This is a genomic window from Frateuria sp. YIM B11624 (assembly GCF_049727805.1).
Lineage (GTDB): Bacteria > Pseudomonadota > Gammaproteobacteria > Xanthomonadales > Rhodanobacteraceae > Frateuria_A.
This window is the reverse complement of sequence record NZ_JBCNYA010000033.1, coordinates 1-46,495: the sequence shown is the minus strand read 5'-3', so window position 1 is coordinate 46,495 and position 46,495 is coordinate 1. Positions and strand designations below refer to the sequence as shown.

Genomic DNA, 46,495 nt, shown 5'->3' with positions numbered 1-46,495 from the left:
GGCTTCAGCCCACCATGCGAGATGGAGCCGGTGGGCTGAAGCCCACCCTACACAGTGGGCGCCCGCTGGCGCCGGAGCAGCACGGCCGCCACGGCCATCCCGAGCAGCGCCGTCGCCGCCACGTAATGTGCAGGCGCCAGTGCACCGAAGCGACCCACCAGCAGCCCGATCAAGGGCGGCGTCAACCCGCCGAACAGCGCGTAGGCCAGGTTGTACGAAGCCGACAAGCCGGAGAACCGCACGGCTGGCGGAAACGCCAGCACCATCAGCACCGGCACCACGCCGACCACGCCCACCGCGAAGCCTGCCAAGGCGTACAGCGGGACGAAGTGCGCGCCGCCCGCCACCAGGTCCAGGTACAAGGCATACGCGGTCACGAGCAGGCCGCCCGCCCCCAGCAGCAGCGTCCGCGCCGGCCCGATCCGGTCGGACAGCCCGCCGTAGAACAGGCAGCCCACCGCCAGCGCGAACGAGGCCAGGTTGTTGCCGAGGAAGGCCCGCGCGGGGTCGACATGGAACACCGACTGCACCAGCGCCGGCGTCATCAGGATCAGCACCACGATCGCCGCGGTCAGCATCCAGGTGACCAGCACCGACAACAGCACCGCCGGCCGGTGCCGTGCCGCCACCTGCGCCAGCGGCAGGCCGGCGACCAGCTCGCGCCGCGCGTGCATCGCCTCGAACACCGGTGTCTCGCTGAGCCAGCGGCGCAGCCAGACGGCCAGGAAGCCGAACACGCCGCCGACCAGGAACGGCAGCCGCCAGCCGTAGTCCAGCATCGCCTCCGGCGACAGCGACCGGTTGATGCCGGCCGCGACCAGCGAGCCGAGCAGGATGCCGACGGTGAGCCCCGAGGTCAGGCTCGCGCAGGCGAAGCCGACCCGCCGCGGCGGCACGTGTTCGGCTACGAACACCCATGCGCCGGGCACCTCGCCACCGACCGCGATGCCCTGCACCACCCGCAGCAACAACAGCAGCAGCGGCGCCAGCATGCCGACCTGCGCATACACCGGCAGCAGACCGATGCCGAGCGTCGGCACCGCCATCAGGAACACGCTCAGCGTGAACATGCGTTTGCGCCCGAGCTTGTCGCCGTAGTGCGCCATCACGATGCCGCCCAGCGGCCGTGCGAGATAGCCCGCGGCGAAGATGCCGTAGACCTTCACCTGCGCCAGCCAGGGCACGCTGTCGTGCGGAAAGAACAACTGGCTGAGCGGGATCGCGAAGAACACGAACACCACGAAGTCGTAGAACTCCAGCGCCCCGCCGAGCGCGGCCAGCGCCAGCGTGCGCGCGTCCGAACGGCCGAGCCTGCGATCAGCGCCCAGGGACATCGTCGATGCGTTCATCGCCGGCCGCTCAGGGACGCTTCGGCTTGAGCAGCATGCCCACGCCAAGCGCGATCAGCACCAGCGGCCACCAGGTTGCGAACAGCTCGCTCAGGTGCAGCTCGAAGCCGAAATTGCGAAGCAGAAAAAGGACGCCAATGACGATGAGCAGGATGCCTGGCACGCTGGGGCGCATCGGTCGTTCTCGCAGGGGACGGAAGCGGCCACTGTGCGGATGCGCGCGGCAGCCGTCAACGGCCTGGCCTCACGCCTCCGCGAAAGGAAACGCCAGCACGTCGGCGATGGCGTCCGTGCCGGCCAGGCACATCAGCAGCCGCTCGACGCCCAGCGCGACGCCGGCGCAATCCGGCAGGCTGTCGAGCGCGGCCAGCAGCCGCTCGTCGATCGGCACTTCCCGCAGTCCGCGGGCGCGGCGCACGGCGTTGTCGCGTTCGAAGCGCGCGCGCTGTTCGTCGGCGTGGTTGAGCTCGTGATAGCCGTTGGCCAGTTCGTAGGGGCCGAGGTAGAGCTCGAAACGCTCGGCGACAGGCGGATCCTCGTGGCGGACCCTGGCCAGCGCGCACTGGCTGGCCGGGTAATCATGGATCACGGTGACGCGTTCGCGCGGAAACGCCGGCTGCAGGCGGTGGGTAATGAGCAGATCCAGCCAGTCGTCGCGGGTCAATCCCTCCGGATCGATGTTCGATCCGGCCAGCGGTCGCTGCAGCGTTTCCAGTGGCGCGACGAGCGGGTCCAGGCCCAGCCCGTCGAGGAACAGCTCCCGGTAGCTGCATACCCGCACGTTGGCGCGGCGGCCGACCAGGCCGAGCGCAGCCTGCACCAGGTCCACGACCTCTCCCGCCAGCCGCCGGTGGTCCCAGCCAACCCGGTACCACTCCAGCATGGTGAACTCGGGATTGTGCCGCCCGCCCGCTTCGCCGTTGCGGAACACCCGGCCCAGTTCGTAGCAGTCGCCTACGCCGGCGGCGAGCAGGCGCTTCAAGGGGAACTCCGGCGACGTGCGCATCCAGCGCTCGCGTGCGCCGGCGTCGACGTGACCGCTGAAGGCCGCGGTGAAGCTTTCGATGTTGGGATCGGTGTTTCCCGCGGCCGAAAGGATGGGTGTCTCGACCTCCAGCACGCCGCGCTCGGCAAAGAACGCGCGGAACAGGCCGTAGAGCGCCGCACGCAGGCGCAGCGCGGCAAGCGCCGATGTCGGGTTCATCGGGGCCAGGCGCCGCGGTTCAGGACCGTGCGGCCGCCCTCGGCGTCGACGAACGTGCGCCCGTTCCGCTCCCAGTACGGGTTGCCGTTCTGCACGACCGTGAAGCCTGCAGCGAGCATTGTGGCGCAGCGGGTCTCCCACTCATCCGGCTCCGCCAGGTAGAACACCAGCAGTTGTTCCTCGTGCGGTGGCGGCGGCGGCGCGGCGGCGCGGTCGTGGATGAACTCCAGGTGCCAGGGCGCATGTGCGTGCCCGAGCACGACGCCGTCGAAGCCCTCGTGATCGCGCCAGGACGAAAGCACCTCCATCCCCAGGCCGCGGGTGTACTGGCGGGTCAGCCCGTCGATATCGCGGCAGGCGCGCGCCACGCGCATGACCACGCCCTTCATGGCGCCGCTCCGTGTTCGTCCAGCAGGGCCAGCAGGCGCTTCTCGTCCCAGACCGGCACGCCCAGTTCCTGCGCCTTGTCCAGCTTGGAGCCCGCCGCTTCGCCGGCCACCACGAACGAGGTCTTCTTCGACACCGAGCCGGCCACCTTGGCGCCCAACGCTTCCAGGCGCTCCTTGGCCTCGTCGCGGCTCAGCGTCGGCAGCGTGCCGGTGAGCACCACCGTCTGGCCTTCCAGCGGTGCGGCGCTCGCCTCGTTCTGCGGCACCGCGGCGAGCAGCCGCTGGATGGCGGCCTCGGCCTCGCGCAAGGGCGCGAGGTTGGCCTCGTCGGCCAGGAAGGCCTCCAGGTTGGTCGCAGCCGCCTGCGGCAGGCCGGCGGTGATCCAGTGGGCCGGGCCCGCGTCGAGCAGGCGCTGCAGCGTGGGGAAGTGCTCGACCAGTGACTGCGTGCTTTTCGGACCGAGCTTGGACACCTTGGCATGGTCGAGCAGCACCGCCAGGCCGAGCTTCTCGCGCAGCCTGGGCGACGGCGGCGCCTCGTCGGCGAAGGTGATGCCCGCGGCCAGCAGTGCATCGACCACGCGCTGGTTACCCTTCTGCGCGAAGAAGCCGGCGATGGAGGAAGCGACCTCGTCGCCGATGTCCGGCAACACCCGCAGCACGGCGGCCGGCGTGCTCCGCACGATCTCCAGGCGACCGAGCCAGGTCGCCAGCGTGCGCGCCGTGCTCTCGCCGATGTGCATGATGCCCAGCGCGAACAGGAAGCGCGGCAGCGTGGTGCGCCGGCTGGCGTCGATGCCGGCGACCAGGTTCTCGGCCCATTTGGTGGCGATCTTGCCGGCCTTGACCGTTTCTGGCGTGGTGCCCTCGCGCTCGTCGATGGCCTGCTTCATGGCGACGAAGCGCTCGACCGTCAGCTCGTAGAGATCGGCGGGCGTACGCACGTAGTCGAGCTCGACCAGGGCATCGACGAAGCGGCTGCCCAGGCCCTCGATGTCCATCGCGCGGCGCGAGGCGAAATGGATCAGCGCCTCCTTGCGCTGGGCCGGGCAGACCAGCCCGCCGCTGCAGCGCCAGGCCGCCTCGCCCTCTTCCCGCATCAGCGCCGAACCGCACACCGGGCATTGCGCGGGCATCGTCCATGGTTTCGTGCCGGCGGGGCGATGCTCGGCCTGCACGCGCACGACTTCGGGGATCACGTCGCCAGCGCGGCGCACGATCACTGTGTCGCCCACGCGCACGTCCAGCCGCGCGATCTGGTCGGCGTTGTGCAGGGTGGCGTTGGTCACGGTGACGCCGGCAACCTGCACCGGTTGCAGCCGTGCGACAGGCGTGGCGGCGCCGGTACGGCCGATCTGGATCTCGATCGCCTCGACCACGGTGCTCTGTTCCTGCGCCGGGAACTTGTGCGCGATGGCCCAGCGCGGCGCACGCGAAACGAAACCCATCTCGCGCTGGCCTTCGTAGTCGTCGAGCTTGTAGACCACGCCGTCGATGTCGTACGGCAACTGGTCGCGTTTGGCGCCGATACGCTCGTAGTAGGCGATCAGCCCGTCGAAGCCCTGCGCGACGTCCGCTTCCGGCGAGATCGGAAAGCCCCATCCGCGCAGCTTCGCCAGCGTCTGCGAATGCGTCGGCGGCAACCGGCCGCCTTCGACCACGCCCACCGCGTAGGCGAAGAAACTCAGCCGGCGCCGCGCCGTGATCGCCGGATCGAGCTGGCGCAGCGAACCGGCCGCGCCGTTGCGCGGGTTGGCCAGCGGCCGGTCGCCGTGCGTGCGGGCGTATTCGTTGAACGCTTCGAAATCCTTGCGCAGCATGATCACCTCGCCGCGCACCTCGAGCACCTGCGGCCAGCCGCTGCCGCGCAGCCGCAGCGGGATCGCACGCACCGTGCGCAGGTTGGCGGTGACGTCCTCGCCGGTCTCGCCGTCGCCGCGGGTGGCGCCCTGCACGAACACGCCCTGCTCGTAGCGCAGGCTGATCGCCAGGCCGTCCAGCTTGGGCTCGACGGAGAACACCGGCTCGCGCCGGTCGAGCGTCTGCTCCACGCGCCGCTCGAACTCGGCGATCTCTCGGAAGCGCTCGCGCGCGGTGTCGCCCGGCTGCTCGAAGGCGTTGCCCAGCGACAGCATCGGCAGCGCGTGGCGCACCTCGGCAAAGCCGCCGTGCGCGCGGGCGCCGACCCGCCGCGTGGGCGATTCGCTGCCGGCCAGCTCCGGATGCGCGTCCTCCAGCGCCTCCAGTTCGCGCATCAGGCGGTCGTACTCGGCGTCGGTGATGTCCGGATCGTCGAGGACGTGATAGCGGTAGTTCGCCTGTTCGATGCGCTCGCACAATTCGGCGGCGCGGGCCTGCCATTCGGGAGTAGTCGGATGCATGGCGGGAGTGTAGCGACAGGCCTGTCCACCCGGAACGTGGCCGCTAAGGGAACCGAAAGGGCGCAGCGCTACCGTGCCGCTGCCGACGGTACCCCCACCGCCGCGGGAGGTGGGCCATGCGCCCGTTCCAGTGGTTCGGCTGCCTGCTTTTCCTGGCCGCGGGCAGCGCTTGCGCCAGCGGTGGCCCGCTCGGCATCGACCATCGCCTGCATTACGACAACAGCGGCATCTGGAAACGCAGCAACCAGAAGGCGCTGCTGTACGGCTCGATGGTCACGATCGGCGCCGGCGCCTTCGTCCTGGGCGACCACGACAGGCTGGGCGACACGTTCTGGCGCTCGATCGATGCCATGGTCGTCACCGGCGTGGGCACGCAGGCGCTCAAGTACACCTTCCGTCGCGAGCGCCCTTCGCAGACGGATGATCCCGGCCGCTTCTTCACCGGCCACGGACAGAGCTTCCCCAGCGGCGAGGTGGCCGCGCTGTCGGCAGCGGTGACGCCCTTCATGGCCAACTACGGCGACGAGCATCCGGCCGTCTACGCGCTGGCGCTGCTGCCCGCCTACGACGCCGTCGCGCGCATGAAGGTGCATGCCCATTGGCAGAGCGACGTGCTGGTCGGCGCGGCGATCGGCACCGGCGTCGGCCTATGGGCCGCGCACCGGGACTCGTCGCTCGTCGTCGGCTGGTTGCCCGGCGGCCTGAGCGTGGGCTACGTCCACCACTTCAGGCCCTGACGTGCTCAGCGATGCAGGTCGCCCGCCGACTCGGGCTGGTAGTTGATCTCCACCACGCGCAGGCGGCGCGGTTGGCCGCCCGGCATCGGCCAGTCGATCTCCTGGCCGCAGGCCAGCCCCAGCAGCGCGCTGCCGACCGGCGCCAGGATGGACACCGTGCCCGGCTTGCCGGCTGCGGCCGGATAGACCAGCGAGATGGTGATCCGCTCGCCCGTGCCGTCCTCACTGAAGGTGACGGTGGAGTTCATGGTGACCACGTCGGCCGGCATGTCGTTGGGCTCGCGCACTTCCGCCCGCTCCAGTTCCGAGCGCAGCGACTCGTGTTGCCGGGCCTCCGCCGCGGGAAGGCGATCGAGCAGGTTCTCGATGCGTTCCACATCCAGGCGGGACAAGACGATGGCGGGCCGGTTCATGGGTTTCTCCATGGAAAAGGCGCCGGACAGGCCGGCGCACGCTTGCTCGGGAATGGTTGCCTGCGCCGGGAAACGGAGGCTTTCAAAGGAATCTGGTGGCGTTTCGACGAAAAGGCAAGCCTTGCGGCGAAAAGGAATCCATCGCGGCGTGCCTCCATCCACGCCCCAAAGGCAACGCGGCCCTTATCATGCGCACCCATGCCGAACGATACCTTCACGCCCGCCCCCGACCTCGATGCGGGCGCGCCGGTGGAGGAGTCCTCGCGCGAACGCTACCGCGGCCTGATCTGGCTGGTCTCCGCGGCGTTCTTCATGCAGGCGCTGGATTCGACCATCGTCAACACGGCCGTGCCGGCCATGGCGGAGGCGCTCGGCGTCACGCCGCTGGGCATGCGCAGCGCGCTGACCAGCTACGTGCTGACCCTCGCCATCCTGATCCCGGCTAGCCCGTGGCTGTGCGACCGCTTCGGCACGCGGCGGGTGTTCGGCGCGGCCATCGCGGTGTTCGGCCTGGGCTCCCTGTTCTGCGGCATCTCGCAGACCCTGCCGCAACTGGTCGCGGCGCGCGTCATGCAGGGCGTCGGTGGTGCCGCCCTGATGCCGGTCGGCCGCTACGTGCTGGTGCGCAGCATCACCAAGCGCGAGTTCGTGGCGGTGATGAGCACGGTGGCGACCTTCGGCCTGCTCGGCTCGGTGCTGGGACCGCTGCTCGGCGGCGCGCTGGTGGAGTTCACCTCGTGGCGGCTGATCTTCCTGCTCAACGTGCCGGTGGGCATCGCCGGGTTGTGGATGAACAAGCAGGACATGCCCGATTACCGCATGCGGCACGCCAACCGCTTCGACCTGCTCGGCTTCCTGCTGTTCGGCGCCGCCTCGGCGCTGCTGCTCACCGCTTCGGAGCTGGTCGGCGCCGAGCACGTGGTGTGGGCGCGCATCGGCGAGTGCACGGCGCTGGCGTTGCTGATCGGCGTGATCTACGTCTGGCACAGCCGGCGCACGCAGTTCCCGGTGGCCGACCTCTCGCTGCTGAAGGTACGCAGCGTGTGGGTGGCGCTGGCGGGCAACCTGTTCACGCGGCTGGGCATCTCCGGCATGTTCCTGCTGCTGGTGCTGTTCCTGCAGGTCGGCTGCGGCTGGTCGCCGCTGCTGGCGGGCCTGATGATGGTGCCGCAGGCGCTCGGCTCGATCAGCGCCAAGTGGCTGGTCAACCGCGCGCTGGCGCGGCTGGGCTATCGCCGGCTGCTGCTGGGCAACACGCTGCTCGTCGCCCTGCTGCTGGCGTCGTTCGCGCTGTTCGGGCGCACCACGCCGATGTGGCTGATCGCGGTGATGGTGTTCCTCTACGGCAGTTTCGCCGGCATGCAATACACCGCGATGAACACGCTGATCTACCACGACCTGGACATCAAGCACGCCTCGATGGCCTCGTCGATGGCCTCCACCGCGCAGTACCTATCGATGAGCTTCGGCATCGCGCTGGCGACGCTGCTGATGGAGTCGCTGCTGCAGGGCCATGCGCATTCGGACTACGTGGCCGCGTTCCGATGGACGGTGCTGATCCTGGCGGTGGTCACCGCCTCGGCCAGCCGCGTGTTCGGCCGGCTCGAGGCCGATCGGCCGGCACGCCAGGAAGCAGCCGCCTGATCCCGCGGGCAACGGCGGAGGTCAACCCGCCGACGCTTGCCTGATAGGCTTGGCGGCGTTCCCCTGGAAGCCGTCGATGCGTTCGTTCCTCCTTCTCACCACCGCACTGGCCTGCGGCCTCCCCATCCCGGCCGCAGCGGCAGAAGCCGGCGCGAACTTCCATCTGACCGGCCATCCGGTCGGCGCCCTGGCGCTGGCGCTGTTCGTGCTCGCCTATGTGGCAGTGGTGCTGGAGGAGCACATCCGGATCGCCAAGTCCAAGCCGGTGATGCTGGCGGCCGCATTGATCTGGGGCCTGATCGCATGGCAGACCCGTGGCGGCGCCGGCGGCCCCGCGGCCGCGAGCGACGCCTTCCAGGCGATGTTCCTGGAGTACGCGGAGATCTTCTTCTTCCTGGTGGTGGCGATGACCTACGTCACCGCGATGGGCGAGCGCAACGTGTTCGAGGCGCTGCGCGCCGAACTCACCCGGCGCCGGCTGGGTTATCGCGCGCTGTTCTGGATCACCGGCGCGATCGCGTTCTTCATCTCGCCGGTGCTGGACAACCTCACCACCGCGCTGGTGATGTCGGCGGTGGTGCTTGCAGTGGGCGGGGGGCAGGCACGCTTCGCCACGCTGGCGCTGATCAACCTGGTGGTCGCGGCCAACGCCGGCGGAGCGTGGAGCGCGTTCGGCGACATCACCACGCTGATGGTGTGGCAGGCGCGCAAGGCGGAATTCTTCGATTTCTTCCGGCTGTTCCTGCCGTCCCTGGTCAACTGGCTGGTGCCGGCCGTCGCGATGCATTTCGCGCTGCCGAAAGGGCTGCCCGAATCGTTGCCCGGACGCGTGCACGTCAAACCCGGCGGCATCGGCATCTGCCTGACCTTCGCACTGACCATCGCGATCACCGTGGCCGGCAAGCAATGGCTGGGCATGCCGGCCGCCTACGGCATGCTCACCGGCCTGGCGCTGCTCAACCTGCTGGCCTCGCGCATCGACCGCAGCCAGCGACGCTACGCGCTGGCGCAAGGCACCGAGGAAGAGCCCTATTCGATCTTCCGCATCATCGCCAACGCCGAATGGGACACGCTGCTGTTCTTCTACGGCGTGTTCGGCTGCGTCGGCGGGCTGGCGGCGCTGGGCTACCTGGAGCTGGCCTCGCACACCGTCTACGGGGCGCTCGGCCCCACCGTTGCCAACGCCGCCATGGGCGTGCTCTCGGCGGTGATCGACAACATCCCGATCATGTATGCGGTGCTGCAGATGAATCCGCCAATGGACGAGGCGCAGTGGCTGCTGATCACCCTGACGGCCGGCGTCGGCGGCAGCCTGCTCTCGGTCGGTTCGGCCGCCGGCGTGGCGCTGATGGGCGCCTCCGGCGGGCGCTATACCTTCATGCGGCATCTGCGCTGGAGCTGGGCGATCGCGCTCGGCTACGTGGCGAGCATCGCCCTGCACCTGGCCCTCAACGGCAGCTGAGCCTGCCGGACCAAGCGAACAAACCATGCATCACGCCAGCGACATCCTGCTCACCCTGTTCGTGGTCTTCGTCGCCGCGCAGATCGGCGCCGAGATCGCCCAGCGCCTGAGGCTGCCCGGCGTGGTCGGCGAGATCGCCGCGGGCTGCGTGGTCGGCCCATCGCTGCTCGGCTGGATCACGCCCGAGCAGATCCTGCCCGGCACGCCGCTGGACGTGCTGGCCGAGATCGGCGTGGTGCTGCTGCTGTTCTCGGTCGGCCTGGAAACGCGGTTGGAAGACCTGAAGAAGGTCGGCAAGGTCGCGTTCCTGGTGGGTGTCCTGGGCGTGCTGATCCCCTTCGCGATGGGCGGCGTGTGGGCGCACGGCAGCGGTTTCGCCTGGGGCAAGTCGCTGTTCATCGCAGCCGCCTTCGTCGCGACGTCCGCCGGCATCACCGCACGCGTGCTGCAGGAACTGGGCGCGCTGCAACGGGTAGAGAGCAAGGTGATCCTCGGCGCCGCGGTGATCGACGACATCCTCGCCATGCTGCTGCTTGGCGTGGTGGTGTCGCTGCAGGACGGCGGCGGATTCGACCTGGCGAATCTGCTGGTGGTGCTCGGCAGCGCGGTCGGCTTCATCGTGCTGGTCGGGCTGGGCGGCGCGCGCGTGATGCGCTGGAACTCGACCTGGCTGGAGAAACCGCACAGCGCGCATTCTCCGCTGGCGATCGTGCTGGCGATCTGCCTCGGCCTGGCGTGGCTGTCCACCTTGCTCGGTCTGGCCGCGATCATCGGCGCCTTCCTCGCCGGCATGATCGCCTCGGAGACCCGCCAGCAGCATACGCTGGAAAAGCAGACCCAGCCGCTGCTGGCGCTGTTGACTCCGTTCTTCTTCGTCATCACCGGCAGCAAGATCGACCTGGCGCAACTGGGCAGTGGCGAAGCGGTGCTGATGCTGGCGATGGTCACTGTGATCGCCATCGTCTCCAAGCTCGCCGGCGGCTGGCTCGGCTCGCTGGCGTTGGGCCGGCGCAGCGCCGTCATCGTCGGTTTCGGCATGGTCCCGCGCGGCGAGGTGGGCGTGGTGGTCGCCAGCCTGGGGCTGGCCGCCGGCGTGTTCAGCGACCGCATCTACGCGATCATCGTGGCGATGTCGCTGCTTACCGCGATGGTCACCCCGCCGGTGCTGGCGTGGCTGCTGAAGCGTTATCCGGTCCCGCAGGAAATGCCGGACCACTGACCGCGTTCGTGAAGTCTCGGGCGGACTCCGCCTTGACGCCCGGTTGAAACCCGATCGATCAAAGTCGGCGCTCCATCCGGCCGGAACCGCCTCCATGAAAGCCACCCTCGTTCCCCTGGCAGCCGCCCTGGCGCTCGCCACCGCGCCCATGGCCCAGGCGCAATCCAGCAATCCGCAGGGCGGCGTGCTGGTCCGCTCCGACGGCATCTACCTGCGTTGCGACCAGTGCGGCACCGTGCAGAGCATCGAGCATACGGTCACCCAGGGCAGCGGCCACGGTACGGCGGGCGCAGTCATCGGCGCCATCGCCGGCGGCGTGCTGGGCAACCAGGTCGGCAAGGGCAAGGGCCGCAAGCTCGCTACCGTCGGCGGCGCGGTGGGCGGCGGTTTCGCCGGCCACGCCATCGGCAACCGCACCGGCAACGGCAACGACGCCTGGATGGTGCACCTGAAGATGGGCAACGGCACCGTCACCTCGGTGCAGGTCGCCGACGCCACCGGGATCCGCGAGGGCGATATCGTGCAGGTGGATGCGAACGGCAACATCACGCGGGTGAGGTAGCCAGCACCCACCCGTGTTGCGGCCGATCAACCCGCCCGCAGCTCGATGACCGGATGATGCCGCGCCAGCATCCGCTGCATGCGATCGATGTACGCCTGTCGCAACCGCACGGCCTTCTCGGCGTCCGAATCGTCCAGTTGCTCGGACCGGACGCGATCGCGATGCTCGATCTCCAGCGCCAGCAAGCGATAGGCCAGCGCCATTCTCTTCCGGATCTGCTCGTCTGTGGCCATGGTCATGCACCCAGCGGCCCGCGGGACGCCCATGCTACGCCGTATTCGTGACAGAAGGCGGTCGCGTTTGCGACCGGGTGGCTTGTCGGCAATCCCTGGCGCCTGGCCGGCGTCCAGCAGGTCCGAAACATACGAAGTATGACGGGACACCCTCCCCGGCACCGTAGGGGAAATCCGATCTTGCCGTGGGTGCGGGGCCGCCCATGGCGCCCGGCACGTGCCTTCACGCCAGAAAGGCTGTTGCCGAACAGACAAGCCAGCCGAGCAGTAGCGCTACAAGCAGAAGCGTTGCTGCCAAACCCGCGAGGTCGACCCAGTTCTCGATGCGCATTCGCCGAGCGCCACTCAGGAAAGCCGGCAGCTTGGCCATTCTTCCTTGCCGCCCGGTGACAGGGAGTTTTCAGTGGCGGATGATCGCGGCGGCGAACCAGCGGGCGTGATCCCATGCGCTGGCCAACCTGATGGTCGCGCGGTTATCCATCAGATTTTCCCTACACGGGAACACGTCGCCAGTCACACATCAGAAAGGGCCCGCGGCAGGACTATCCCTTGGCTCCAATGACGGAGCATCAGGGAGACGTCACATGAACGTACGACTGACCTGTTTGGCCATGGCCGTGGTCGCGGCAGGCTCGCTGTTCTCGATCAAACCGGCCCTCGCGCAGCCCAATTGCAACACCTGCATGCCTGCCTACTACGCCTGCGTGGACTCGGGAAGAACCGACTGCGACACCGCGTACGCGGTTTGCCTGCGATGGTGCCCGCTGGCCTCGGTTTCCGCACCCAAGCCGATCAAGCGCAGCAAGCCGCATGAAAGTGCGATCAGCAAGAAGGATACGCCCGCGCTGGTAGCTGCAGCAGGCTGACCCACTGGGGCCGCGCGTTGGCGCGCGGCCCTTTTGGCAGGCATGGACATGGCGCGGACCAGCCACGTCTACGCTCATCCTGCGGCGACGATTCCGGCGCCAGCGGATGCTTCCAGTCATACGGGCGTCGAGGGCGCCGGTCCTGTCGAAGGACGGATCGCAAAGTCTGGCGGAGAGAGTGGGATTCGAACCCACGGAAGGTTTGACCCTTCGCCGGTTTTCAAGACCGGTGCCTTAAACCGCTCGGCCATCTCTCCGTTGAGGTTGTGCGCCCGATCTCAGGCGAGGCGATCGAGGCCTCGCAAGTAGGGCTTGAGTGCGTCGGGAACGGTAATCGAACCGTCAGCGTTCTGGTAGTTCTCCATCACCGCGATCAGGGTGCGGCCGATGGCCAGGCCCGAGCCGTTCAAGGTGTGGACCAGCTCGGGCTTGCCGGTTTCCGGGTTGCGCCAGCGGGCCTGCAGGCGACGGGCCTGGAAGTCCTCGAAGTTGGAGCAGCTGGAGATCTCGCGGTAGGTGTTCTGGCTGGGCAGCCACACTTCCAGGTCGTAGGTCTTGGCCGAGCCGAAGCCCATGTCGCCGGTGCACAGGAGCATTTTGCGGTACGGCAGGTCGAGCAGTTGCAGCACCTTCTCGGCGTGGCCGACCATTTCTTCGAGCTGGGCGTAGGACTCGCCGGGCCGGGCGACGTGCACCATCTCGACCTTTTCAAACTGGTGCTGGCGGATCATGCCGCGCACGTCGCGGCCGTAGCTGCCGGCCTCGGCCCGGAAGCACAGGGTGTGCGCGGTCATGCGCAGCGGCAACGCGTCGGCGTCCTGGATGGTGTCGCGCACCAGGTTGGTCAGCGGAACCTCGGCGGTGGGGACCAGGTAGCGCTTGGCCTCGCCCACATGGGTGGCGAACAGGTCATCCTCGAACTTGGGCAATTGCCCGGTGCCCTGCATGCTCTCGGCGTTGACGATCACCGGCACGTTGCACTCGAGGTAGCCGTGCTCGGCGGTGTGCAGATCGAGCATGAACTGGCCCAGCGCACGGTGCAGGTGCGCCAGCTGCCCGCGCAGCACGGTAAAACGCGCGCCGGAGAGCTTGGCGCCGGCGTCGCCATCGAGCCAGCCGTGGCGCTCGCCCAGTTCCACGTGGTCCTTCACCGGGAAGTCGAACGTACGCACCACACCCCAGCGGGTGATTTCCTCGTTGTCGTGCTCGTCCCGGCCCAGCGGCACCGATTCGTGCGGAATGTTGGGGATGCCCAGCGCGATGCCGGCGAGCTTGCATTGCACCTCGCCCAGCGCCTGCTCGTTGGCCTTGAGCCTGTCACCGATGCCGGCGACCTCGGCCATCAGCGGGGCGACGTCCTCGCCCTTGGCCTTGGCCTGGCCGATCGCCTTGGAGCGGGTATTGCGCAGGTTCTGCAGCTCCTGCGTCTCGGTGGACAGCCGCTTGCGCTCGCCTTCCAGCGCTTCGACGGCGGCGACGTCCAGGTCGAAACCGCGGGTTTGCTTGAGGCGCGTGGCGGTGTCGGCCAGGCGCGAGCGCAGGAGGGCGGGGTCCAGCATGAATGGCAGTCCGTCGAAGTGCTTGAACCGTCGATTATCGCCGCGGGGGGCACGCGCTAGCAACGCGAACGCCCCGCCGACCGGCGGCGAGGCGCTTGCGGGGTCATGGCACGCGCGACGCTAAAGCGCGGATTTGCGCTCGCCGCGGCCGATCCACCAGGCCATCGCCGCGCCGGCAAGCAGCCAGCCGATCACCTGCTCGACCAGCGCGGCCACGGTGAAGCTGGCCGGGAAGCGGTACCAGTTCCAGTACGGAACCATGGTGCTGAACCAGGCGAACACGGCCGCTGCGAGGGCCAGGCCTAGCCGCCTGCCCAGGCCGAGCCCGGGCAGGCTCATGAGCGCCGCCAGCACCAACGCCGCCAAGGTGTCGGACACCCACTGCATCACCAGCGGACGGCCCATCTGGGTCATGTCCTCGCCCTGCGGCAGGTACACCACCCAGGCGTAGGGCGTTGTGCTGGCCTTGGCGGCATAGGCCTTGACCGCCGCTTCGTCGCCCATGGCGTCGGGGCCGAGCCAGGGCAGGATATAGACGCCCGGCTCGTTGCCGAGGCCCTCGTGCAGGCTGGACAGCACCACATCCTCATGGATGGGCGGATGGATGCCCGGATTGCCCAGCCCCAGCGCCATGTGCGCCACGGCGCCCCAGATGAACATCACGATGCCGCCGATCAGTGCCGCGATCAGGATACGCATGGTGCTCCCTCCCCGGTGGGTGGGCTGAGCCTAGGGATCCTGCGGGCGAAAGATCAAGGGCTTTCGCCTGGTTCCTACCCCAGGGAAAAGGAGCTAGGAACCTCGCGCCCGGCGGCGGGCTTCGCGCAGGGCGAGCAGCTTTTCGCGCAGCTTCTGCTCCAGGCCGCGGTCGACCGGCTCGTAGAACACCGTGCCTTCGAGGGCATCGGGCAGGCATTGCTGGTCGAGGGCAATGCCGCCCTTGGCATCGTGGTCGTACTGGTAGCCCTTGCCGTAGCCCAGCCCCTTCATCAACTTGGTGGGCGCGTTGCGCAGGTGCATCGGCACCTCGAGCGTACCGGTCTCGCGCACGGCGGCGCGGGCCTTGTTGTAGGCCATGTAGGCGGCATTGCTCTTCGGCGCGATGGCCAGCCAGATGGCCAGTTGCGCCAGGCCCAGCTCGCCCTCGGGGCTGCCCAGCCGCTCGTAGGTATCCCAGGCGTCCAGCGCCATGCGCCAGGCACGCGGCTCGGCCAAGCCGACGTCCTCCACCGCCATGCGCGTCATGCGGCGGGCGAGGTAAAGCGGGTCGCAGCCGCCGTCGAGCATGCGGCAGAGCCAGTACACGGCGGCATCCGGGTCGGACGAACGCACGGATTTGTGCAGCGCCGAGATCTGGTCGTAGAACTGCTCGCCGCCCTTGTCGAAGCGGCGCGTGCGATCGGCCAGCACCTGCGTCAGCGTCGCCTCGTCGATGCGGCCGTGGTCGGCCAGTTCCGCGGCGATTTCCAGCAGGGTGAGTCCGCGACGCACGTCGCCGTCGGCGGCCTGGGCGATCAGCTTGAGCGACTCGGGTTCGACCTCGAGGTGCAGCCGGCCCAGGCCACGCTCATCGTCGGCCAGCGCGCGCTCCAGCGCGGCGACGATGGCGTCCGCCGACACCGCCTCCAGCACGTGCACGCGGCAGCGCGAAAGCAGCGCGGAGTTGAGCTCGAACGACGGGTTCTCGGTAGTGGCGCCGACGAACACGATCACGCCGCGTTCGATGTGCGGCAGGAAGGCATCCTGCTGGGCCTTGTTGAAACGGTGCACCTCGTCCACGAACAGCACGGTGCGGCGGCCCTGGGCGAAATTCGCTTCCGCCTCGGCCAGCGCCTTGCGCACGTCCGGCAGGCCGGAAAGCACGGCGGAAATCGCGCGGAAGTCGGCGTCGGCATAGCGCGCCACCAGCAGCGCCAGCGTGGTCTTGCCGCAGCCGGGCGGTCCCCACAGCACCATCGAGTGCACCCTGCCCGCTTCCAGCGCGCGACGCAGCGGCGAGTCGGTGGCGGTCAGGCGCGGCTGGCCGACGATCTCGTCGAAGCTGCGCGGGCGCATGCGCTCGGCCAGCGGCTTGAGCGCATCGGACTCGGGGAATAGGGAGGCGTTCTGGGGCATCCGCGCGATCATAACGCCCGTCGCGTGGTGGGCGGCGTGGTGGGATGCGCCGTGTCGCGGCCCTTCGGTTGCGCAGGGTACGGCGTTACGGAACGGCCGTGCGCTGGCGGTAGAGGCTGTAGAGGACGCCACACAGGCCGGTCAGCGTGGCCGGGATCAGCAGCGAATGTTCCTTGAGGTGCCCGAACAGGATCGCACCGGCCATGCCGCCGAGCATGAAGGTGGCGATCACCAGCACGCACACGCGCACTCGCAACGTATCCACTTCGAGGCCGCGCAGGTGGTGGCCAAGGTAGATCCCCAGGTCGGTGAACATGCCCGAGACGTGGGTGGTGCGGAACACCATGCCGCTGTAGGTGCTGACCATGCCGTTCTGCAGCCCGCACGCCATCGAGGCCAGCCACAGCCCGGCCGACCACTGCCGGTCCAGCAACGGTACCGCGGCGAACAGCAGCAGCGACTCGAGCATCAACGCCACGCCGTAAGGACGGCCGAGCTTGAGCGTGCTCTTCTGCACCAGCGCGCCGCTCAGCATGGCACCGACCACGAACGCCAGCAGCGACAGCGCCCAGTGCACCGTTTCGACCGTGTCGGCGGTGCCCAGCGCGATGCCGAGCAGCGTGGTCGAGCCGGTCAGGTTGGTGATCGATTGGTGGCGAAAACCCATGTACCCCGCGGCATTGACCATGCCCGCGATGAAGGCGAGCGCGCCGCCGCCGATCCACGCCCAGCGCGGAAGCTGGCGCAACACGGGCATGGCCGGATCAGTCCTTCAGCGGATGGGTGGTCATCACCGGCAGGTCGCCGATGACGTCGGCGCCCGGCGGCGGCGTGAAGTTGAAGGTGGATGCCGGAAGATCGACATTGCGCTGCCAGTCGGAGAAGCGGATGTCGGTGATGGCGCCGAGCTGGTCCTGGAACACCATGCGCTTGAGGCCGGCGGCGTCGAAGCCCAGGTCGGCGTAACCGAACTGCGGATCCTTCGCCTTCGAGGTCAGGCGCAGCCAAGCAAGACCGTCACGCTCGCCCTGCTCGGTCACCTTGAAGTCGCGATCGAGCTGCTTGAGGTCGGTGATCACGGTGAGCGGGCTGTGCGCCTCTTCGGTGCTCTGCACGCGCACGGTGACCTGTTCCAGCTCCGGGTCGTACAGCCACACGCGACTGCCGTCGGCGACGATGGTCTGCTTGTAGGGCGCGAGCGTGTCCCAGCGGAATTCGCGCGGCGCTTCGAGCGCGAGCGTGCCGGAGCTGCTCTTGGCGCCCTGCCCGCTGGCGTCGGTGAGGGTCTGGGTGAAGTTGCCCTTGAGCGAGTGCAGGCCTTCGGCGAAGGCGTCCAGCCGCTGGCGTGCAGGGCCGGTGGCGGCATGGGCCAGGCTCACCAAAGACAAGGCGAGCGAGGCAAGGAAGATGGCGACGAGGCGGTTCATGAAGGCCCTGTTCCTTGAGAACGTGCAGGGAAAGTCTGGATGACGGTGGCTTAATCGCGGCTCAAGGTGATTGTAGGGCGCGGATGCGTCGCGGTCGCAGGGAATGGTTTATCGCTAAGCGGCCCCTCACCCCAACCCACTCCCCGAAGGGGGGAGGGAGCGGGTCTGCGAAGGTTTGGGAGCGGATCTGCGAAGGTCGGGACCGCGGTGGCTTTTGAGCCCTCCCCTCCGGGGGGAGGGTTGGATGAGGGGCGGGGCTTGCGACGAGGCTTCGAGCTTGCGCTCCGAATCTTCCCATCCGCCCTTCGCACCGATCCCCGCAAGCGGAGAAGTAGATCATCACTTCGGAGGTGGCGGGGCGAGCACTTCGCGGTTGCCGTTGTGCTGCGGCGCGCTGACCACGCCGTCCTGCTCCATCTGCTCGATCAGCCGCGCGGCGCGGTTGTAGCCGATGCGCAGATGGCGCTGCACGCCCGAGATCGACGCGCGGCGGGTCTGCGTGACGACGGCCACGGCCTTGTCGTAGAGCTGTGCGTCGGCGTCGCCGCCTTCCTCGCCGTCCTGCGGCAGGCCCGAGTCGTTGATGAACTTGCCATCGCTGGTGGCCTGCACTTCCTCCAGCACGCCTTCGATGTACTGCGGCGCGCCCTGCGCCTTGAGCCAGGCGACCACGCCGTGCACCTCGTGGTCGTCGACGAAGGCGCCGTGCACGCGTTCGGGCGTGGCGGTGCCGGGCGGCAGGTAGAGCATGTCGCCATGGCCGAGCAGCGCTTCGGCGCCGGACTGATCGAGAATCGTGCGCGAGTCGATCTTGCTGGACACCTGGAACGCGATGCGGGTCGGGATATTGGCCTTGATCAGGCCGGTGATCACATCCACAGACGGGCGCTGCGTGGCCAGCACCAGGTGCACGCCGGCGGCGCGCGCCTTCTGCGCCAGGCGGGCGATCAGCTCTTCCACCTTCTTGCCGACGATCATCATCATGTCGGCGAATTCGTCGATGATGATGACGATGTAGGGCAGCGGCTCGAGCGGCTCGGCCGCCAGGTTGGGCATTTCGGGATTCGGGCGGAACAGCGGGTCGAGCAGCGGTTGCCCGGCCGCCTCGGCGTCCTTGACCTTCTTGTTGAAGCCGCCCAGGTTGCGCACGCCCACCGCAGCCATCAGCCGGTAGCGGCGTTCCATCTCGGCGACGCACCAGCGCAGTGCGTTGGCCGCTTCCTTCATGTCGGTCACGACCGGTGCGAGCAGGTGCGGGATACCCTCGTAGACCGAGAGCTCCAGCATCTTCGGGTCGATCATGATCATGCGCACGTCTTTCGGGCTCGCCTTGTAGAGCAGCGAGAGCACCATCGCGTTGACCGCGACGGACTTGCCCGAACCGGTGGTGCCGGCCACCAGCAGGTGCGGCATCTTGGCGAGGTCCGTCACTACCGGTTTGCCGCCGATGTCCTTGCCCAGTGCCAGCGCCAGCGGTGACTTCATCTGGTCGTACTTGTCCGAGCGCAGGATCTCGGAGAGATAGACGATCTGCTTGCGCGTGTTAGGGATCTCCAGGCCGATCACGTTCTTGCCCGGGATCACGTCGACCACGCGCACACTCACCACCGACAGGCCGCGGGCGATGTCCTTGTCCAGGCTGGACACCTGCGAGCCGCGCACGCCGGCGGCCGGTTCCAGTTCGAAGCGGGTGATCACCGGGCCGGGATAGACGCCGACCACCTTGGCCTCGATGCGGAAATCCTTGAGCTTGAGCTCGACCTGGCGCGAGAGCACTTCGAGCGTCTCTTCCGAATAGCCCGGGCCCTGCTCCGGCGCTTCGTCGAGCAGCGACAACGGCGGCAGTTCGCCGGGCTGAGAGGCGCCCACGAACAGCGGGATCTGCGTTTCCAGTTTCGCGCGCTCGCTCTTGGCCACCGGCGCCGGCGGCGTCTCGATGCGCACCGGCTCGCGCTTGGCCTGCTTCACCGCCTCGGCCTTCTTGACGACGTCGCGCTCGGCGCGCGCCTGCTGCGCCTTGGCCACTTCCGGCGCCTGCTTGAGCTTGCCACGCAGCCAGCCGAATACGGCCAGCGTGCCCTGCCCGGTCCAGTCCATCACCTTGAACCAGGACAGGCCGGTGGCCAGCGTCACCGCGATCAGGAACAGCGCCAGCAGGAGCAGCGGCGCGCCCTTCTCGCCGAACGCCTGCAGCACGCCATGGCCGACCCACTGCCCGATGATGCCGCCCACGCCCTGCGGCAGCACCGGCTCGGTGAAGTTCAGGTACAGCAGCGCCGGCGCGGTGATGAAGAAGAACACGAAGCCGATCAGCCGTAGCGAGGACTCCCAGGGATGCTCGGCCTCCTCGCCGCGCTGGCGCAGCACCTGCACGCCCAGCAGCAGGAACAGCAGCGGGAAGCAGTAGGACACCCATCCGAAGATGTAGCGCAGCAGGTTGGCGATGTTGGCGCCCACGGCACCGCCGAAGTTGCGCGCGTGATCGACCGTACCGACATGGCCCCAACTGGGATCCTGGTCGTTGTAGCTGGCCAGGCAGACCAGCAGGTAGACCGCCAGCGGCAGCAGCAGCAGCGCGCCGGCTTCGCGCAGGCGGCGCTTGGCCTCTTCGCTGAGGCCGGCCGGTTCGGGTGCTTTCTTTACGTTTGCTGCGCTTCGCGCCACCAGAGTGGATTCCCCTCGAGACTTCGCCCCAAGTCTACACAGGGCGTTGAGGGGGTAGAAGCTTGATTTTTCTGGAAAGGCGCAGGTTTCCGGAAGCTCCTCTCCCGCCGGGAGAGAAGAGATCCGGGCGGGGCGCGATGTCACGCTCCGCCCGACCCTCGTCCGCCTGTGGGCACCCTCCCACGAAGCGGGAGGGTGCCTAGGTCAGGCGCCGAGGCTCAGGCCATGCCCTGCAGCGCGGGATGCACCAGCTTGCCGCCGTCGACGTTGATGCCGCCGGCCAGCGGGGCATGTTCGCGCCACTGGTTGCCGGCCGCCAGGCGCTGCACGTACGGCAGGATCGCCGCGGAGATCGCCAGCGAGGAGGTCTGCGGCACTGCGCCCGGCATGTTGGTCACGCAGAAATGCGTCACGCCGTGCACGTCGTAGGTCGGCTCCTTCCAGGTGGTCGGCTTGGAAGTTTCGAAGCAGCCGCCCTGGTCGATCGAGATGTCGACCAGCACGGAGCCCTTCTCCATGGTCTTGACCATCGCCTCGGTAACCACGCGCGGGGCCTTGGCGCTGGGGATCAGCACGGCGCCGACGACCAGGTCGGCATCACGCACTTCCTTCGCCACCGACGACTCGTAGGCGTACAGCGCAGTGACGTTCGGGCCCATCGCCATCATCTCGGCGAGGCGGTCCTGGCGCTTGTCGAACACCACCACGTTGGCGCCGGCAGCGGCGGCCAGCGCGGCAGCGTTGCCACCCGCGGCGCCGGCGCCCAGCACCACGACCTTGCCACGTGGCGTGGAAGCCATGCCGCCGAGCAGCTTGCCCTTGCCGCCCTGCGGACGATGCAGCAGCGTGGTGCCGATCTGCGTGGCGATGCGGCCGGCGATCACCGACATCGGCAGCAGCAGCGGCAGGCCGCCGTTCTCCTCCACCGACTCGAACGCCACGCCGGTCAGGCCGATCTCGAGCAGGCGCTTGGTCAGTTCCGGCTCGGCGGCCAGGTGCAGGTAGCAGAACAGCAGGTGGTGCTTCTTGAGCAGGGCCAGGTCGCCGGCGATCGGCTCCTTCACCTTGACGATCAGCTCGCCCTTCTCGTACAGCGCCGCCGCATCGGGAACGACCTTGATGCCTTCGCTGGTGTAGTCGGCGTCGGAGAAGCCGCTCTTCTCGCCCGCGCCGGCCTGGATGAACACCTCGTGGCCGCGGCGGACCAGATCGGCGGCGGCGGCGGGGACGAGGGCAACGCGACCCTCGAGAGTCTTGGTTTCGGAGGGAATACCGATACGCATGGCAGTAGACGATCCTGTGGGGTTGGGCCGGCGCAAGCGCGTCAGCGGAGTGGGAAAGCCATCGAAGCGGAACCTTGAATCGCCGTTCACCCTTCCCCATCCTTGGCGGGTTCCAGCACGCCGTCCCGGTGGCCGGCGACGTAACACAGCCGGAAGCCGGGCGAATAGCGATCAAAGCCACCAGCAAACCCAAGGATTATAACGATGAGCACCCCCAAGCACAGCCGCCTGCTGATCCTCGGCTCCGGCCCGGCTGGCTACACCGCCGCGGTGTACGCCGCGCGTGCCAACCTCAAGCCGACGCTGGTCACCGGCCTGCAGCAGGGTGGCCAGCTGATGACCACCACCGAGGTGGACAACTGGCCGGGTGACGTCGAGGGCCTGCAGGGCCCCGCGCTGATGCAGCGCATGGCCGAACACGCCGAGCGCTTCCACACCGAGATGATCTTCGACCACATCCACTCGGTGGACCTCAACCAGCGCCCGTTCCGCCTGAAGGGCGACTCGGGCGAATACACCGCCGACGCGCTGATCGTCGCCACCGGCGCCACGGCCAAGTACCTGGGGATCGCCAGCGAGGAGAAGTTCAAGGGCCGCGGCGTGTCCGCCTGTGCCACCTGCGACGGCTTCTTCTTCCGTGAGCAGGACGTGGTGGTGGTCGGCGGCGGCAACACCGCCGTGGAAGAGGCGCTGTATCTGGCCAACATCGCGCGCAAGGTCACCCTGGTGCACCGCCGCGACAAGCTGCGCGCCGAAAAGATCATGCAGGACAAACTCTTCGAGAAGGCCGCCGCGGGCAAGATCGAGCTGGTCTGGAACAGCACCATCGACGAGGTGCTGGGCGACGATTCGGGCGTCACCGGCGTGCGCGTGAAGGACGTCAATTCCGGCGCCACGCGCGACATCGAGGCGACCGGCTTCTTCGTCGCCATCGGCCATACGCCCAACACCGGCATCTTCGAGGGCCAGCTCGAGATGCACGACGGCTACATCAAGATCAGGAGCGGCACCAGCGGCATGGCCACGCTTACCTCGGTGCCGGGCGTATTCGCCGCCGGCGACGTGGCCGACCACGTCTACCGCCAGGCGATCACCTCCGCCGGCTTCGGCTGCATGGCTGCACTGGATGCCGAGCGCTGGCTGGATCAGCAGCACATGATCGGCTGAGTCGTATTCCGTAGGGTGAGGTTCCCCTCACCGCCGGCATGCCGCTGAAGCCCACCCTGTGAAAGCCGGCCGAAACGGACAATAAAAAAGCCCCATGCCGAGGCATGGGGCTTTTTATTTACCTCAAGACGCGAGGAGTGCGGATCAGGCCGCCACTTCCACGCCCGAAGCCTGGGCACCCTTCGGGCCCTGGGTGACTTCGAACTTCACGCGCTGGCCTTCCTGCAGGCTGCGGAAGCCCTTGGAGTTGATGGCCGAGAAATGGACGAACACGTCCTCCCCGCCGTCTTCAGGCGCGATGAAGCCAAAGCCCTTGGCGTCGTTGAACCACTTGACCGTACCGAAACGCATTGCGTGAACCTCTGACTAGGACTGGATGCACCAAGGCTGGAGCCGGACCACCGTTTCCCCTTGGTCAGCCGCCCCTGGCACGGGCGAAAGTATCAGCATGTTTATGGGCAAAGCGCAATATGCGGAATTAACTTTCTGCCTAAAGCCATTAGCTGATTAGGACAGCATTGCCCGGAGCAGAAGCGGCACTTGCGCCGTGGCAGCCGCCAGGTGGGCGAAAATCTCCTCGATGCTGATTTCTGCCTCGTCGCCGCAACCGGCGGCGAAGTTGGCTACCAGGGCCAGGCAGGCGTAGTCGAGCTCCAGTTCGCGCGCCAGGGCGGCTTCGGGCATGCCGGTCATGCCGACCAGGTCGCAGCCGTCGCGCTTCATGCGGGCGATCTCGGCGCGGGTCTCCAGCCGCGGCCCCTGGGTGGCGCCGTAGCAGCCGCCGTCGACCACCGCGATGCCCGCCCTGCCCGCCGCATCCAGCAGCGCCTGGCGCAACGAAGCGGTATAGGGCTCGCTGAAGTCGATGTGCCTGACCTCGACCCCTTCGGCATCGCAGAAGCTGGTGATGCGTCCGTGGGTGTAGTCGATCAACTGGTCCGGTACCACCAGCACGCGCGGCCCCATGTCGGCGCGGATGCCGCCGACCGCGTTGACGCCGATCACCCGCCGCGCACCCAGCGCATGCAGCGCCCACAGGTTGGCGCGGTAGTTGACCCGATGCGGCGCCAGCGTATGGCTTTCGCCGTGGCGCGCCAGGAAGGCCAGCCGCTTGCCGGCGAAATCGCCCAGGACGACCTCGCCCGAGGCCGGGCCATAAGGGGTGTCCATCGCGCGCCGGCTGGCGTTCTCCAGGCCCGGAAACTGGTACAGCCCGCTGCCGCCGATGACGGCGAGATCGATGGTCGGTTCGGTCATGGTCGTTCCCCGGCTCATTCGGACTTCAGGGCATAGATGGCCGGCAGGTTACGGCCCTGCTCGTAGTAGTCCATGCCGTAGCCGAACACGTAGCGGTCGGGCAGCTCCACGCCGTTGAAGTCCGAGGCGATGCCCTCCACGCAACGGTCGTGCAGCTTGCGGCACAGGCTGGCGATCAGCACGCGCTTCGCGCCGCGCTTCATGCAGTCGTCGCGCACGGCCTTGAGCGTGTGCCCCTCGTCCAGGATGTCGTCCACCAGCAGCACCGTGCGCCCGGCCAGCGCCGCCTGTGGCTCGCGCAACCAGCACAGGTCGCTGCCGGCGGTGGCGCCGCGGTAGCGGGTGGCGTGGACGTAGTCGAATTCCAGGTCGGTGCGGATCGACAAGGCCAGTTGGCCGGCGAACATCAGCGCGCCGTTCATCACGGTCAGGAACACCGCCCGCTCGCCGTCCAGGGCGGCGTCGATGCGCCGGCCCAGATCGGCGATCACGGTTTCCAGTTCGGCGCGCTCGAACAGCACCTCGGCGTTGGCCAGCGCCTGCGCCAGCGGGGGAAGCGGAGTGGTCATGCGTTTCCTTCGGGTTCGTCGAGCGCGGTGATCCGCGCGATGAAGCGGTCGCGTTGCGGGTTGTCCAACAGGCCTTCCCAGGTGGCGCCGATGGCGCCGCGCAGCGGCGCGAGGCGCTCCATGGCGTCCTCGGACGGCGGCGGCAGCGCGGCGATCGCCTCGTCCACCACCTCGGGGAAGCAGGCCAGCACCAGGTCGCAGCCGGCGGCGAGGTGCGCCTCGACGCGCGCGCCCACGCCACCGGCGGCGCCCGCCGCGGCCATGCTGATGTCGTCGCTGATGACGACGCCGGCAAAGCCCAGCTCGCCACGCAGGATGTCCTCGATCCACACCCGCGAGAAACCGGCCGGGCGGTCGTCGACCGCCGGATAGACCACGTGCGCCATCATCACCGCCTCGGCATGCGCCTCGATCGCCTCGGCGAACGGGCGCAGGTCGGCATCCATGATCGCTTCCAGCGGACGCGGATCGACGGCCTGCGCCTTGTGCGTGTCGGCGGCCACCGAGCCGTGCCCGGGAAAGTGCTTGAGTACGGCCGCCATGCCGCCCAGATGCATGCCGCGCACGTAGGCCTGGGCCAGCTCGCCGGCAACGGCGGGGTCTTCGTGGAAGGCGCGCGGACCGATCGCGGCGCTGCCGCGGGCCAGGTCCACCACCGGCGCGAAGCTGAAATCCACGCCGCAGGCGCGCAGCTCGCTGGCCATCACCCAGGCGTGCTCCTCGGCCAGGCGCACGGCGTTCTCGTGATCCCGCGCGTAGGTCGCGCCGATCTTCGAAAGCGCCGGCAGGCGCGTGAAACCATCGCGGAAACGCTGCACCGGGCCGCCTTCCTGGTCGACCGCGACGAGCAGAGGGTCGCCGCCAACTTCGCGGATCGATTCCACCAGCGCCATCAGCTGCTCGCGGTCGGCGTAGTTGCGCGCGAACAGGATGACGCCGGCCACGCCCGGCGCCACCAGCCACTCGCGCTCGCGCGGCTCCAGTGCCAGTCCGGCCAGGCCGATCAGCAACATGCCTGCTCTCCTGCGGCTTCCGCTCCGTCGGCAGCGGCACGCTCGGCCTCCGACCAGCGGGCGAACGGGTGCGTGATCAGGTTGACGTTGTAGTAGCGCCCCAATGCGCTGACTTCCCGACCGAGCCATGCGGGGCGTGGAAACGCGGCGTCCACCGCGGGAAGCTCCACCTCGGCCACCACCAGGCCGGCGTTGTCGCCGAGGAATTCGTCGATCTCGAACAAGGTACCGTCGACCTCGACATGGTGGCGGATCTTTTCCAGCACGCCGTCACACAGGGTGGCGAGCATCGTCTCGGCATCGTCCGGCGGCACCGGGTATTCGAACTCGGCGCGCTCGATGCCCAGCGTGGCGCTCTTGATGTTCAGCCATGCCTGTCCACCCGCGCGACGCACGCGTACCGAGGCGCGCGCCAGGCCTTCGTGCAGCGCCTGCGCACCGACCAGGTAACCCTGCGCGATCCGTTCGCTGCGCACGATGACCGGGCGCCAGCTTTCGTCGGCCAACAGGAATTTGCGTTCGATCTCGGTGGCCATCGGCAGCCATGCATCCGGGAGGATCGCCAAGCATAGGCGCACACGCCCGTCGTGGCGAGGTAGAGGGCGCCCTACCGGCGCTCGAACAGCGCAATCGATTCGACGTGCGCGGTGTGCGGGAACATGTCCATCACGCCCGCGGCGGCGAGTTCGAATCCGTGGCGATTCACCAGCAGACCGGCGTCGCGCGCCAGCGAGGCCGGATGGCAGGACACGTAGACGATGCGGTCGGTGCCCTTGCGCGGCAGGTAGTCCAGCACCTGCTCGGCGCCGGCACGCGGCGGATCGAGCAGGATCTTGTCCCACGCGGCCCGCGCCCAGGCGCTGCCGCGCTGGTCCTCGAACAGGTTGGCGACATGGAACTGCGCGTTGGCGATGCCGTTGCGCGCGGCGTTGGCGCCGGCGCGCTCGACCAGCCCATGCTCGCCCTCGACGCCGGCGACCTCGGCCACGCGCCGCGCGATCGGCAGGGTGAAATTGCCCAGGCCGCAGAACAGGTCGAGCACGCTGTCGCCCGGCTGCGGGTCGAGCAGTTCCAGCGTGCGCGCCAGCATGCGCCGGTTCATGCCGGCGTTGACCTGCACGAAGTCCAGCGGCTGGAACTCCAGTTCGACGTCGGCCACGCCCTCGCCCGCCGGCAGCCGGAAGGTCAGCCGCGGCTGCTCCGGCCACAACGGGTGCACGCTGCTGACGCCGCCGGGCTGCAGGTAGATGGTGAAGCCGTGCGCCTGGCCGAAGGCGGCCAGCGCCTGCGTGTCGCGCTCGCTCAGCGGCTTGAGGTGCCGGAACACCAGCGCGATGGTGTCGTCGCCGGCGGCGAACTCGATCTGCGGGATGTCGTTGGCTGCGTCCATGCCGCCGATCAGTTCGGCGAGCTGGCCGATCCTGCCGCCCAGCGAGGGATGCACCACGTCGCAATGCGCGATGTCGGCGACGAAGCGCGGGTTGGATTCCTCGCGGAAGCCGACCAGCACGCGTCCCTTCTTTGCCACCGCGCGCACCGACAGGCGTCCCTTGCGGCGGTAGCCCCAGGGCGCGTCGGTGAGCGGCTCCAGCCAGCGCCTGGGTTCGACCTTGCCGATGCGCGCGAAATTGTCGGCCAGCACGCGCTGCTTGGCCTCGATCTGCGCCGGCGCGTCCAGGTGCTGCAGCGAGCAGCCGCCGCACTGGCCGAAATGGGCGCAGCGCGGTTCGACTCGGTGCGGCGAGCGCTCCAGTACTTCCAGCGTTTCGGCCTCGTCGAAGTTGCGGTGGCGCTTGCGGATGCCCAGACGCACCTGCTCGCCCAGCAGCGCGCCGCTGACGAACACGGTCTTGCCGTCGATGCGGGCGACGCCGCGGCCGTCGTGGGCCAGGTCGGTGATGGTGGCTTCGAACTCTTTCATGGGCACTCGCAAAACGCCTGCGCCCGGATCGGCGACCCGGGCGCAGTGGGCAGGACTGAAGAAGACCGGGCGCGGCTTACTTGCGCTTCCAGGCGCCCGAAGCGTCCTGATAATACCAGCCGCCGTGCGCGCGCTCGCTCCAGCCCTTGGCGAAGGTGGAACGGATCTGCGACTCCCATTCCGGATGGCCGTTGGCACGGGCGATCTCGCGGTACAGCGAGTTGCGGTCGGTGTTCTCGTCGGCCACCGCGGCGTTGGCCTGCGCGCGCTGGCTGAGCGGGATCTTGCCCGCATCGTGCACGGCGACCAGGCCGTCGCGGGTGAAGCCGATCGCACCACTGTCGAGCAGCGCCTTGAGCGTGCTCTTGAAACGCGCCTGCATGCGCCCGCGGATCGCCTCGGTCGCCGGCGTCTGCACGCGGATGTCGGGCGTGTTGGCGGCGTAGGCGGCCGGCACCAGCAGGTCGAGCAGCATGGCCGAGGGCTGCACCGGCGGCTGGCTCTGCGGCGCGGGCGTCGGCTTGGCGTCCTGCGCCGGCGCGGCGCCCTGGTCGATCACCGTGCCGATGAAGCGGTCGGCGGCCTTCTGCGCGGCGGCCTCGGGGAAATACACGTTGATCGTGACGCAGCCGACCAGGGCGACCATCGCGGTGGTCAGCAGGGCGTAGACGAACTTGCGCATGAGGAGCTCCTGGGGTGTGGGCGGCGTGCGATCAGCGGACCTGCGGACCGCCGCCTTCGGTGGCGGCCTTCAGCCGGCTCACCAGGGTAGGCCAGTCGACCTCGTGCTGATGGCCGATGACCTCGAGGTGCGGCAAGCCGCTGCCTTCGACGATAGTGTATCCGTCGCCGGCATTCTCCAGCCCGCCCATGTGGCAGACGGTGCCGGCGAGCGTGCAGTTGAGCCCGATGCGCTTGTAGCCGAAGGTCTTGAAGAGCTTCAGCACGGCCCCCTGCAGGCCCGCGGCGATGCCACCGCCGCCCACCGCGGTGAGGTTGTTGACCGCGCGTTGGCTGATCCGCCCACCCTCGTCGGCCAACAGGTGCGCCTCGAACGCGACCGGATGCCAGTCGACCAGCCGCAGGTTGGCGATGCTGCCGTTGAGCGGGCCGGTGATGCTGCCGAAGTCGAACACGCTGGTGATCGCGCCCAGGTCGAGCTGGCGCAGGCTGACGTCCGCCGCGAGCACCGGGCTGGGACCGAACGGCTGCGCCAGCGCGAGCTGGGTGATATCGACGAAGCCGTCGAACACGTTGACCGACAGGCCGCCGGAGAGCTCCACCGTGTCGTCCGCCCAGCGCAGCGACGGAATCGCACCGCCCAGCGTGCCGGGGAACTGCGGCCAGCCCATCGCCTTGCTGAAGGCGGCCATGTCCACGCCGGTGACCGCCAGCGACGTTTCCAGCCGCTTGCCTTTCGCTGCCGCCGGCCGCCAGTCGAGTTGCCCCAGGCGCACCGTGCCGCCGAGCAGCGCCATCGCCAGCGGCTGGGTCAGCCCCAGCGTGCCGGCCTGGCTGCGCCATTGGCCCTTGGCCGGCCCGAACGGCAGGCGGTACAACTGCATTGCGCGCCAGCCCAGCGTGGTGGCCGGGCGGTCCGCCTGCGCAGACCAGTCCAGCCCGCCGTTCAAGTCGTCGACCGCCAACCGGCCATCAGCGGTCGCCAGGTCCAGGTGGTCGGCGGTGAAGGCGAAGCCGTGCGGGCCGTCCTCGCGCAGGTCGAGATTGCCGCTCAGCGCGCCGGCCATCTGCACGTCGTGCAGGCCGAGCGTCGCCAGCCAGGCCGAGCCGTAACGGTCGTAGGCGGCGGGGAAGCGGGCCTGGAAGCGCTCCAGGCGCAGCTTGTCCAGGTTGCCCTTGGCGTCGAAGGCGAGCGCGCCGTCCAGTTGCAGCGCGTCGGTGTCGTTCACGCGCAGCCGCTGGATCGCAAAGGCGCCGCCGGCAGCGGTCGCCGCCACGTTGAGCTGGACCGGGTGATCGGGCAGCTTCGCGTAGATCGGCCCGAGCAGCAGTTCGCCGCCGCGCAGGGTGGCGTCCAGGGTCAGCCGCGCCGGCCCGCCCTGCGTGTCGATGCCCAGCCGGCCGCTGCCATCGACGCCCTGCCCGGCCAGCGTGCCGGCGGGGGTATCGAAACCCACGCCGTCCAGGCTGAACTCGCCGGACGACTGGATGCCGTCGTCGTGCACGTCCAGTGCCAGTTCGGCATCCAGCCGGCCGCCCGTGGGCCGGCCGGACCAGACCGTGCCGAGCAGGCCGGCCAGCCAGTCGGCCGGCAGGTTCTTCAGGGTGATCTGGGCGTGGCTGGTCTGGTCCAGCGGCACCCACGCGCTCGCCTTCGCCGCGGCCTGCGCGATGTCGGCCTGCAGCGTGTTGGCGCGTTCGTCGATCACCAGGCGCACGTCCGAACGGCCCAGCGCACCACCCGGTGCACCACGCAGGGCGAGGGTGCCGTCCAGCATCCAGCGCATCTGCAGGTCGCGCGTGAGCACGCCTTCCAGGTCCAGTCCCACCCGGCGCCAGCCCATCGCCGCGACGTCCGCCCGCGCCGCATGCAGCTTGAGCGCGAGGGCACCCTTGCCGTCATCGCCGATGTGCAGGCTGACCTGCTGCAAGCGCACGCCCGGCATCGCGACCACCTTGGCGGTCAGGTCGACGTCCGCCCGCGCCGGTGCCGCCCACGCGGCGACGGCGAGCAGGCCCAGGCAAAGCAGCAGGCGGCAGGACAGGGAAAGCATGTGCCATCATTCTGCCAAACCCAGATGAACGACACGGATTTCGTCATGCACACCGCCGCCTTCCAGCGTCTGGCGCCGCCTGCCGCCAACCTTCCACGCCCTTACGTGCTGGTGGCCGACGACGATCCCGCCAGCCGGCGTTTCCTTGGCGATGGCCTGCGTGCACTGGGTGCCCGGGTGCACGAATGCGATGACGGACAGATGGCGCTGGCGCGCGCAGCCATCGAAACCTTCGACCTGTTGCTGCTGGACTGCCGCATGCCCGGTGCCGGCGCCCGCGACGTGCTGGCCGCGCTGCGCGCCGATGCCGAAGCCCGTTCGGCCGACGCCCTGGCGGTCGCGACCAGCGCCGACGTATCCCTCGAGGATCGCCAGCGGCTGCTGGCTGCCGGCTTCAGCGACGTGCTGCTCAAGCCCTGCCAGCTCGATGCGCTGCGCCCGCTGCTCACGCTCGCCCGCAGCAGCGGACGCCACGCGCCGCTGCTCGACGATGCGGCCGGGCTGGCCAGCAGCGGCGACGTGCGTACGATGCAGGCCCTGCGCGGCCTGCTGCGCGAGGAACTGGCGACGTTGCTGCAGGAGCTGGACCACCTCGGCACCGATGTGCCCCGGCTCGTCGAGCGGCTGCACCGGCTGCGCTCGGCATGCGGCTTCTGCGGCGCGCCCGCGCTGGCCCTGCAGGCGACGCACCTGCAGCGGCAGGTGGAGGCGGATGGCGCGGTGGCCGAGGGAGCGCAGGAACGGTTCCGCCAGGCCCTGGTCGCGACCGTCGCGGTACTGGACCGTTGAGTACGGAGTGAGCGTAGGGTGGGCTTCAGCCCACCGCCCGGATGACAGCAACGCTTCCGAATGAACCGAAGGTGGGCTGAAGCCCACCCTACACATACCCCTTGCGGACGCTCAGCCTGGTTGGCGCGGCGGCACCGCTCCGGCCAGTACGCGCCAGGCACGCAGTTCGCCGCCGCCCAGGTGGAAGCGGATGACCTCGCGCATCAGGCGACGCAGTGCCGCCAGGCCGGCCCTGTCCGGGCACCGGTCGTTCGCGAGCGCCAGCAGGTCCGCGCCGCGGATCGCCCGCAACGCGTCCGCCGCACACGCCACCGGCCCATGCTCGACCTGATAGCGGTACCAGCCCTCCGGCGCGACCGGCTCGCCGCTGTCGGCCTCGTTGTCCAGTTGCAGCGCATAGCCGAGGGCCGCGAGCAGGTCGCGTTCGAAGCGACGCAGTTGCCAGGCCAGCGTGTCCGGCGCGGCCAACCGCGGCAAGGTGCGTGCATAGGCATCGAACAGGTCCGGCTGCGGATCCTGGCGTCCGGTGAGGCGCACCACCAGTTCGTTGAGGTAAAGCCCCGCCAGGCCCGCGTCGCCGGTCAGCCGCAACGGCGCCCCGGCCGGTTCGGCGCCGCGCAGGGTGGCCAGTTCGCCGCGCAGCAGCAGGTCCAGGGCCAGCGGCTGGAAGGGTTCCAGTTGCGCGCGCTGCACCCGCGCCCGTTCGCGCCGCACGCCGCGCGCGACCACGCCCAGCCGACCATGGTCGCGAGTCAGGCATTCGAGCAGCAGCGAGGTCTCCCGGTAGGGCCGCGCGTGCAGGACGTAGGCAGGCTGCTGGTCGAGGAGCATCGCTGGCGGGAAAAGGGGAAGGACGAACGTCCGGGAACGGGATGATCTTCAGCCAGCCTTGCCTCCGACGCCAGCCTGCGGCGCCGCGCCGGGCTTCACGTTCCCGGCCTCTCCTTCAATCGGTGTAGCCGAGCTTCTTCAGCATCGCCTCGTCGTCCACCCAGCCCTCGCGCACCTTCACCCAGAGCTTGAGGAACACCTTGCGCTCGAACAGCCGCTCCATGTGGCGGCGGGCGGCGCTGCCGATCGCCTTGAGTTGGGCACCGCCCTGCCCGATCACGATTGCCTTCTGGCCGTCGCGCTCGACCCAGACCACCGCGTGGATCTCGGCCACGCCATCGTCGCGATCCTTGAACTGCTCGATCTCGACCGTGGTGGCGTAGGGCAGCTCCTGGTCGAGCCGGAGCATGAGCTGCTCGCGCACCATCTCGGCGGCCAGGAAGCGCTCGCTGCGATCGGTGATCTCGTCCTCGCCGAACACCGGCGGACGCACCGGCAGGCGATCGAGGATCGCGCGCTCCAGTTCCTTCAGGCCCTTCTGCTTGAGTGCGCTGACGTAGTGGATCTCCTCGAACTGGTGGTGCGCGGCAAGGTCGGCGACGAATGGCAGCAGCGTTCCCTTGTCCTTGGCCAGGTCGACCTTGTTGATGGCCAGCAGGCGCGGCACGTTCTGCTCGACCAGCGCGGCGTACAGCGCCTCGTCCTCGTCGGTCCAGCGGCCGGCCTCGATCAGCTGCACGGCCAAGTCCACCTCGGCCATCGCGGTGCGTGCGGCGCGGTTGAGGCTGCGGTTCATGGCGCGTTTGGCGCCGCGGTGCAGGCCGGGCGTGTCGACGTACATCACCTGCCCCGCCTCGCTCGTGGCGATGCCCAGGATGCGGTGGCGGGTCGTCTGCGGGCGCGGGCTGACGATCGACAGGCGAAAGCCGATCAGCGCGTTGAGCAGGGTCGACTTGCCGACGTTGGGACGGCCGACCAGCGCGACGGCGCCGCAGCGGAAGTCCTCGTGCGGCAGGTCGCCGGCGGCTTGCGTTTCGTCGTTCATGGCTTGGAGATTTTCCGGACAGAGGGCAAAGCATGGCGCCGCCGCGCGGGCGGCGCCAGCGACGGGGAATGAAGGGTTCAGACTGGCGGCAGCGGCTCGGCCAGCTGGCCGAGCACGATCTCGGCCGCGTCCTGTTCGGCGGCACGCCGGCTGGGACCGCTGGCCGCGGCACGCAACGGCGTGGGTTCGGCAATGCTGCAGGCGACCTCGAAGACCTTGGCGTGGTCCTCGCCATGGCTGCCCTCGAGCTCGTACACCGGCAGCGGCAGGCCACGCGCCTGCAGCCATTCCTGCAGGCGGGTCTTGGCGTCCTTGGACGACCTGGGCAAGTCGGCCACGCGCCGGGCGAACAGCCCGCGCACGGCGTTCCGGCAGGCCTCGAAGCCGCCGTCGAGATACACCGACGCGACCAGGGCTTCGAAGGCATCGGCGAGGATCGACTCGCGGCGGAAACCGCCGCTCTTCAACTCGCCGGGACCGAGCTTGAGCCCCTCGCCCAGCTCCAGTTCGCGCGCGATCACCGCCAGCGCCTGGCCATTGACCAGTTGCGCACGCAACCGCGAGAGTTCGCCCTCGCTGGCGCGCGGATGCGCCTCGTAAAGCATTTCCGCGACGATCGCGCCGAGCAGCGCATCGCCCAGGAACTCCAGCCGCTCGTTGTTGGGCCGCCCCGCGCTGCGGTGGGTCAGCGCCAGTTCGGCCAGCGTCGGATCGCGGAAACGGTAGTCCAGCTTCACTTTATTCAAGCGAGACGTTGCCCTGCAGCGGCACGCTCTTCTCGAAATGCACCAGGAAATCGATGTTGTAGATGAACGGTATGTCCTTGTCGTAGGCCACGTGCAGCTGGTTGCCGTTGCTGCGGTCGATGGTGATGTCCTGCGGCTGGATGGTGGCGTCGTCGACGTACTGGAAATCCATCTTGAAGAGCAGATTGCGGCGGATCTCGTCGAGCGACTTGCCCTCCACGCCCTCGCTCGACACCTGGGTCATCGCTTTCACCACGCCCATGTACTCGGTATAGGCCGGCACCAGCTTCATCGCCATGTAGCCGAAGAAGGCGACGACGGCCAGGACGACCAGGAACCCGATCATGGTGATGCCGGCTTGCTTGTTCTTCATAGTCCCCTCGCTATGCCGCTGCGGCGGCTGACTCGTCTCTAGATTCTCGCGCGCCGCCCTGGCCTCGACCACGGGCGCCGCAGTGGCGCCCGTCACGTCCTGCGTCAGTGGATGATCTTGCCGATACGGGAGAAGTCGATCCAGCCGTCCTGCGTGCCCTTCCAGCTCAGCCAGATCAGGAACGCCTTGCCGGCCAGGTTCTTCTCCGGCAGGCAGCCCCACCAGCGGCTGTCGGTGCTGTTGTAGCGGTTGTCGCCCATCACGATATAGCAGCCGGCCGGCACCTTGGCGGGCACCTTGTCGTTCGGGAGCGGGAACGGAACCGAATAGGCCGGCATGCGGGCGATCATGTGGTCGATGTTGCCCTTGCCGTCGGAACGCGGCAGGTGTTCGGTCCACACGGTGGCGCCGTAGTCGCGCATCAGCCGTGACTCGTCGCCGTTGGCGCGGCCCTGGAACGGCCCGGTCAGGTCGGCGGGCACCGGCCTGCCGTTGATCAGCAACTGGTCGCCGTGCGATTCGATGGTGTCGCCCGGCAGGCCGATCACGCGCTTGATCCAGTTCTGGTTGGGCACCGGCGCATGCGGATCGGAGCAGCTGATGTCGCCGCTGCGCACCCACGTGCCGTTGTCGTCCTGGCACAGGTAGCCGGGGAAGCGGAACACCACCACGTCGCCGCGCTTGGGCTCGCCCAGGCTGAGGAACTTGTTATTGAACGCCGGCATGCGCAGGCCGTAGGCGAACTTGTTGACCAGGATGAAGTCGCCCACGTCCAGCGTCGGCATCATCGACCCGGAGGGAATGCGGAACGGCTCGGCCACGAACGAGCGCAGCAGCAGCACCACCAGCACTACCGGGAACAGCGAACGCGCCCAATCCACCGGCACCGGCTCGCGGTAGGCCTCGCCGGCCGCCTCCAGGCGCGCCTTGCGCTTCTTGTACAGGAACAGCCGGTCCAGCCCCCACACCACGCCGAACAGCACGGTGAGGGCCAGCAGGATGGCGGAGAAATCGAATTCCATGCAGGGCTCCTATCGGAGCGGGAGACAGGGAACGGGGAACGGGGAACACGAGCCTGGCCGCAGCCTGGTCGTTCCCCGTTTCCCGCTCCCCGTTTCCCGCACCACTATTTATCCACTTTCAGAACGGCAAGGAAGGCCTCTTGCGGGATTTCCACGCGGCCGACCTGCTTCATGCGCTTCTTGCCTTCCTTCTGCTTCTCCAGAAGCTTCTTCTTGCGGCTCACGTCGCCGCCATAGCATTTGGCCAGGACGTTCTTGCGCAGCGCCTTGACCGTGGAGCGGGCGATGATCTGCGCGCCGATGGCCGCCTGGATCGCCACGTCGAACTGCTGGCGCGGGATCAGGTCCTTCATGCGCTCGACCAGGTCGCGGCCGCGCCGGTCGGCGTGGCTGCGGTGCACGATCAGACTCAATGCATCCACGCGGTCGCCGTTGATCAGCACATCCACGCGCACGAACGGACCGGCCTCGAAGCGCTCGTGGTGGTAGTCCATCGAGGCGTAGCCGCGCGAGACCGACTTCAGGCGATCGAAGAAGTCCAGCACGACTTCCGCCAGCGGCATCTCGTAACTGATCTGCACCTGCGTGGCCATGTACTGGATGGAGCGCTGCACGCCGCGCTTTTCCTCGCACAGGGTGATGATGTTGCCGATGTAGTCCGGTGGCGTGAGGATGTTAGCGACGATGATGGGCTCGCGGATCTCGTCGATCTGCGGCACCGGCGGCAGTTTCGCAGGATTGTCCAGCGCCACCACGGTGCCGTCGGTCTTGAGTACCTCGTAGACCACGGTCGGCGCGGTGGTGATCAGGTCGAGGTCGTACTCGCGCTCCAGCCGCTCCTGCACGATCTCCATGTGCAGCATGCCGAGAAAGCCGCAGCGGAAACCGAAACCCATGGCCTCGGAGGACTCGGGCTCGAAGAACAGCGCCGCGTCGTTGAGGCGCAGCTTGTCCAGCGCCTCGCGCATGGCCGGGTAATCGTCGGCCGAAACCGGGAACAGGCCGGCGAACACGCGCGGCTGCATGGTCTGGAAGCCGGGCAGCGGCTTGTCGGCTGGCTTGGCGGCCAGCGTCAGCGTGTCGCCGACCGGCGCGCCGTGCACGTCCTTGATCGAGGCGTTGATCCAGCCCACTTCGCCGGCGCCGAGCTTGTCCAGCTTCTTGCGCTTGGGGGTGAACACGCCGACGTCGTCCACCTCGTGCACGCGACCGGTGGACATCACCAGCAGCTTGTCGCCGGGCTTGATCTCGCCCTGCATCACGCGCACCAGCGAGATCACGCCCAGGTAGTTGTCGAACCAGGAATCGATGATCAGCGCCTGCAGGCGGTCGGTGTCGCGCGGCTGCGGCGGCGGAATGCGCGCGACGATCGCCTCGAGCACCTCCACCACGTTGAGGCCGGTCTTGGCGCTGATCGCCACGGCGTCGTCGGCATGGATGCCGATCACCGCCTCGATCTCGCCCTTGACCTTTTCCGGATCGGCGGTGGGCAGGTCGATCTTGTTGAGCACCGGCACCACTTCCAGGCCCTGCTCCACCGCGGTGTAACAGTTGGCCACTGACTGCGCTTCCACGCCCTGCGCGGCGTCGACTACCAGCAGCGCGCCTTCGCACGCAGCCAATGAGCGCGAAACCTCGTAGGAAAAGTCGACGTGGCCGGGCGTATCGATGAAGTTCAGCTGGTAGGTCTTGCCGTCGCGCGCCTTGTACGGCAGCGACACGGACTGGGCCTTGATGGTGATGCCGCGCTCGCGCTCGATCGGGTTGTTGTCGAGCACCTGCGCTTCCATCTCGCGTTCGGTCAGGCCGCCGCAGATCTGGATGATGCGGTCGGCCAGGGTCGATTTGCCGTGGTCGATATGCGCGATGATGGAGAAGTTGCGGATCAGTTCCATGGAATACGCTGGTCGGGCTTTCGCGGCCCGCGCAGTGGGCGCGGACCGCGGTTCGCCGGGATGGCGATACGAACCCGGTATTGTCGCATGGATTGGCCAGGCGCCATCGATCCAGGCGGAGGCTCGGCTGCCCCCATCCGCCTGTCGGCACCTTCCCCCGCGTTCGCGGGGGAAGGCTCGGTTGGAGAGGCTGCGTTAGCTGGTCCTTCCCCTGTCTGGCGGGGGAAGGTGCCCGAAGGGCGGATGGGGGCTCTTTTCGCGAGGAACCCCTACTTCTCCGAAGGCACCGTCAGCGCCACGAAGTTGGTCTGGTCGCCACGGCGCACCAGCAGCAGCACGGTGTCGCCGGGTTTGACGTCCTTCGTGGCCGCACGGAACGCCGCGGTGCTGCCGACCTTCTGCTGGTTCACCCGCAGGATCACGTCGCCCGGCTGCAACCCCGCGCGGGCGGCCACCGGGCCGGTGATGTCGCCGATCACCACGCCCTCGCCACCGGGCAGGTCCAGTTGCTGGCGGGTATCGGCGTCGATGTCGCGCACGCTCAGGCCGAGCGCGGCCGAACCGGACTGGGCCGACGGCTGGTCGTTGCCGTTCGCCCCGCCCTTGCCGTGCGGCATCTCGCTGATGGTCACCTGCAAGGTCTGCTTCTTGCCGTCGCGCAGGATCTCCACCGGCACCCTGGTGCCCGGCTTGGTCATGCCCACCAGCGGCGGCAGCGAGGCGGCGTCCTGGATCGGCTGGTTGTTGTAGGAAAGGATGATGTCGCCGGGCTGGATGCCGGCCTTGGCCGCGCCGCTGCCATCGTTCACCACCGCCACGATGGCGCCGCGGGCGCTGTCGAGCTTGAGCGCCTTGGCCACGTCGCTGTCCACGCCCTTGATCTGCACGCCGAGCTGGCCGCGGGTGACGTAGCCGTGGTCCTTGATCTGCTGTACAGCGTTCATCGCCACGTCGATCGGGATCGAGAACGACACACCGAGATAGCCGCCGGTGTTGGAATAGATCTGCGAATTGATGCCAACCACCTGGCCCTGCAGGTTGAACAGCGGGCCGCCGGAGTTGCCGCGGTTGATCGGCACGTCGGTCTGGATGAACGAGGTGTACGGCTGGTCGCCGGATCCCAGGTTGCGGCCCACGGCGCTGACGATGCCCTGGGTCACGGTGTAGTCCAGGCCGAACGGCGAGCCGATCGCGAGGACCCACTGGCCGGGCTTGAGCGTGCGCGAGTCGCCGATCGACACCGCCGGCAGGCCGCTGGCGTCGACCTTGAGCAGCGCGATGTCGTAATTCGGGTCGGTGCCGATCACCTTGGCCTTGAGCGTGCGCCGGTCCTGCAGGCGCACGGTGACCGTGTCGGCGCCGTCGACCACGTGATTGTTGGTCAGCACGTAGCCGTCGCTGGAAAGGATGAAGCCCGAGCCCAGCGAGGTATGCGCCTGCTCCTCGGGCGAGGGCATCATCGGCATGCCGAAGAAGCGACGGAACAGTTCGAGCTGCGGGTCTTCCGGCATGCCTGCCTGCATGCGCGGCTCGCGGCGCTGGCCGTTGTACTTGGCCTCCACGTGCACGACCGCCGGCGCGTTCTTCTGCACGATCTGGGTAAAGTCCGGCAGGCTGGCCATGGCCGGGGCCGATGCCGCCACCGGCGCCTGCGCGCTGGCCTGGCTGGCCGGCGGTTCCGCCTGGGCACAGCCGGCGGTCACCAGGCCCAGCAACACGCAGCAGGCCAAGGTGCGCAAGGGAATTCGGTTCATGGGCACTCCTCCTTCAGGACAAGATTCGGGCGCAACCATGCCGGGCCCGCAAGGCGGGCCGGCCGGTGGCTGAGGGGGACAGCGGCCGCGGAGACGACACGCGGGCCGGGATCATCGGGCGCCGGCAGCGGCCTGGCGCGAATGGGCAGCAGACGCCTGCTGCGGGTCGACCAGCAACAGGTAGCCGGGTTCGTTGCCTGGCGAACGCGCCATCTGCAGGCCGTAGGGCGACAGGCTGCGCGCATACGGCAGCACCATCTCGCCATAGCTGTCGCCCAGGGTCGCGGCCGCCTGCTGGCTGTAGTGCGAGGCGGTATCGCCGCTGAGCCACGGCGGCACCGCGGCCGGTGTGGCCGCTTGCAGCGGGGCGCTGATTTCCGTCGACGGGCTGGTCTGCGCCAGCCCGGCCGCGGCGTGATCATCGTCGGTCACCGGGCGGGCGATCATCAGCGCTGCCACGGCGACGCTGGCGGCGATCGCGCCACCGGCCGACCAGCGCAGCCAGTGCGGCGCACGGCGCCCACCCGCGGCCTGGGCTTCCTGCGCGACCGCCTGCTCCACCCGTGCGGCGAAGCCAGCCGACGCTACGGCCGGCAACTGCCGGCGCAAGCCGTCGCGCCCCAGGTGGTAGCGGGTCCAGGCCTGGCGCAGCTCGGCATCGTGCTCGAACCGGCGCAGCAGGAAACGCAGTTCCTCGCGGGCCAGTTCGCCGTCGATGCCGGCGGAGAGGTGTTCACGTTGGGCTTCGCTCATGTCGAATGATCCTCGCGGTCCGACAACAGCGGCCGCAGTTGCTGATCGATCGCTTCACGCGCGCGGAAGATCCGCGAACGCACGGTTCCGATGGGACAGCCCATCGCCTCGGCGATTTCCTCGTAGCTCAGTCCGTCCACTTCGCGCAGCGTGATGGCGGTACGGAGCTCTTCTGGCAGCGCTTGGACAGTCTGAAAGACGGTTTGTTCAATTTCCTGCCGAAGCAGTTCGCGCTCGGGCGTGGCGCCCTCCTGCATCCGCTCGGCACCGGTGAGGAACACGGCGTCTTCCGCGGCGATGTCGTCGGTCGGCGGACGGCGGCCCATCGCGACGAGATGGTTCTTGGCCGTGTTGACCGCGATCTTGTACATCCAGGTGTAGAACTGGCTGTCGCCGCGGAACGAGCCGATCGCGCGCCAGGCGCGCACGAACGCCTCCTGCGCCACGTCCTCGCACTCGGCGTAGTTGTTGACGTAGCGGGAGATCAGGCCGATCACCTTGTGCTGGTACTTGCGCACCAACAGGTCGAAGGCGCGCCGGTCGCCGTTTTGGACACGCTCGACCAGGGCGCTATCCAGTTCGTTTTCGCCCATCCGGGCATTTCTCCTTGTCGTGACCGCGTGGGTGGCGCCAGCCGGATGGTAACGCGCCGCCCTCAGACAAGCCGCGGCGGCGCAAGTTCACGCGAAGGTCACACCCTGGATCGATGTGCGGGCCGCAGCGGGAGGATCAAGAGCGCCCTGCCGAAGGTCCCGGTCAGGCCACGTTGGCCTGCGGCTCGACCAGCAGCCGCTGGCGCTCGGCCAGCAGGCGGTCGAAGCTCAGGTGCGGCAGCGGGCGGCAGAACAGGTAGCCCTGCAGCTCGTCGCAGTGGTTGGCGCGCAAGAACTTCAGGTGCTGTTCGATCTCCACGCCCTCGGCCACCACGCCGCGCTTGAGGCGATGGGCCATCTCTATGGTGGCGCGCACGATCGCCTCGTCGTCCGGATCGATGCCGATGTTGCGCACGAAGCTCTGGTCGATCTTGATGCGGTCGGCCGGCAGCTTGCGCAGGTAGTCCAGCGACGCGGCGCCGGTGCCGAAGTCGTCGATGGCGATGCGGCAGCCCAGCCGGTGCAGGCCGTGCAGGTTCTCCACCAGGTTGGGTACCGCCTTGATGCTGATGCTCTCGGTGACCTCCAGCTCCAGCAGGCGCGGGTCCAGCCCGGATTCGGCCAGCGCGGCGGACACGGTATCCAGCAGGTCCGGCTCCATCAGCTGCACGGCCGAGAGGTTGACGCCCAGGCGCAAGGCCAGGCCGTACTTGTCCTCCCACTCGCGCGCCTGGCGGCAGGCGGTGCGCAGCACCCAGGCGCCGAGCGAGACGATCAGGCCGGTCTCCTCGGCCAGCGGGATGAACACGCCGGGGCTGATCGGCCCGAGTTCCGGATGCTCCCAGCGCACCAGCGCCTCCATGCCGACGATGTCCTCGCTGGCCGCGTCGACCTGCGGCTGGTAGAACACGCGCAGCTCGCCGTTGCCCTCGGCATGGCGCAGGCGGGTCTTGAGCAACACGTCGTGCTGCTGAGCCTGTTCGGGGCTGATCTCGTAGAACTGGAAATTGTTGCGGCCTTGGCGCTTGGCCGCGTACATCGCCTCGTCGGCGTGCTTGAGCAGGGTTTCGGCGTCGAGCGCATCGTCCGGATAGAAGCTCACGCCGATCGACGCGGTAACCTTCAGCGGCGCTTCCTCGCCGGCAACCTTCAGCGGCGCCTCCATCACCTGCACGATCTTCTCGGCCACGCGCAGCACGTCGTCGTTCTTGATGATGTGGCGCAGCACCACGATGAACTCGTCGCCGGCGTAGCGGGCGACGGTATCGGAGGCGCGCACGCTGGAACACAGGCGGTGGGTGACGGTCTTGAGCACCTGGTCGCCGGCGGCGTGGCCGAGGGTGTCGTTGATGTCCTTGAAGCGGTCCAGGTCGACGAACAGCACGGCGAAGGTTTCGCGGGTGCGGTGCGCCTCGCGGATGATGGTGTCCAGCCGGTCGGTGAACAGCAGGCGGTTGGGCAGGCCCGTGAGCGCGTCGATCAGGCCTTCGGCGCGGCCCTGCTCGCGGGTCAGGCGCAACTCCTGGGCATGCGCGAAGCGCGCGGCGGCGACGCGCAGCACCGGCTCGACCAGGCCCATGTCGCCGAACGGCGTGCGGCTGCCGACCAGCAGCGCTCCCAGCACGGCGCGGCGCTCGTCGAACAGCGGCAGCCCGGCGAAACCGGACACGCCCAGCAGTTCGACCAGCGGATCGCCTCCGGTGAGCTTGCGGGCGTTGGCCGGATGCAGCACGGTCTTGCCGTCCAGCACCTGGCGCAGCGCGCTTTGCTGGGCCGGCGCCGGCCATGGCTGGTCGTCGCCACGCCACAGCTGGATCAGCAGGTTGGGCGTGGAGGCGCCCTCTCCCGAGTGGGCCGACCACAGCGCCAGGTAGTCCAGGCCCAGTTCGTCGACCAGCAGGCGCGCGGCGACCTTCTGCGTATCGACGCCGTTGGCCGAGGCGAACATGCGCGAGAGCAGGCTGAGCGCGGCTTCGGCACGGATGTCGGCGCGGTCGCTACGGAACATCAGCGCGATCGCCTCGCGCCCGCCGTGCCGGATCCGCCGCGCGCTGGCCTGGCCGGTGTCCGCGCCGCGGCTGGAGCGCCGCTGGCAGGCGTACCAGCGCCGGTCGGCCTGCTCGAGCACGTGCTCGATGGCGATGCCCTCGAAGGCGAGCAGCTCGCGCACGCCGCGGCCGACCAGTTGCTCCGGCTCGAGCTGGCTGTGCCGGCCCACCGCGGAACTGGTTTCCAGCACCCGTTCGGTCTGCGGATCGACCACCAGCCATTCGCTCGCGTCTTCCTCGAACGCGAAACGGTATTGGTCCGGGCCGACCTGCACCGGCGCAGCCTGCGGACGGACACGGCGCCAGCGAGCGACCAGTTCCAGCTCCACCTGCGAGCCATAAAGCCAATCGGCGATGCCGGCCGGCAGTTCGCTTGGCCTGACTGTGGCGCCATCGGCCAGCACGGCGATCATCGGCGCCCCGGCACAGGCGGGGATGCGCCGCAGGTGCTCGCAAGCCGTCTGGGCGTCGATCGCGTCGCCGTCGAAGGCGACCACCACCAGCATCAACGGCTCTCGCCCGTCCAGCAACAATTCGGCGTGCGGGACGCCGCGGGCGGTATGGATGGTCGGGTGGCCGGCGCCGTCCAGGGCATCGAACACGTTCCGGCGCAAATCGCGCTGGGCAGCGACCACCAGGATGCCGGCGCTCATGCGTGTCTCAGGCAACCAGCCAGCGGCCGTCGCGCAGGCGCGGCCGCAGCGGTGCGTCCGGCTGGCCCTTCAGATGGAAGGCCATGTCGCCCAGGTGGTCGACCAGCGCCGGCGAGGCGTCCAGCAGCACCACCCGGCGCACATGCCCGGCCGGCGGCTTGGCCAACTGGCGCAGCAGGGTGCTGTCCATGGCGGACAGCGGGGGCTCCAGGCCCATCAGCAGGTAGACGCCGAAATGCATGCTTTGCTGCATGTAGCGCAGCGCCGCGCCCAGGCGCTGGCTGCCCGGCACCCGCGCATGGGCGTCGACCAGGTTGCCCAGCCCCAGGTCCGGCTGCCACAGATACACCGCCTGCCCGCTGCGCCGCACGATGGCGCGGAACTGCTCGACCAGCGCGGGGCTGTCGCAGCCCTCGAGCAGGATCAGCCCGGCCGGCGCGGCCAGGATGCGCTCGAAGATCTCGATGCCCGGCGGCGGCGGGGCTGAAGCCAGCAAGGGGTTCATCGGGCGTACGTTACGCACTCGCGGGCGAAGCGCAATAGCGCCAGGTCACCGTTCCGGAAAAATGACGGGTCCGGGCCACCCGGCCTCAACTCGCATTCATCCGCACGCAGCAGTATGGTTCAGGGCTCCCCGACCACCCCTCATACCGCCATGTTCGAAGGATTGCGCTTCAATCACTGGAAGACGAGCGTGGACGACGGCGGCATCGTCACCCTGACGCTCGACCGCGCCGGCAGCAGCGTCAACGCCATTTCCCGCGAGGTGCTGGACGAGCTGGCGCAGATCGTCGAACGGCTGGCGATCGAGAAGCCGGCCGGCGTCATCGTCCATTCGGGCAAGGCCGCGGGTTTCGCCGTGGGCGCCGACATCAAGGAATTCGTGCGTTATGCCGAGCAGGACACCGTGCTGGAGAACATCCGCCACGGCCAGCAGGTGTTCGAATCGCTGGCCCGGCTGCCCTGCCCGACCGTGGCCGCGGTGCACGGCGCCTGCATGGGCGGCGGCACGGAGCTGATCCTGGCCTGCCGCCAGCGCATCGCGGCGGACGACGAGAAGACCAAGATTGCGCTGCCCGAGGTGATGCTCGGCATCCATCCCGGCTGGGGTGGCACCGCCCGCCTGCCGCGGCTGATCGGCGCCACCGAGGCGCTGCCGATCATGCTCACCGGCCGCCCGTTGTCGGCCCGGCGCGCGCAGGCCCTGGGCGTCATCGACCGCGTGGCGCCGCCGGCCGAACTGCTGGCCGAGGCGCGCGCGCTGCTGCGCCGCCCACATGCACGGCCATTCGCCCAGCGCGCCAAGGCCTGGGCGACCAACTGGTGGCCGGTGCGGCAGATCCTCGCGCCGATGGTCACCAAGCAGACCGCGGCCAAGGTGCGCAAGGAGCACTACCCGGCACCCTTCGCATTGATCGACGTCTGGCAGAACGGGGGCGCCAGCCTCCAGCAGCGGCTCAAGCTGGAGGCGCGCTCGGTGGCGAAGCTGGCGCAGACGCCCACCGCGCGCAACCTGATCCGCGTCTTCCTGTTGCAGGAGCGGCTGAAGGGCGCCGGCGGCGGGGTCGATCCGGAGATCCGCCGCGTGCATGTGGTCGGCGCTGGCGTGATGGGCGGCGACATCGCTGCCTGGGCAGCCTACAAGGGTTACGAGGTCACCCTGCAGGACCGCGAGATGAAGTTCGTCCAGCCCGCGCTGGACCGCGCCCGCGGCTTCTACGAGAAGAAGCTCAAGAGCGCCGAAAAGGTCGACGCCGCCATGGGCCGCCTGCGCGCCGACGTCGAGGGCAGCGGCGTGGCCACCGCGGACCTGGCGATCGAGGCGATCTACGAGAACGCCGAGGCCAAGCGCGAGCTCTACGCGAAGATCGAGCCCCAGTTCAAGGCGCAGGAAATCCTCGCCAGCAACACCTCCAGCATTCCACTGGACGAGCTGCGCCAGGGCCTGGCCGCGCCGCAACGCTTCCTCGGCCTGCACTTCTTCAACCCGGTGGCGCAGATGCCGCTGGTGGAAGTGGTGCGCCACGATCGGCTGGATCCGGCCATCGAGAAGCGTGCGCTGGCCTTCTGCAAGGCGCTGGGCAAGGTGCCGGTGGCGGTCAAGGGCACGCCCGGCTTCCTGGTCAACCGCATCCTGATGCCCTACCTGCTGGAGGCCCTGCGCCTTTACAGCGAAGGCGTGCCCGGCCCGGTGCTGGACCGCGAGGCGAAGAAGTTCGGCATGCCGATGGGGCCGATCGAACTGGCCGACACGGTGGGCCTGGACGTGTGCGCCTCGGTGGGCAAGGAACTGGGCCCGTTCCTCGGACTGGAGCTGCCGCCCGGCATCGAGGACAAGCTCGAGACCGGCAAGCGCGGCAAGAAGGACGGCCAGGGCCTGTACGTATGGCAGGACGGCAAGCCGGTCAAGCCGGAGGTCGATCCGGACTACACGCCGCCACCGGACGTGCAGGACCGCATGATCCTGCCGATGGTCAACGAAGCGGTCGCCTGCCTGGCCGACGGCGTGGTGGACGACGCGGACCTGCTCGATGCCGGCGTGATCTTCGGCACCGGCTTCGCGCCGTTCCGTGGCGGCCCGATCCAGTACGTCCGCAGCGAAGGCGTGCCGACGGTGCGCGGGCGCCTGGAACAACTGGCGCAACGCCACGGCGAACGGTTCCTGCCCAAGCAGGGATGGGATTCGCCGGCGCTCGGCCAAGCCTCTGCGCCGTAGCCTGCTCCCGTAGGGTGGGGCTTCAGCCCACCATCTCCCGCCGGGCCGGTGGGCTGAAGCCCACCCTAGGCCCAGGTCACCACATCAGGTCGCTGGGCACGCCGTCATCGTCGGCCGCCGCCTGCGGATCGACCAGCAAGGCGAGCAGGTGCGGATCGATTGCGCGTACCTGCTCTGCGATCGCCTGGGCGACGACCATGTAGCGGCCGCCCAGTTGCACGACGCCCAGCCGCCCTTCATTGAGGGCTGCCAACTGATCGGCGTCGACGTGCACGCGCCGGATCTTGCCGCCGTACTCGAAGTGCCGCACGTGGTCGACCTCGGCCTTGTTCAGCACCTGGCCTTCCAGCAGGTGCTGGACCTTCGCCTTGCGCTCGCGCCGCAGGCGCGCCTGTTGGGCCGCCTCCTGTTCGGCGCGCTTGCGCTCGGTGGCTTCGGCCTGGGCGCGGATGGCATAGGCCTTGGCCAGGTCCATCTCGCCCTGGTCACGCCGCGGCGGGGTGTGCGGCTTGCCCTTGGCCTGTGCCGGGCGGTTGCCGCGCGACGCTGGCGCCGGCGACTTCGCACGCTGCTCGTCGCGTACCTGTTTGACGATGCCGCTCTTGAGCAGCTGATCACGGAGGGAATCGGCCATGACCGGAAGTATCCACGGTTGCGTTGGACAGCCGGGGCGCGCCTGCGCACCCGGCGACATACATCAATAATGCGGCGGCGGCGGTTCGCTGTGCGGATCGCTGCCCTGCGCGGTGCGCAGCGAGGCGAGTTCGGCACGCAAGTCATGCAGCACGCGCTCGAGGGCGACCAGGCGCATGGCCTGCTCGGCATCGGCGGCCGCAAGCGCGCTCACCGTGTCGTCGAGGAAGGTGAGGCGCACCTCCAGTTCCTCCAGCCGACGGTTCAAGTCGGACATGGGCAGGTCAGACATGCACCGCCCTCAGCGAACGCCCGCGCCCGATCCCGTAGTAGGCCAGCCCCGCCTCTTCCACCTGCGCGGGGTCGTACAGGTTGCGCCCGTCGAAGATCGCCGGCTCCTTGAGCGTGTCCCGGATGCGTGTGAAGTCCGGCGCGCGGAACGCCTTCCATTCGGTCACGATCGCCAGCACGTCGG

46 protein-coding genes and 1 tRNA gene are annotated in these 46,495 nt (G+C 68.8%); 9 read left to right on the top strand and 38 right to left on the bottom strand.

Annotated features, from left to right (window positions below; genetic code table 11):
• Positions 1-47: 47 nt before the first annotated feature.
• The 5 genes from AAIL17_RS15345 to ligA all read right to left on the bottom strand — a co-directional run bounded on the left by AAIL17_RS15345 (position 48) and on the right by ligA (position 5,323).
• On the bottom strand, positions 48-1,334 hold the full coding sequence (locus tag AAIL17_RS15345; protein ID WP_424683726.1) for an MFS transporter: 1,287 nt from the start codon (positions 1,332-1,334) through the stop codon (positions 48-50).
• Between the two features lie 25 nt (positions 1,335-1,359).
• Entirely contained in the window at positions 1,360-1,524 is a 165-nt protein-coding gene (locus AAIL17_RS15340; protein WP_424683725.1) for a LiaI-LiaF-like domain-containing protein, read from the bottom strand.
• 69 nt (positions 1,525-1,593) lie between these two features.
• Complete coding sequence (gene epmA, locus AAIL17_RS15335) at positions 1,594-2,553, bottom strand: EF-P lysine aminoacylase EpmA (protein ID WP_424683724.1); 960 nt, start codon at positions 2,551-2,553, stop codon at positions 1,594-1,596.
• Positions 2,550-2,942 (bottom strand): VOC family protein, encoded by a 393-nt coding sequence (locus AAIL17_RS15330; RefSeq protein ID WP_424683723.1) that lies wholly within the window; start codon positions 2,940-2,942, stop codon positions 2,550-2,552. The genes epmA and AAIL17_RS15330 overlap by 4 nt, the downstream gene beginning before the upstream one ends.
• Entirely contained in the window at positions 2,939-5,323 is a 2,385-nt protein-coding gene (gene ligA, locus AAIL17_RS15325) for an NAD-dependent DNA ligase LigA (protein WP_424683722.1), read from the bottom strand. Before ligA ends, AAIL17_RS15330 begins: the two co-directional genes overlap by 4 nt.
• A 116-nt stretch (positions 5,324-5,439) precedes the next feature.
• Here ligA and AAIL17_RS15320 point away from each other — a divergent pair, with 116 nt between their 5' ends.
• Complete coding sequence (locus AAIL17_RS15320; protein ID WP_424683721.1) at positions 5,440-6,060, top strand: phosphatase PAP2 family protein; 621 nt, start codon at positions 5,440-5,442, stop codon at positions 6,058-6,060.
• Positions 6,061-6,065: 5 nt separating this feature from the next.
• On the opposite strand, the gene rnk is transcribed toward AAIL17_RS15320, so the two are convergent.
• A complete protein-coding gene (gene rnk, locus AAIL17_RS15315) occupies positions 6,066-6,473 on the bottom strand; it encodes a nucleoside diphosphate kinase regulator (RefSeq protein ID WP_424683720.1) in 408 nt (135 codons plus the stop codon).
• 198 nt (positions 6,474-6,671) lie between these two features.
• On the opposite strand from rnk, the gene AAIL17_RS15310 reads away from it, so the two are divergent.
• From AAIL17_RS15310 to AAIL17_RS15295, 4 genes are all read left to right on the top strand, one after another.
• Positions 6,672-8,117 carry an MFS transporter gene (locus tag AAIL17_RS15310; RefSeq protein ID WP_424683719.1) on the top strand — a complete coding sequence of 482 codons (1,446 nt, stop codon included), beginning with the start codon at positions 6,672-6,674 and terminating at the stop codon, positions 8,115-8,117.
• Positions 8,118-8,193: 76 nt separating this feature from the next.
• The gene (gene nhaD, locus AAIL17_RS15305) at positions 8,194-9,579 is read left to right on the top strand and encodes a sodium:proton antiporter NhaD (protein WP_424683718.1); all 1,386 of its coding nucleotides are present in this window, start codon (positions 8,194-8,196) and stop codon (positions 9,577-9,579) included.
• A 25-nt stretch (positions 9,580-9,604) separates the two neighbouring features.
• A complete protein-coding gene (locus tag AAIL17_RS15300; protein WP_424683717.1) occupies positions 9,605-10,798 on the top strand; it encodes a cation:proton antiporter in 1,194 nt (397 codons plus the stop codon).
• A 94-nt stretch (positions 10,799-10,892) separates the two neighbouring features.
• Positions 10,893-11,360: a glycine zipper 2TM domain-containing protein gene (locus AAIL17_RS15295; protein ID WP_424683716.1), complete on the top strand. Its 468-nt coding sequence runs from the start codon at positions 10,893-10,895 to the stop codon at positions 11,358-11,360.
• A 26-nt stretch (positions 11,361-11,386) separates the two neighbouring features.
• Here the strand turns inward: AAIL17_RS15295 and AAIL17_RS15290 are convergent, their stop codons facing one another.
• Positions 11,387-11,593 (bottom strand): hypothetical protein, encoded by a 207-nt coding sequence (locus AAIL17_RS15290; protein ID WP_424683715.1) that lies wholly within the window; start codon positions 11,591-11,593, stop codon positions 11,387-11,389.
• 223 nt (positions 11,594-11,816) lie between these two features.
• On the bottom strand, positions 11,817-11,963 hold the full coding sequence (locus AAIL17_RS15285; RefSeq protein ID WP_424683714.1) for a hypothetical protein: 147 nt from the start codon (positions 11,961-11,963) through the stop codon (positions 11,817-11,819).
• A gap of 214 nt (positions 11,964-12,177) precedes the next feature.
• Between AAIL17_RS15285 and AAIL17_RS15280 the strand changes: the two genes are divergently transcribed.
• Positions 12,178-12,459: a hypothetical protein gene (locus AAIL17_RS15280; RefSeq protein WP_424683713.1), complete on the top strand. Its 282-nt coding sequence runs from the start codon at positions 12,178-12,180 to the stop codon at positions 12,457-12,459.
• Positions 12,460-12,626: 167 nt separating this feature from the next.
• On the opposite strand, the gene AAIL17_RS15275 is transcribed toward AAIL17_RS15280, so the two are convergent.
• From AAIL17_RS15275 to ald, 8 genes are all read right to left on the bottom strand, one after another.
• Positions 12,627-12,716: transfer RNA gene (locus AAIL17_RS15275), tRNA-Ser, on the bottom strand.
• Positions 12,717-12,737: 21 nt separating this feature from the next.
• Positions 12,738-14,018, bottom strand: coding sequence for a serine--tRNA ligase (gene serS, locus AAIL17_RS15270; RefSeq protein ID WP_424683712.1), 1,281 nt, complete (start codon positions 14,016-14,018; stop codon positions 12,738-12,740).
• Positions 14,019-14,138: 120 nt separating this feature from the next.
• The gene (locus AAIL17_RS15265; protein WP_424683711.1) at positions 14,139-14,717 is read right to left on the bottom strand and encodes a hypothetical protein; all 579 of its coding nucleotides are present in this window, start codon (positions 14,715-14,717) and stop codon (positions 14,139-14,141) included.
• 93 nt (positions 14,718-14,810) lie between these two features.
• Positions 14,811-16,133 (bottom strand): replication-associated recombination protein A, encoded by a 1,323-nt coding sequence (locus tag AAIL17_RS15260; RefSeq protein WP_424683710.1) that lies wholly within the window; start codon positions 16,131-16,133, stop codon positions 14,811-14,813.
• An 85-nt stretch (positions 16,134-16,218) separates the two neighbouring features.
• Complete coding sequence (locus tag AAIL17_RS15255) at positions 16,219-16,890, bottom strand: YoaK family protein (protein WP_424683709.1); 672 nt, start codon at positions 16,888-16,890, stop codon at positions 16,219-16,221.
• A gap of 7 nt (positions 16,891-16,897) precedes the next feature.
• On the bottom strand, positions 16,898-17,560 hold the full coding sequence (lolA, locus tag AAIL17_RS15250; protein ID WP_424683708.1) for an outer membrane lipoprotein chaperone LolA: 663 nt from the start codon (positions 17,558-17,560) through the stop codon (positions 16,898-16,900).
• Between the two features lie 339 nt (positions 17,561-17,899).
• Positions 17,900-20,224 carry a DNA translocase FtsK gene (locus AAIL17_RS15245; protein WP_424683707.1) on the bottom strand — a complete coding sequence of 775 codons (2,325 nt, stop codon included), beginning with the start codon at positions 20,222-20,224 and terminating at the stop codon, positions 17,900-17,902.
• A 218-nt stretch (positions 20,225-20,442) separates the two neighbouring features.
• Positions 20,443-21,507, bottom strand: coding sequence for an alanine dehydrogenase (ald, locus tag AAIL17_RS15240; protein WP_424683706.1), 1,065 nt, complete (start codon positions 21,505-21,507; stop codon positions 20,443-20,445).
• A gap of 204 nt (positions 21,508-21,711) precedes the next feature.
• On the opposite strand from ald, the gene trxB reads away from it, so the two are divergent.
• On the top strand, positions 21,712-22,674 hold the full coding sequence (gene trxB, locus AAIL17_RS15235; RefSeq protein WP_424683705.1) for a thioredoxin-disulfide reductase: 963 nt from the start codon (positions 21,712-21,714) through the stop codon (positions 22,672-22,674).
• 144 nt (positions 22,675-22,818) lie between these two features.
• Here the strand turns inward: trxB and AAIL17_RS15230 are convergent, their stop codons facing one another.
• The 8 genes from AAIL17_RS15230 to AAIL17_RS15195 all read right to left on the bottom strand — a co-directional run bounded on the left by AAIL17_RS15230 (position 22,819) and on the right by AAIL17_RS15195 (position 30,169).
• Positions 22,819-23,025: a cold-shock protein gene (locus tag AAIL17_RS15230; RefSeq protein WP_090053863.1), complete on the bottom strand. Its 207-nt coding sequence runs from the start codon at positions 23,023-23,025 to the stop codon at positions 22,819-22,821.
• 156 nt (positions 23,026-23,181) lie between these two features.
• Positions 23,182-23,931, bottom strand: coding sequence for an S-methyl-5'-thioinosine phosphorylase (locus AAIL17_RS15225; RefSeq protein WP_424683704.1), 750 nt, complete (start codon positions 23,929-23,931; stop codon positions 23,182-23,184).
• A 14-nt stretch (positions 23,932-23,945) separates the two neighbouring features.
• Positions 23,946-24,500 carry a hypoxanthine-guanine phosphoribosyltransferase gene (locus AAIL17_RS15220; protein ID WP_424683703.1) on the bottom strand — a complete coding sequence of 185 codons (555 nt, stop codon included), beginning with the start codon at positions 24,498-24,500 and terminating at the stop codon, positions 23,946-23,948.
• Positions 24,497-25,513 (bottom strand): beta-N-acetylhexosaminidase, encoded by a 1,017-nt coding sequence (gene nagZ, locus AAIL17_RS15215; RefSeq protein ID WP_424683702.1) that lies wholly within the window; start codon positions 25,511-25,513, stop codon positions 24,497-24,499. Before nagZ ends, AAIL17_RS15220 begins: the two co-directional genes overlap by 4 nt.
• A complete protein-coding gene (locus AAIL17_RS15210) occupies positions 25,504-26,049 on the bottom strand; it encodes a CYTH domain-containing protein (RefSeq protein WP_424683701.1) in 546 nt (181 codons plus the stop codon). Before AAIL17_RS15210 ends, nagZ begins: the two co-directional genes overlap by 10 nt.
• Before the next feature lie 71 nt (positions 26,050-26,120).
• Positions 26,121-27,434, bottom strand: a complete 1,314-nt coding sequence (gene rlmD, locus AAIL17_RS15205; protein WP_424683700.1) for a 23S rRNA (uracil(1939)-C(5))-methyltransferase RlmD — start codon at positions 27,432-27,434, stop codon at positions 26,121-26,123.
• Between the two features lie 76 nt (positions 27,435-27,510).
• Positions 27,511-28,116 carry a DUF1318 domain-containing protein gene (locus AAIL17_RS15200; RefSeq protein WP_424683699.1) on the bottom strand — a complete coding sequence of 202 codons (606 nt, stop codon included), beginning with the start codon at positions 28,114-28,116 and terminating at the stop codon, positions 27,511-27,513.
• Positions 28,117-28,147: 31 nt separating this feature from the next.
• Positions 28,148-30,169, bottom strand: coding sequence for a hypothetical protein (locus AAIL17_RS15195; protein WP_424683698.1), 2,022 nt, complete (start codon positions 30,167-30,169; stop codon positions 28,148-28,150).
• 45 nt (positions 30,170-30,214) lie between these two features.
• On the opposite strand from AAIL17_RS15195, the gene AAIL17_RS15190 reads away from it, so the two are divergent.
• Positions 30,215-30,958, top strand: coding sequence for a response regulator (locus AAIL17_RS15190; RefSeq protein ID WP_424683697.1), 744 nt, complete (start codon positions 30,215-30,217; stop codon positions 30,956-30,958).
• 111 nt (positions 30,959-31,069) lie between these two features.
• On the opposite strand, the gene recO is transcribed toward AAIL17_RS15190, so the two are convergent.
• The 11 genes from recO to AAIL17_RS15135 all read right to left on the bottom strand — a co-directional run bounded on the left by recO (position 31,070) and on the right by AAIL17_RS15135 (position 43,176).
• Positions 31,070-31,789: a DNA repair protein RecO gene (gene recO / locus AAIL17_RS15185; RefSeq protein ID WP_424683696.1), complete on the bottom strand. Its 720-nt coding sequence runs from the start codon at positions 31,787-31,789 to the stop codon at positions 31,070-31,072.
• A gap of 115 nt (positions 31,790-31,904) precedes the next feature.
• Positions 31,905-32,834: a GTPase Era gene (era, locus tag AAIL17_RS15180; protein ID WP_424683695.1), complete on the bottom strand. Its 930-nt coding sequence runs from the start codon at positions 32,832-32,834 to the stop codon at positions 31,905-31,907.
• A 77-nt stretch (positions 32,835-32,911) separates the two neighbouring features.
• Positions 32,912-33,571 (bottom strand): ribonuclease III, encoded by a 660-nt coding sequence (gene rnc, locus AAIL17_RS15175; RefSeq protein ID WP_424683727.1) that lies wholly within the window; start codon positions 33,569-33,571, stop codon positions 32,912-32,914.
• Position 33,572: 1 nt separating this feature from the next.
• The gene (locus tag AAIL17_RS15170) at positions 33,573-33,953 is read right to left on the bottom strand and encodes a DUF4845 domain-containing protein (RefSeq protein ID WP_424683694.1); all 381 of its coding nucleotides are present in this window, start codon (positions 33,951-33,953) and stop codon (positions 33,573-33,575) included.
• A 104-nt stretch (positions 33,954-34,057) separates the two neighbouring features.
• Positions 34,058-34,975 (bottom strand): signal peptidase I, encoded by a 918-nt coding sequence (gene lepB, locus AAIL17_RS15165; protein ID WP_424683693.1) that lies wholly within the window; start codon positions 34,973-34,975, stop codon positions 34,058-34,060.
• A 104-nt stretch (positions 34,976-35,079) separates the two neighbouring features.
• The gene (gene lepA / locus AAIL17_RS15160; protein WP_424683692.1) at positions 35,080-36,870 is read right to left on the bottom strand and encodes a translation elongation factor 4; all 1,791 of its coding nucleotides are present in this window, start codon (positions 36,868-36,870) and stop codon (positions 35,080-35,082) included.
• Between the two features lie 269 nt (positions 36,871-37,139).
• Positions 37,140-38,624 carry a DegQ family serine endoprotease gene (locus tag AAIL17_RS15155; RefSeq protein ID WP_424683691.1) on the bottom strand — a complete coding sequence of 495 codons (1,485 nt, stop codon included), beginning with the start codon at positions 38,622-38,624 and terminating at the stop codon, positions 37,140-37,142.
• A 111-nt stretch (positions 38,625-38,735) separates the two neighbouring features.
• Positions 38,736-39,377 carry a sigma-E factor negative regulatory protein gene (locus AAIL17_RS15150; protein WP_424683690.1) on the bottom strand — a complete coding sequence of 214 codons (642 nt, stop codon included), beginning with the start codon at positions 39,375-39,377 and terminating at the stop codon, positions 38,736-38,738.
• Positions 39,374-39,970 (bottom strand): RNA polymerase sigma factor RpoE, encoded by a 597-nt coding sequence (gene rpoE / locus AAIL17_RS15145; protein WP_424683689.1) that lies wholly within the window; start codon positions 39,968-39,970, stop codon positions 39,374-39,376. Before rpoE ends, AAIL17_RS15150 begins: the two co-directional genes overlap by 4 nt.
• 163 nt (positions 39,971-40,133) lie before the next feature.
• Positions 40,134-42,671, bottom strand: coding sequence for a putative bifunctional diguanylate cyclase/phosphodiesterase (locus AAIL17_RS15140; RefSeq protein ID WP_424683688.1), 2,538 nt, complete (start codon positions 42,669-42,671; stop codon positions 40,134-40,136).
• A gap of 7 nt (positions 42,672-42,678) precedes the next feature.
• Complete coding sequence (locus AAIL17_RS15135) at positions 42,679-43,176, bottom strand: hypothetical protein (protein ID WP_424683687.1); 498 nt, start codon at positions 43,174-43,176, stop codon at positions 42,679-42,681.
• A gap of 150 nt (positions 43,177-43,326) precedes the next feature.
• Here AAIL17_RS15135 and AAIL17_RS15130 point away from each other — a divergent pair, with 150 nt between their 5' ends.
• The gene (locus AAIL17_RS15130; RefSeq protein ID WP_424683686.1) at positions 43,327-45,387 is read left to right on the top strand and encodes a 3-hydroxyacyl-CoA dehydrogenase NAD-binding domain-containing protein; all 2,061 of its coding nucleotides are present in this window, start codon (positions 43,327-43,329) and stop codon (positions 45,385-45,387) included.
• A 76-nt stretch (positions 45,388-45,463) separates the two neighbouring features.
• Here the strand turns inward: AAIL17_RS15130 and AAIL17_RS15125 are convergent, their stop codons facing one another.
• The 3 genes from AAIL17_RS15125 to AAIL17_RS15115 form a co-directional block, all read right to left on the bottom strand.
• Positions 45,464-46,021 (bottom strand): DUF2058 domain-containing protein, encoded by a 558-nt coding sequence (locus AAIL17_RS15125; protein ID WP_424683685.1) that lies wholly within the window; start codon positions 46,019-46,021, stop codon positions 45,464-45,466.
• A gap of 63 nt (positions 46,022-46,084) precedes the next feature.
• Positions 46,085-46,312, bottom strand: coding sequence for a SlyX family protein (locus tag AAIL17_RS15120; protein ID WP_424683684.1), 228 nt, complete (start codon positions 46,310-46,312; stop codon positions 46,085-46,087).
• Positions 46,305-46,495: UDP binding domain-containing protein (locus tag AAIL17_RS15115; protein WP_424683683.1), on the bottom strand; the 191-nt coding region annotated here is incomplete at its 5' end. The genes AAIL17_RS15115 and AAIL17_RS15120, both read right to left, overlap by 8 nt.

Excerpts from the sequence above, each read along its gene's own strand:
- AAIL17_RS15265 (WP_424683711.1), bottom strand. The coding sequence starts at position 14,717 with ATGCGTATCCTGATCGCGGCACTGATCGGCGGCATCGTGATGTTCATC.
- epmA (WP_424683724.1), bottom strand. The coding sequence starts at position 2,553 with ATGAACCCGACATCGGCGCTTGCCGCGCTGCGCCTGCGTGCGGCGCTC.
- AAIL17_RS15310 (WP_424683719.1), top strand. The coding sequence starts at position 6,672 with ATGCCGAACGATACCTTCACGCCCGCCCCCGACCTCGATGCGGGCGCG.
- AAIL17_RS15300 (WP_424683717.1), top strand. The coding sequence starts at position 9,605 with ATGCATCACGCCAGCGACATCCTGCTCACCCTGTTCGTGGTCTTCGTC.
- AAIL17_RS15345 (WP_424683726.1), bottom strand. The coding sequence starts at position 1,334 with ATGTCCCTGGGCGCTGATCGCAGGCTCGGCCGTTCGGACGCGCGCACG.
- AAIL17_RS15220 (WP_424683703.1), bottom strand. The coding sequence starts at position 24,500 with ATGACCACTCCGCTTCCCCCGCTGGCGCAGGCGCTGGCCAACGCCGAG.
- AAIL17_RS15260 (WP_424683710.1), bottom strand. The coding sequence starts at position 16,133 with ATGCCCCAGAACGCCTCCCTATTCCCCGAGTCCGATGCGCTCAAGCCG.
- AAIL17_RS15230 (WP_090053863.1), bottom strand. The coding sequence starts at position 23,025 with ATGCGTTTCGGTACGGTCAAGTGGTTCAACGACGCCAAGGGCTTTGGC.
- AAIL17_RS15280 (WP_424683713.1), top strand. The coding sequence starts at position 12,178 with ATGAACGTACGACTGACCTGTTTGGCCATGGCCGTGGTCGCGGCAGGC.
- AAIL17_RS15170 (WP_424683694.1), bottom strand. The coding sequence starts at position 33,953 with ATGAAGAACAAGCAAGCCGGCATCACCATGATCGGGTTCCTGGTCGTC.
- AAIL17_RS15200 (WP_424683699.1), bottom strand. The coding sequence starts at position 28,116 with ATGCGCAAGTTCGTCTACGCCCTGCTGACCACCGCGATGGTCGCCCTG.
- AAIL17_RS15120 (WP_424683684.1), bottom strand. The coding sequence starts at position 46,312 with ATGTCTGACCTGCCCATGTCCGACTTGAACCGTCGGCTGGAGGAACTG.
- nagZ (WP_424683702.1), bottom strand. The coding sequence starts at position 25,513 with ATGTTGCTGATCGGCCTGGCCGGACTGGCACTGGAGCCGCGCGAGCGC.
- rlmD (WP_424683700.1), bottom strand. The coding sequence starts at position 27,434 with ATGAAAGAGTTCGAAGCCACCATCACCGACCTGGCCCACGACGGCCGC.
- serS (WP_424683712.1), bottom strand. The coding sequence starts at position 14,018 with ATGCTGGACCCCGCCCTCCTGCGCTCGCGCCTGGCCGACACCGCCACG.
- ligA (WP_424683722.1), bottom strand. The coding sequence starts at position 5,323 with ATGCATCCGACTACTCCCGAATGGCAGGCCCGCGCCGCCGAATTGTGC.
- nhaD (WP_424683718.1), top strand. The coding sequence starts at position 8,194 with ATGCGTTCGTTCCTCCTTCTCACCACCGCACTGGCCTGCGGCCTCCCC.
- recO (WP_424683696.1), bottom strand. The coding sequence starts at position 31,789 with ATGCTCCTCGACCAGCAGCCTGCCTACGTCCTGCACGCGCGGCCCTAC.
- AAIL17_RS15285 (WP_424683714.1), bottom strand. The coding sequence starts at position 11,963 with ATGGCCAAGCTGCCGGCTTTCCTGAGTGGCGCTCGGCGAATGCGCATC.
- era (WP_424683695.1), bottom strand. The coding sequence starts at position 32,834 with ATGAACGACGAAACGCAAGCCGCCGGCGACCTGCCGCACGAGGACTTC.
- AAIL17_RS15195 (WP_424683698.1), bottom strand. The coding sequence starts at position 30,169 with ATGCTTTCCCTGTCCTGCCGCCTGCTGCTTTGCCTGGGCCTGCTCGCC.
- AAIL17_RS15340 (WP_424683725.1), bottom strand. The coding sequence starts at position 1,524 with ATGCGCCCCAGCGTGCCAGGCATCCTGCTCATCGTCATTGGCGTCCTT.
- AAIL17_RS15225 (WP_424683704.1), bottom strand. The coding sequence starts at position 23,931 with ATGACCGAACCGACCATCGATCTCGCCGTCATCGGCGGCAGCGGGCTG.
- lolA (WP_424683708.1), bottom strand. The coding sequence starts at position 17,560 with ATGAACCGCCTCGTCGCCATCTTCCTTGCCTCGCTCGCCTTGTCTTTG.
- AAIL17_RS15135 (WP_424683687.1), bottom strand. The coding sequence starts at position 43,176 with ATGAACCCCTTGCTGGCTTCAGCCCCGCCGCCGCCGGGCATCGAGATC.
- AAIL17_RS15155 (WP_424683691.1), bottom strand. The coding sequence starts at position 38,624 with ATGAACCGAATTCCCTTGCGCACCTTGGCCTGCTGCGTGTTGCTGGGC.
- trxB (WP_424683705.1), top strand. The coding sequence starts at position 21,712 with ATGAGCACCCCCAAGCACAGCCGCCTGCTGATCCTCGGCTCCGGCCCG.
- AAIL17_RS15210 (WP_424683701.1), bottom strand. The coding sequence starts at position 26,049 with ATGGCCACCGAGATCGAACGCAAATTCCTGTTGGCCGACGAAAGCTGG.
- AAIL17_RS15130 (WP_424683686.1), top strand. The coding sequence starts at position 43,327 with ATGTTCGAAGGATTGCGCTTCAATCACTGGAAGACGAGCGTGGACGAC.
- AAIL17_RS15190 (WP_424683697.1), top strand. The coding sequence starts at position 30,215 with ATGCACACCGCCGCCTTCCAGCGTCTGGCGCCGCCTGCCGCCAACCTT.
- AAIL17_RS15295 (WP_424683716.1), top strand. The coding sequence starts at position 10,893 with ATGAAAGCCACCCTCGTTCCCCTGGCAGCCGCCCTGGCGCTCGCCACC.
- AAIL17_RS15140 (WP_424683688.1), bottom strand. The coding sequence starts at position 42,671 with ATGAGCGCCGGCATCCTGGTGGTCGCTGCCCAGCGCGATTTGCGCCGG.
- rnk (WP_424683720.1), bottom strand. The coding sequence starts at position 6,473 with ATGAACCGGCCCGCCATCGTCTTGTCCCGCCTGGATGTGGAACGCATC.
- AAIL17_RS15150 (WP_424683690.1), bottom strand. The coding sequence starts at position 39,377 with ATGAGCGAAGCCCAACGTGAACACCTCTCCGCCGGCATCGACGGCGAA.
- AAIL17_RS15255 (WP_424683709.1), bottom strand. The coding sequence starts at position 16,890 with ATGCCCGTGTTGCGCCAGCTTCCGCGCTGGGCGTGGATCGGCGGCGGC.
- AAIL17_RS15330 (WP_424683723.1), bottom strand. The coding sequence starts at position 2,942 with ATGAAGGGCGTGGTCATGCGCGTGGCGCGCGCCTGCCGCGATATCGAC.
- rpoE (WP_424683689.1), bottom strand. The coding sequence starts at position 39,970 with ATGGGCGAAAACGAACTGGATAGCGCCCTGGTCGAGCGTGTCCAAAAC.
- AAIL17_RS15125 (WP_424683685.1), bottom strand. The coding sequence starts at position 46,021 with ATGGCCGATTCCCTCCGTGATCAGCTGCTCAAGAGCGGCATCGTCAAA.
- AAIL17_RS15290 (WP_424683715.1), bottom strand. The coding sequence starts at position 11,593 with ATGGCCACAGACGAGCAGATCCGGAAGAGAATGGCGCTGGCCTATCGC.
- ald (WP_424683706.1), bottom strand. The coding sequence starts at position 21,507 with ATGCGTATCGGTATTCCCTCCGAAACCAAGACTCTCGAGGGTCGCGTT.
- lepA (WP_424683692.1), bottom strand. The coding sequence starts at position 36,870 with ATGGAACTGATCCGCAACTTCTCCATCATCGCGCATATCGACCACGGC.
- lepB (WP_424683693.1), bottom strand. The coding sequence starts at position 34,975 with ATGGAATTCGATTTCTCCGCCATCCTGCTGGCCCTCACCGTGCTGTTC.
- AAIL17_RS15320 (WP_424683721.1), top strand. The coding sequence starts at position 5,440 with ATGCGCCCGTTCCAGTGGTTCGGCTGCCTGCTTTTCCTGGCCGCGGGC.